This is a genomic window from Nocardia sp. NPDC051981 (assembly GCF_040680715.1).
In the GTDB taxonomy this organism is placed as follows: Bacteria; Actinomycetota; Actinomycetes; order Mycobacteriales; family Mycobacteriaceae; genus Nocardia.
This window is the reverse complement of sequence record NZ_JBFAXK010000023.1, coordinates 57534-113399: the sequence shown is the minus strand read 5'-3', so window position 1 is coordinate 113399 and position 55866 is coordinate 57534. Positions and strand designations below refer to the sequence as shown.

Below are 55866 nucleotides of genomic sequence, written 5' to 3'. Positions count from 1 at the left end.
CCATGATCCAAACTAGAACACGTTATTGTTCAGGACAACGGCGCGGGGTAGTTTCGTGCCGGAATCTTGGTTCGCCCATGTGGAAAGAAGGGTCGGCGATGACCGCAGCGACTGCTGAAACACCTAGCAACACCGAACCGCACGCTCTGGTCGAGAAGCGCGGCGCGACGCTGATCGTCACCATGAACCGCCCCAAATCCAAGAACGCCCTCACCGGCGAGATGCTGGCGATCATGACCGAGGCGTGGGACACCGTCGACAACGATCCGGAGATCCGCTCCTGCATCCTCACCGGTGCCGGCGGCGCGTTCTGTGCGGGCGCGGACCTGAAGGCCATGAACAAGCGCAGCCCGGACGACGGCATGAAGGAGGGCAGCGCGTTCGACCCGTCCCGCATGCCGGGTCTGCTCAAGGGCCGTCGCCTGACCAAGCCGCTGATCGCGGCGGTGGAGGGCGCGGCCATCGCGGGTGGCACCGAGATCCTGCAGGGCACCGATATCCGCATCGCCGGTGAGAGCGCCAAGTTCGGTGTCTCCGAGGCGAAGTGGAGCCTGTTCCCGATGGGCGGCTCGGCGGTGCGGCTGCCGCGTCAGATCCCCTACACCGTCGCCGCGGAACTGCTGCTGACCGGTCGCCACATCACCGCGGCCGAGGCGCTGAACTTCGGCCTCATCGGCCACGTGGTGCCGGACGGGACCGCGCTGGACAAGGCCCTCGAGATCGCCGAGCTGATCAACAACAACGGCCCGCTGGCCGTGCAGGCGATCCTGAAGGTCATCCGCGACACCGAGGGCATGCACGAGGAGGAGGCGTTCAAGATCGACGCCAAGGTCGGCCTGCCGGTCTTCCGCAGCAACGACGCGAAGGAGGGCCCGCGCGCCTTCGCCGAGAAGCGCAAGCCCAATTTCCAGGGCAACTAGGAATTCCGGGGACTGCCCCGGAGCTGAGGTGGCGACGGACCTCTCACATCGCCACCTCACCGTCAGCGCGCGGCCAGTTCCTCGCCGAGGAAACCGCCGGACTGGTGCCGCCACAGCTGCGCGTACGTACCCTCGCCGCGCAGCAGCTCCTCGTGGCTGCCCTGTTCGACGATCCGCCCGCGATCGAGCACGATCAGCCGGTCCATTCCGGCCACCGTGCTCAACCGGTGCGCGACCACCAGCGCCGTACGCCCTTCAATCAACTCCCAGAGCGCTTGCTGCACAAGGATTTCGCTCTCGGAGTCGAGGGCGCTGGTGGCCTCGTCCAGCAACAGGATCGGGGCGTCGCGCAGAATGGCCCGCGCGAGCGCGACCCGCTGGCGTTGCCCGCCGGACAGTTTCACGCCGCGCTCGCCGATGAGCGTCTCCATACCCTCGGGCAGCCCGTCCGCGAATTCGGTGACGTGCGCGGCCTTGGCGGCGCGCCGCACCTCCTCGTCGGTGGCCTCGGGCCGGGCGAAGCGAATGTTGTCGCTCAGCGACCGGTGGAACATAGCCGGGTCCTGCGGCACGTAGGACAGCAGGCTGCGCAGATCACGCTGCCGCAGGCGCGAAATATCCTGTCCGCCGATACGGATTACTCCGCCGTCGACGTCCATCATGCGCAGCAGCAGCTGGGTGAGCGTGCTCTTGCCGCCGCCCGACCGGCCGACCAGGCCGATGCGCGCGCCACTGGCCACATCCAGATCCAGCCCGCGGAACAACGGCGGCGCACCCGCGTGGGCGAAGTCCACCCGCTCGAACCGGATGCCGGAGCCCTTGGGGCACAGCGGTTCCGGCTCGCTCGGGTCGAGCACCGTCGGCGATTCCAGCAGCAGTTCGGTGAACTGCGCAGCCTCGGTGGTGGAGCTCTCCAGCCGCCGGTAGATCTGGTTGAACCGGAACATGATGCCGGTGGCGTTCCAGTAGTAGGTGAAGGCCACCATGATCACCTCGACCGAGGCGTGCCCGCCGCCGATCCCCAGGGCGATCAGCAATCCGGAGACGTTCACGATCACCATCAGCGGCGTGACCGCGGTGTCGATGTAGAGGTTGTTGTAGTCCCAGGACCGCAACGACTTTCGCCGCTGCACCGCCACCCGCCGCCGATGCTCGTCGATCTCCTGCGGTTCGGCCGCGAAGGCCCGCACCGCCTGCATGTTCGACAGGGTGTCGGAGACGTGGCCCGATACCCGCGCGATGGCGGCCTCGCGGTCGTCTACCAGGTGCTGGCGCCGCCGGATCAGCGGGGCGACCACGACGCCGCTCACCGCGATCAGGCCGAGCAGCACGACGACCAGCATCGGGTCGTAGCGCCACAGCACCACCGAGGCGAAGCTCAGCGGGACCAGGGCGGCGACGATCTCGAAGGCGAAGGTGTCGGCGAACTCCTCGAACCGGGTCGCGAAGCTCAGTGCGCGCTTGGTCAGCGAGCCCGCGAAGTTGTTGTGGAAGAACGCCGAATCCTTGGCCAGCAGTTCGTCCATGGCGGTGTTGTAGAGGCTCTCGATGCCGTAGGCGTCGACACGGTTGAGACAGTGGATCCCCAACCGCCAGAAGACTTCCGCGATGAACAGCAGGGCGCCGAACGCGATCACGTACGGCGCGAGTGTGCCGAACGAGGAGTCACCGGTGGCGGCCACCTTGCCCACGACCACCGCGACCAGTAGCGGCGCGATGTAGAGCTGGCAGATATTGCCGAGGGCGGGCCCCAGCATGGCCGGAATCGTGATTGCCTTGCGCCGGGCCATTTCCCGGCGGTAGTAGCGCAGAACCAGCCTGACAGCGGATGTGCGCGAACTCATCCATCCCCTCTCGAATAGGTGCTTCGAGCAGTGCAGACAGCCCAGAGTGCCTGGTGGGGAGAGGGTGCGCCACCGAATTATTGCTGCGCGATAACTGGTTTCCGGCGCCGGCCGACCGGTTTTCGGCGCTGGGCAGCCGCAGGGCCGGCTGCCCAGCGCCGGGAGCGGATGCCGATCGGAGCACGTGCCGGCATCCACGTTCTGGGGGGATTACTCGGTGGGGTGCACCGTGCGCCCGACGATGGCACGCGCCAGGCCGGGCAGCAGCCTCCGCATGAGATACGCCGGCCGCGCCTGTCCGGGGAAGACGAACAGCGGCGACTTCGGTTTGGCCAGCGCCTTTTCCAGCGCGTCGACGATGCTCTCGGGCGTGGCGCCGCCGGCGTTGCCGAGCACGCTGGCGTTCTCCTTGCGGACCGCGTCCAGGAACGGGGTCTCCACCATGGGCGGGCAGAGCACGAGCAGCCGCACGCCGGTGTCGTGCAGTTCGTAGGAGAGGCTGTCGGCGAAGCCGACCACCGCGTGCTTGGAGGCCGTGTACCCGGCCATGCCGGGTGAGGGCAGCCAGCCCGCGAGCGAGGCGAACAGCACCACGGTGCCCGCGCCGGCCTGCTTCATGGCGGGGATGACGGCCTGGCAGAGGTTGACGGTGCCGATGTAGTTGACGTCCATCATCTTCCGGATCTGGGCCACGTCGTGGTCCAGCACGGAGGCGTGCACGTGCGCCATGCCGGCCGCGTGCACCAGGCGGTCGATGGTGCCCAGTTCCGCGCGCACCTTGTCGACGACCGCGCGGACCTGCGCGGAATCCGACACGTCACATGCGTAGGTGTGGGTGTTGGGCGAGCGCGCGGCCATGGTGGCCAGGCCGTCGGCGTTCAGGTCGACCGCGGCCACCCGCCAGCCAGCGGCGGCGAGTCGCTGCGCGACGATGCGGCCCATGCCGCTGGCCGCTCCGGTGACGAGTGCCGTCCGGCTCATCGGACCTCCCGGGTCTGCAGTACCGTCGCGGCGTCCTCGAAGGTCATGCGGAGTGCGCCGATCCGGCTGGAGAACAGTGCGCGCGCGGGGAGTCCCAGCGCCCGCAATTGCTCGGAGACCGGATGGTCTCCGAGTTCGATCCGCGCACCGCCCGGCCGTCCCCGGACCTGGGCCGGATTCATGACCCACGGTGTGCGCCGCAGGATTCCATTGCGGGCGGTGTACGCGTCGATGGATGCCCCGCCCGCGCCGCCGGGCATGCGGAAGCCGTCGGCGACCCGCAGCGCGAGCACGAACTGCCCGTCGACGTGGACCTCGCAGCGGTGCCCGCGCCCGACCGGCGTGATGTCGATATCGGCCATGAGCTTCGGGAAGCCCCAGAGGGATTGTCCCGCTTCACAGGTGAAGCTCTGGTTGACCGGCAGCCAGTGGATGTACGCGCCGGTGCTGTTCTTGCGGCCCGGCTGTCTGGCCATGAGCGAGAAGGCGAATTCGTGGTACGGCCCGAGGTCTCCGTCGAGGTAGCGGACGAAGGCCAGGGAGAGCACGGCCTTTCCGGGCAGCGCCGTGATCGGCTCCAGCCCGGTGCCGGTGAGCAGGTCGCGGGCCGCGGCCGCGTCGACGAGGAACAGCGCCGAGCAGGCGTCCGCGTGCCGGATCTGCACCGGCATGCGGACCTGTTCGCCGAGTACGGTATGCGCCTCCATGCCAGAATTAGAACAGGTTTCAGTGACGGACGCCGCTCGTTTCGCCGAGTTTCTTCACCTCGCCTCATAGTCGGGTCCCCGCTCGGCCACATAACCCTTGGCCCAGCGGTAGTCGGGCTTGCCGCTCGGCGTGCGCGCGACGGTCTCGGCCACCCAGATCCGCCGCGGCAGTTTGTATCCCGCGAGACGCGCGCGCACGTGCTCCGCCAGCGCGGCGAAGTCGATCGCCCCCGCGGCCGGCGACACCACGGCCGCCACCAGCTGCCCCCAGCGCTCGTGCGGCACCCCGATGACGACCGCGTCGTAGACGGCGGGATGAGCCTTGACGGTGGCCTCGACCTCTTCCGGGAAGACCTTCTCCCCGCCGGTATTGATGACCATGTTGCCGCGGCCGATCAGGGTGACCGACCCGTCGGACTCCACACGCGCGCGATCGTCGGTGATGACCACCCGCACCCCGTCCACGGTGCGGAAGAGCTTGTCGGTCTTGACCGGATCCTTGTAGTAGCCGATCGGCACATTGCCGGTCTTGGCTACCCAGCCCGCGCCGCCCGGCGCGACGGGTCGCCCGGCGTCGTCCACCACCAGCGCCCCGCGCCCGGTGTGCACCCGCGGCGCGCGGGCCGGATCGTCGTCCTTCTGCGCGAATCCGATACCGCCGAAACCGGTTTCGGAGGAGCCGATGGATTCGGTGACCAGTGTGTTCGGGAACAGTTCCAGCAGTGCGTTCTTCACCGGCTGGGTGAGCTGGGCCGCACCGGAGCCGATGGAGATCAGCGAGGACGCGTCCACCGGCGCGGCCCGGTAGGAGTCCACCAGCGGCCGGGCGATGGCGTCGCCGGTGACCACCAGGACCTGGGGCCGCTCCCGCGCCACCACCTGCCACACCTCGTCGGCGTCGAAGCGCGGCTGGAACAGCACCGCGTTGCCGGACCACAGCGCGGTGAAGGTGGGCATCATGGCGGCGGCGTGAATGAGCGGCGGCAGCACGAACCAGGTCATGGGCGAGGGGTTCTCGGCCCCCGCACGGGATTGCTGGTACTCGTCGGCGACGGGTTCACCGGTGTAGAAGTCGATGCCGCCGCCCAGCACCCGCCACATGTCCTCCTGCCGCCAGATGACGCCCTTGGGCAGGCCGGTGGTGCCGCCCGTGTACATGATGAAGTGGTCGTCGGCGCTGCGCGGCGCGAAATCCCGGTCGGGCGAACCGGATTCGAGCGCCTGCTCGTACGGGACGGAGGCGGTCGGCAGCCCCGCGCCGCCCTGATCGTCCTCGACCACCAGGGTGTGCCGCAGCTTCGGCAATTGCGGCCGGATCTCCTCGATCAGCGGCGCGTAGCAGCGGTGGTGCACCGTCATCTCGAGGTCGGCGTTGTCGTAGACGTAGCGCAGTTCCTCCGCGCGGTACCGGTAGTTGATATTGATCGGTACCGCGCGAATCTTGTAGCAGCCCAGCAGTGTTTCGAGACTCTCGATGCTGTTGTGCATGTGGAAGCCGATGTGGGTCCCCGGTCCCGCGCCGGCGGCGGCGAGGTGGTGAGCCAGCCGGTTGGCGCGGGCGTCGAGTTCGGCGAAGGTGCGCCGGCGCGGGCCCTCGATGACGGCGGTACGGTCCGGCACGGCGTCGGCGGAGTGTTCGTAGAGGTCGGCGAAAGTGCACGCCATGGCCGTATCTCCTGGTGTGTTCCGGCTACAGGACGGTGAGCGGCAGCGGGGTGCCCCGGTCGGTGAAGGTGAAGGCGGCCCCGGAGCTGAACCGGGTGATGGCGACCTCGTCGGCCTCGCGGTACGGCAGGTCCGCGCAACCGATTTCGAGGGTGAGGCCGCACTCGTCGACGGAGCGGACGCGGGTGTGGAAACGCGGGTTGACCCCGCGCGCCAGTGCGTCGAGCGGGGCCAGGTGCTCGGGGTCGAGCAGGGCGGCCCACGCGCCGTCGTCGATCGCGCCGCAGCCGCGGCCGACGCGCAGTTCCACCAGTTGTTCTCCACCGGTGGTCTCGGTGGCGACCTCGATATCGACATAGGCGGCCGGATTGAAGGCCGGATGCAGCCGCAGCACCTTGGCCAGCGCCGCGGCGTCGTCGCCGAGCCCGAGCGCCGTGCGGATGCGCTCGGCGGTGAGGCCGGCGATTCCCGTCCACTGCTTGCGCAGGATATCCAGCGCCACTTCGGGTTTTGTCCGGGCCTCGACGGCGGTCTTGTAGCCGAGGGTGAGCAGATGGTGCTGCAGGCACACCTCGTCGGCGATCCGGATGAGCGCCGAGCGGGAGAAGTCCGCGAACCGCAGGTCGCTCAGCAGCGGACCCGAATAGTCGTGCTGCCCCGGATCTTCCGGGTCGATGGGCGCCAATACCGTGGCGGCGGCCTCGGATCCGGCCACCACCTGCGCGTCGTCGGGCGGGACCGGTGGCTCGTGCGCAGGGTCGATGGTGACCGTCCACGCGCACACCGGCTTCCGGTCGGTGGGCACGCGAGGTGGCCGGTGCACCGGGCGGACCTGCGCGTAGGGGTTGGTGGCCAGCGCGGTCGCGTCGAAGGTGGGGTCTTCGATGTCGTGGCACATGGCGACCACGAACTCGGTGCCCATCGGCTCCACGTCGGCGAGCGCGCCGCAGTGGTCGAGATGGAATTCGCCGTGGTCGTGGTCGATCACCCGGAAGCGGAAGTCCATGAATTGCGGTGGCGCGCCGATATCCAGCTGGAAGCCCTTGAAGATGGCGTCCACGCCGTCGCCGGTGATGTCGAGCGCCCGCCGCATGCGCCGGGTGTAGACCGGGCTGGCCAGCTGCCATTCCTCGATGGCCACCGCCGTCATGCCCTCCCGGCCGAGCGCGCCCAGCACGTGCGCCATGCCGGAGCGGTCGATGAGGTGGCCGCACAGCAGCAGCTCCGGAACCAGCAGGGCCAGTTCGGATCTGGTCAGGGCTTCGAATCTGCTGTTCACCACAGGGGCACCGGCCCCTTTCCGACGGGGTACCAGCCGGGCAGCGGCTCGCCCGTCATGGCCCGTTCCATGCGCTTGCGCATCCCGGACGATAGCGCGTCGTTCGAGATCATCTCGACGAAAAGCGCGGTCACATTGCCGAAGTCGAAAAAATCGCGCTGCCAGGACCACTGGAAGTCGCCCGCGTAGCGGAACCAGCTGCCGCCGATGCCCTCCGGACTGTAGGGCCGGCCATCCGCCCGCCAGCCCTCGTTGACCTGCTTCCAGAAGCCGATGACACTGCCGCTGCGCTCGTCGACCACGAATTCCTGATACGGATAGGTCCAGCCCTCCAGACCGAACATCTCCTGGCCGAGCGCGAGGTCACGGATCTCGTCGCGGCCGACGGCCATGAACTCCTGCTGCGGACCGTAGTTCCAGCCGTAGGTGGCGTCCTCGATGTAGAAGTGCTCGAGCGGCTTCCAATCGCCCTGGGCCTCACACTGTTTGTTCTCGTCCACCCAGCGGCGGATCATCTCGTCGAGTTCGTCGCGGGACCAGCTCACCGCGGCCTCCTTCTGTTCGGATTGCGCTATTCGGCGGCGCTGTCGTCGACCAGCGACAGCGCCTGGGTCGGGCAGTAGCGGACGGCGGCGCGGGCCGCCTCCAGGTCGGCGCCGGGATCGGGGCGCAGGATCCGGACCTGGCCCTGTTTGGGCACCTGGAAGAGTTCGGGGGCCTCGTCCTGGCAAACGGCGTGGCCCTGGCAGAGATCGAGATCGACGATCAGTCGCATCAGGAGGCGTCCTTCCTGTCCTGGATCGGCGCTTCCGGCTGCACCTCCACCAGCACCAGGTGCGCGCCGCGCGGGGTGGAGACGACCGCGGTCACGGCCGCCGCGAGATCGGCGGGCCGCAGGAACTGCGGGTGCCGGGCGAAGCCCCATTTCACCCAGTTCTCCAGCAGCGGGCCGACGACTTCCGGGGTGGCCTGCATGCCCATGCCGGTGAGCGTCTGCCCCGGGCGGACGATGGACGAGCGCACCCCGGTGCCCTCCAGCTCCATGCGCAGCTGGGTGGCGAAGGCCTCCACCCCGGTCTTGGCCGCGTTGTACGCGCCCGCGCCGGGGCGCACCCGGACCGCGCAGTCGGAGCCGATGACGACGAAGTCGCCGCGCTGCCGTTCGATCATGCCGGGCAGCACCCGGTGCGCGAGGCGCTGCGCGCCGACCAGGTGCACGCGGACCTGGGATTCGAAGACGTCTGGATCCATTTCCCAGGCCTGCCCGAATTCGAGGTCGCCCGCACCGGAGACCAGGATCTCGGTGGGGCCCAGCGCTGCCTCAGCGGCGGTCACGAATTCGTGCACCGAATCGGTGTCGGAGACGTCCAGCCGTCCGGCGAACGCCTCACCGCCGGCCGCGCGGATCTTCTCGGCGAGGGTCTCGCAGATCTCCACCCGGCGTGCGCCGAGCGCGACCGGATGCCCCAGGGCGGCAAGGGCTTCCGCCGTGGCGGCGCCGATGCCGGAGGACGCGCCCGCGACAATGGCGGGACGGCGGCCGGGATGTGCGGGGAATCGGGTCATCGGCGGACCTCCACGGAGACGGGCAGGTGGGCGAAACCGCGCACATTCACCGAATGCACGCGCCGGCAACCGGATTCACCGATGCCGAAGGCGGGCACGCGAGCCGCGAACTCCCCCAGCACGATCGAGGCCTCCAGCCGGGCCAGGTGCGCACCCAGGCAGAAGTGCACGCCGCGGCCGAAGCTGATCAGCCCGCCCTTGTCGGCGCGTTCGATGTCGTAGCGGTCCGGGTCGTGGAAGACGGCGGCGTCGCGATTGGCGGAACCGACGAGCAGCAGCACCTTCGAGCCCCGCGGAATCGTCTGCCCGTAGTACTCCAGGTCCTCGGCGGCGGTGCGGGCCAGAATCTGACTCGACGCGTCGTAGCGCAGCGTCTCGTCCACCCAGTCCGCCACGAGTTCCGGATGGGCGGCGACCTTCGCGTACTCGCCGGGATTGCGGCCCGCCCAATACAGCGCATTGCCCAGCAGTTTCGTGGTGGTCTCGTTCCCGGCGACCACCATGAGGAACATGAATCCGAGGATCTCCTCGTCGGTGAGCCGGTCCCCGTCGGCTTCGGCGTCGAGCAGGGCCGAGGTCAGATCGTCGGTGCGCTGCCGCTTCCGGGCCACCAGCATCTCGTTGTAGTAGCCCGCCAGCTGCAGGGCGGCCTCCATGGCCGCGACCGGCACATCCAGCACGCCCTCCTCGCGATGCACCAGCAGGTCCGCGAGCCTGCGCAGTTCGGTGCGATCGGATTCGGGGACGCCCAGCAGTTCGGAGATGACGTCCATCGGGACCTGTCCCGCCACCGCGTCGATCCAGTCGAAATCGCCTCCGGCCAGCGCGGGTTCGAGACAGTGCCGGGTGATGTCGCGGATGCGATCGCTCATCTCGCTGACCCGGCGCGGCGTGAAGCCCTGGAAGACCAGCTTGCGCAGGCGCAGGTGCCGCGGATCGTCCATGGCCAGGAAGGACATGGTCCGCCAGGCGTGCGGACCCCAGGCGGCGGGGTCCAGGGAGACGCCGTTGGCGCTGGAGAGCCGGATGTTGTCGCGGAAGCCGGCGGTCACGTCGGCGTGCCGCGACAGTGCCCAGAAGTCCAGGTCGGGGTGGTGGTACACCGGCGCCTCGGTGCGCAACCGCTGGTACACGGGGTATGGGTCCTCGTGGATGCGGTAGTCGTAGGGGTCGAACAGCAGCGGCTCTAGGGAGGCTGCGGTCATGGTGTCTGCACCTCGTCTTCGATAACGCGTTCATCGGAGCCGATGAACGTTTTCCAGCAACGGAGACACGTAGCTGGACATGTGTCTGTACGGTACTAGCGACGGGATCGCCTGACAACGGAATCCCGTGAACCAAATCGGCAAGGTCCGCGCAAACTGAAACAGGTTCTTGCGCGTATCCGAGCCACGAACCTATAGTCCGTACACGTGTCCGGACAGCATGGGAGCTACCTATGAGCCCGAGCGATCTCGTCCCCGACGGCGGTTCGCACCTGCTGATCGGCGGCAAGCTGACGCCCGGCGGCGGCGGTGTGTTCACCACCGCCAACCCCGCCACCGGGGAAACCCTCGGCTACGCCGCCAATGCCGACGCCGCCGATATGGACGCGGCCATCGCCGCCGCCCGTACCGCCTTCGACACCACCGACTGGTCGCGCGATCCGGGATTTCGCGCGACCTGCCTGCGGCAGCTGCGGGACGCGCTGCGCGGGCACCTCGAGGAACTACGCGAGATCACCATCGCCGAGGCCGGCGCACCCCGCATGCTGACCAGCGGGCCGCAGCTGGAGGGCCCGGTCGGGGATCTCGGATATTTCGCCGACCTCGCCGAGAACTACGCGTGGGAAACCGATCTCGGCATCGCCTCACCCATGGGGATCAAGAGTGCGCGGCGGGTGCGCCGCGAACCCATCGGCGTGGTCGGGGCGATCACGCCCTGGAATTTCCCGCACCAGATCAACTTCGCCAAGCTGGGCCCGGCGCTCGCGGCGGGAACCACGGTGGTGCTCAAGCCCGCGCCCGATACACCGTGGTGCGCGGCCGCCGTGGGCCGGATCATCGCCGAGGAGACCGATATTCCGGCCGGGGTGGTCAATATCGTCACCTCCGACGACCACGGGCTGGGCGCCCAGCTGGTCACCGATCCGCGGGTGGACATGATCTCGTTCACCGGGTCGACGCAGACCGGCCGGGCCGTCATGGCCGCTGCGGCAACGTCTTTGAAGAAGGTGTTCCTGGAGCTGGGCGGGAAATCGGCGTTCATCGTGCTGGACGACGCGGACATCGCGGCGGCGGCCGCCTACGCGGCGTTCGGGGTGTGCGTGCACGCCGGGCAGGGCTGTGCGATCAGCACCCGCCTGCTGGTGCCGCGCGAACTGCACGATCAGGCGGTCGAAGCGGCCGCGCGCACCCTGGCCGGGATCAAGCCCGGAGATCCGTCGAAACCCGGAACCGTCTGCGGCCCCGTCATTTCCGAGCGGCAGCTGGCGCGCGTCGAACGCTATCTCGAGATCGCGCGCGCCGAGGGCGGCACCATCGTCACCGGCGGCGGACGCCCCGAGCGCGCCGGCGGCTGGTACATCGAGCCGACCCTGATCACGGGGCTGCCCAACAGCTCCACCGTGGCCCAGGAGGAGATCTTCGGGCCCGTCCTCACCGTCATCCCGCACGACGGTGACGCGGATGCCGTCCGCATCGCCAACGACTCCCCCTACGGCCTGTCCGGCTCGGTCTGGGGACGCGATCCCGAGCGGCTGCGCGCGGTCGCGGAGGGCGTGCGCACCGGGACGCTCAGCGTCAACGGCGGCATCTGGTATTCGGCCGACGCGCCCTTCGGCGGCTACAAGCAGTCCGGCATCGGCCGGGAAATGGGCGTCCTCGGCTTCGAGGAATACACCGAAACCAAACTCATCGCGACCGGTGTCCGAGGAGAACTGACATGAACCGATTCACCGACAGGTCGATCATCGTCACCGGCGCCGCGCGCGGCATCGGCGCCGCCTACGCACGGGCGCTGGCCGCCGAGGGCGCGAAAGTGGTTGTCGCCGACCTCAACAGCGAACTGGGCGAGACCGTCGCCAAGGAGATCACCGCCGCCGGCGGCGTCGCGGTCTTCGCGCAGGTCGACGTGGCCGACCCGGCCTCCGCGAAGGCGGTCGCCGACTTCACCGTCGCCGAGTTCGGCGGCATCGATCACCTGGTCAACAATGCCGCCATCTACGGCGACATGAAGCTCGACATCCTGCTGACCGTGCCGTGGGACTACTACAAGAAGTTCATGGCCGTGAATCTCGATGGGGCACTGAACATGACGCGCGCGGTGTACCAGCACATCGCGGCCAAGGGCGGCGGGTCGATCGTCAATCAGTCGTCCACCGCGGCCTGGACCTACTCCGGGTTCTACGGGCTGGCCAAAGCGGGCATCAACAGCCTGACCCAGCAGCTGGCACACGAGCTGGGGCACTCCAAGATTCGGGTCAACGCCATCGCGCCCGGCCCCACCGACACCGAGGCCACCCGCAGCATCGTGCCGGACCAGTTCGTGGATCAGCTGGTGAAGCAGATGGCGCTCAAGCGGCTCGGCACCACCGAGGACATGGTCGGGGCGTGCCTGTACCTGCTGTCCGACGACGCCGCCTGGGTGACCGGCCAGGTGCTCAATGTCGATGGGGGGCAGGTCTTCCGGCCATGAGCGAGAACCAGGAAATCTCGGTCGGGTTCATCGGACTCGGCAATATGGGCGCGCCGATGGCGCAGCGCCTGGTCGACTGGCCGGGCGGGCTGGTGGTGTGCGACATGCGGCCGGACGCGGTGCGGCCGTTCACCGACGCGGGCGCGACGGCCGCCGCCACCGCCGCCGAGGTGGCACAGCGCTGCGGCGTCGTCTCGGTCGTGGTCCTCGACGACGACCAGGTGCGCTCGGTCGTGACCGGCCCCGACGGGCTGTTGCAGACCGCGAAACCGGGCACGGTCATCGCCGTGCACTCCACCATCTCCGATCGCACCGCCGTCGAGCTCGACGCCGAATGTGCCTCGCACGGCGTGGAATTCGTGGACGCGCCGATCAGCGGCGGGGCGCCGGCCGCGCAGCGCGGGGAGCTCGCGGTCATGGTGGGCGGCAGCGCCGCCGCCTTCGAGACGGTGCGGGAACCGTTCGGGCGCTTCGGATCCCTGGTCATCCACGCCGGCGAGGTCGGTGCGGGCACGCGGATGAAGCTGGCACGCAACCTGCTGCACTTCGTCGCCTTCACCGCCGCGTCGGAGGCACAGCGACTGGCCGAGGCGGGCGGGCTGGACATCGCCGCGCTCGGCAAGGTGGTCCGGCATTCCGACTCGCACACCGGCGGGCCCGGCGCGATCATGCTGCGCAAGACCACCGCGCCGGTCGCCGCGGACGACTTCTGGTTCCCGATCCTCGGTCACGTCCGCGACCTCGGCGAGAAGGATCTGGCGCTGGCGCTGGACCTGGCCGGGCGGCTGGATGTCGACCTGCCGCTGGCGCGGCGCGCATTGCACGACCTGGGTGACGGGCTCGGCGTGGGGCCCGGAACGATCGCGAAGGAGCAGTCATGACAGCGGATCAGAGTCCCTCCGAACAGCGGCAGCAGGGCCTGAAGAAGATGTCGGAGGTGTACGGCTTCGAGCTGCCGAACCTGGCCGGTGATCCGTTCTTCGAGGTCACCGTCGATCACCTGTTCGCCGACATCTGGAATCGGCCCGGCCTGTCGCTGCGCGACCGGCGGCTGCTGCTGCTCGGCGCCATTACGGCGCAGGGACATTCGGAGATCGCCGAGATCCAGGTCGGCGCGGCCCTGCGCAATGGCGAGCTCGACGCCGATCAACTGCGTGAGATCGCGGTGTTCCTGGCCCACTACGTGGGCTGGCCCGCGGCCACCAAACTGGACGGCGTCATTCGCAAGACGCTCGCCAAGGACAAGAAGAAGTAATCCCAACCCGCAGTGAGGAATACAGAGACAATGGCGGAAACCGCAAGCGTCCGACCGCTTCTGGCCAGCGAGGTCGAGACCTGGGATGACCAGACCGACGTCGTGGTCGTCGGTTTCGGCATCGCCGGGGTGTGCGCGGCCATCGAGGCCGCACGCTCGGGGGCCGACGTCCTGGTGCTGGAACGTACCGGCGGCTGGGGCGGTGCGGCCGCCATGTCCGGCGGCTTCATCTATCTCGGCGGCGGTACCGCGCTGCAGCGGAAACTGGGCTTCGAGGATACCGCCGAGAACATGGAGGCATTCCTCACTGCGGCCCTGGGCCCGGGCGTCGACAAGGCCAAGATCCACGACTACTGCCAGGGCAGTATCGAGCACTTCGATTGGCTGGTCGCCCAGGGCGTTCCGTTCAAGGAGGAATTCTGGGGCGAGCCCGGCTACGAGCCGCCCGGCGACCAGGGCCTGATGTACTCCGGCGGCGAAAACGCCGCGCCGTTCAAGGACTCGATCCCGCCCGCGCCGCGCGGTCACCTGGCCTGGACCAAGGACAAGAAACTGGGCGAGAAGGGCGGCGGCTACATGCTGATGGAGCCCCTCGCCCACAAGGCCGACGAACTCGGCGTGCGACACGAATACGACGTGCGCCTACGCCGGCTCATCGTCGACGAGACCGGTCGCGTGGTGGGCGTGGCCGCCACCCGCTACGGCAAGCCGGTACACGTGCGCGCCGAACGCGGCGTGGTGCTGGCCACCGGCAGCTTCGCTTACAACCATGAAATGGTGCAGCGCTACGCACCCAAGATTTCCGGCCGGCCCACCGCCACCGTCGAGGAGCACGACGGCATCGGCATCCGGGTCGCCCAGTCGCTGGGCGCGGATCTCGCGCACATGGACGCCACCGAGGTCGCGCTGGTGGTGGACCCGCAGGTGGTGGCGCGCGGCATCCTGGTGAACGGGCGCGGGCAGCGCTTCATCACCGAGGACACCTACGCCGGGCGCATGGGTCAGGCCGTGCTGCAAGAACAGGGCAATCAGGCGTACCTGGTGATCGACGAACTCGCGCTGGAGGAGGCGATGGAGAGCAAGTCCTCGCTGTCGTTCCTGCGCACCGCGCCGACCTGGGTGGCCGAGACGGTCGCCGAACTGGAGAGCGAGATGGGCCTGCCGGAGCACACCCTGCAGGCCACCGTCGACCTCTACAACCACCACGCGGAGCAGGGCGAGGATCCGCTGCTGCACAAGAAGACCGAGTGGGTCAAACCCATCCGCACCCCGCTCGGCGCCTACGACCTGCGCGGCTACACCGGCGGCTTCACCCTGGGCGGCCTGCGCACCGACCTGGACTCCCGAGTCCTCCACGTCTCCGGCGAGCCCATCCCCGGCCTGTACGCCGCGGGCCGCGTCACCTCCGGCATCTGCGCCGGCGGCTACGCCTCCGGTTGCTCCCTCGGCGACGGCAGCTTCTACGGCCGCCGAGCCGGCGTCTCCGCCGCCAAGCAGCTCTGAAAGGAGCCGTCCCCCATGCGATTCGGCATCGTCCTGTTCACCAGCGACCGCGGCATCACGCCCGCGGCCGCCGCCAAGGCCGCCGAAGATCGAGGCTTCGACTCCTTCTTCGTCCCCGAGCACACCCACATCCCCGTCAAACGCGACGCGGCCCACCCCCAGACGGGCACCGCCGAACTCCCCGACGACCGCTACATGCGCACCCTCGACCCGTGGGTGGCCCTCGGTACGGCCGCCGCAGTCACCTCCCGCATCGAATTGTCCACCGCGGTAGCGCTGCCCACCGAGAGCGACCCCATCACCCTCGCCAAGACCATCGCCACCCTGGACCACCTCTCCGGCGGCCGCGTCACCCTCGGCGCCGGATTCGGCTGGAACACCGACGAACTCACCGACCACGGCGTACCCGGCAACAAGCGCCGCACCGTCCTGCGCGAATACATCGAAGCCATGCGCGCCCTCTGGACCGAGGAAGAAGCCTCCTACACCGGCGATTTCGTCTCCTTCGGCCCCAGCTGGGCCTGGCCCAAGCCGATCCAATCCCAGATCCCCGTCCTCATCGGCGCCGGCGGCACCGAGAAGACCTTCAAATGGATCGCCCGCTCCGGCGACGGCTGGATCACCACCCCCTACGAATCCGACGTCTCCGCCTCCACCACCTTGCTGATGAAGCACTGGCAGGAAGCAGGCCGCGAAGGCACCCCCCGCGTGGTCGCCCTCGCCCACAAACCCGACCTCGAAACACTCTCGGCCTGGGCCGAAGCCGGCGTCACCGACGTCCTCTACGGCCTCCCCGACAAACCCGAACCCGACGTCCTCGCCTACCTCGACCGCCTGGCAGGCAAACTCACCCCACTGGGCCTGGCCACCCCCACCGCCTGACCCGTCCCGGAGCAACACCGGCCTCCCCGCCCGCAACAAATCGCAGGCGTGGAGGCCGGTCTGCGCAGAGGAGTGACGCGACAGTTGCCGAAAACCGCGCCTCCGTCGAACATCCGAGCTTTCGCTTCTTGCGGCACCCAAGCCGCGTCAGCGAAGGTCCGGTAGGGCAGGCGAAGCAACCACACTTCCAGGTGCATCACCGCGCGAGGAATCCAGTTGCCAGTCATCCACCCTGGTTGTCTTCCCCCGAGTTACCTGGCCTCATGCATCTGAATCACATAGTGACGCGGGAGGCCCCAGCATGTGAACGTACCGCCCGCCGCTGGCCCGGCGTGCAATAGACATGGACGATCTCGGCCATAGCGTTGACCACCGGGCCGGGATCGATCAGCGGCCGAATCGGTTCGGCATCCGGAACTCCGGGAGCGGTGACCGGCGGCACCGCCAGCGCCGGAAACAGGAACTTCGCCCCCTCCGGGGAAGTGATCACCGAACCACCTGAGGGCGTGCGCCATTCGACCTTCCGGTCCGGATGGTGAACGACCTGCCAGCCATTGGCTCCATTGTCGGCGAGTGTCTTCAATCGATGGTGGCGACGACACCGGCATCCGAGATTGGACTCGACTGTGCGGCCGCCATTCTCGGGGTCCGCGTGATCGAATCGATCCTGATGGTCGAGATCGGTTCCGGCAGGGGGAACTCCGCAGCCCGGTGCGCGGCAACCACCGTCGAGAGCGCGAACTCGTCTGGCGGCCCGGGCCGCAGGGCGGTATCGCAACTCGGAATCAGTGGCCCGCGCCGCGGGTACGGGTGCCGGAGCGGCCGGGTCGGTGATGATGTCGAAGCGGGCATGCCGTGCGATCTGGCGGGCCAGGTCGGCATCGATCGCACCGAGACCCGCGAGCAGTGCCGGGTTGTCCTGCAGGCCGGCCAGCGTCTCCGCCGAAACCCAGACCTGCACAAGGGCTTTGCGCGCCGCAGGGGTTGGCTCGCCCGCATCGGCGCGGGGGCAGTCGGCGCGCCCACATTCGCAGGTGAGGCGACCGCGGCCGTCAGCCAGCGCGACCAAGGCGTCAGCCCGGCGCTGATTGGTGGTGCGCGGATCGTTCCCGCAGCACTGCGTGGTCGCCATTTCCCGCAACCGCTCATAGAGCGCCTGCCCACCGGCGGCGGGCAGCACCCCATCGAGCAGCGCGGTGCCGTCATCGGCCGCGGTGACTTTCACGTACCGGTCCGCCTCGGCGGACTTGCGCCGCGTGGCCTGACCGGCCGGATCCGCCTCCAGCAGCCACCGCCGCAGGGTCCGCCGAACCCGCTGCGGCTCAGCCTTTTCCGCATACGCAACGATCCGCGGCTCCAGCTCCGCGACCAGATCCTCGGAAGCATTGGCCAGCGTTTCACTGATCGCCCGCACCCGTGGCAGGTCGATCCGCCCATCGGCGAAAGCCTCGCGAGTACCGCCGTATCGGTTGTCCAAGCCCAGACCGAGCGCGATCAGCCCGTCCGCCGACCGCTGCGACGCCTTCAGCGCGATCCCGATCTCGGTGGCGGCATCCTCCCCCGCTACAACGCACCGACCCCCAGCTCCAACTGCTGCTCACGCCGCAGCCGATACAGCTGCGTCATCAGCTCGACCTCTTCGGCCTGAGCCGCAGCAATCATCGAGTGCACCACACGGAGTCGCTCCACCACCTGCACGGCGGCGAAGCCATAACCAGTTGATTCACCCATAGATTCGATCATAATTTCGAATCTGAAGACACGGAAGCAAGATAGCCGAGACACGCCTTGAAAAGGTCTGGCAAACAATAGGATTCGCGCAGCGCGGTCTAATTACAGGCGGCGATCCGTTGCAGGATTCGCAGCGCTCCGACCGCGGCGAGCTCGCGGAACTTCCCTCCGGCCGCGACTCGGCGATGGAGGGCATCGGCCTCGCGGAGCACGAGCAGCCCGCCACCGGCGATCCAATGAGCCCAGTCGTCGTAGGCGAGCTCGGCGGCGGCATCGGAGCCCGGCTCGGCGATCAGGAGCAGACGCAGCGGCGTACGCCACCCACGAACCTCGCTGTCGTAATCACCCGGCGCGGTCTCGTCGGCTCGAGCGGCGACTTCCAGAATGACACCCTTGCCCACATAGGCGTGCGCGGCTTCGGACAATGCGCGAGCCTCGTCGACCGGCCACGTTCTGTCGATCCGCTCGATCAGTGCCGGCATCTCGCGCGCGGAAACCTGGAGCGCGATGCGGTTCATTCGAAAGCCTTTCCGATGCGCCCTCATTCATACGGTTCGCGCATACCGCGAGTTGCTCGGCGGGCTCGGCCATAGTAGCATCCGGACACGTGTCTGATCCCCTTTCCGCCCGCCCTGCGGTGAGCATGGAGGCCACTCGCCGGCGGCTCACCGAGAAGCAGGCCGATACCGTGGACCGCCTGACCCGGGCGGCCATGGATGTGCTGTCACGGGAGGGGTTCGCCGGGCTCACCGTGCGCATGGTGGCGGCGCAGGCCGGAGTGGGCACGGCCACCGCGTACACGTATTTCTCGTCGAAGGAACACCTGGTCGCGGAGATGTTCTGGCGCCGATTGGCCGCCACCGAGCCGCCCGCCGCGGAGGGCGCCGATTCGACCGCGCGGGTGCTGGCGGTACTGCGGCAGATCGCGCTGCTACTGGCCGACGAGCCGACCCTCGCGGGCGCGGTGACGGCCGCGCTGCTGGGGACCGATCCGGATGTGGCACACCTGCGGCTGCGGATCGGCGGCGAGATCCGACGGCGATTGATCGACGCGCTGGGCGCGGACGCCGATCCCGAACTCGTGGAAACACTCGAAATGATCTACGCGGGCGCACTGGTGCGCGCGGGCATGGGCTATGTGTCCTATGCCGAGATCGCCGATCGCATGGAGAAATTCGCGCTGCGGGTGCTGCGGAGCTGAAACCGCTTGCCGGGCACCAACTCCCGCCGTACCGTCCGGACAGGTGTCTATCCAGGAGGTCGCAGATGGCCCTGGTCAAACCCGCGCGCGGTATCCGGCGGGGAGCCCGAGCACGGCCACCTCGAGGAGTTCCGCACCGATCCCATCGCCCTGATGACCCGGGTCCCGCTGTCTCCAACCGGATTCCGGAGGACTTCCCGAATCCCGAGCGCTTCGACCCGGGCCGCTACCTCGACCCGAACCAGGCGGATCTGGCCAACCGCTGGACCTGGATCCCCTTCGGCGCGGGCCGTTACCGCTGCGTCGGCGCGGCCTTCGCGCTCATGCGGCTCGAGGCCATCTTCTCGATCCTGCTGCGGGACTGGGAATTCGAGCTCGCGCAGCCATCGGACAGCTACCGCAACGACCATTCCAAGATGGTGGTGCAGCTGCAACAGCCGTGCGCGGTGCGATATCGCCGCCGGACACGGCCGTCGTAGAGCTGAGCTACAGGGAGCCCTCCGAGTTACAGCGCGCCCTCGAGGGCGGAGACCACGGCCGGATCCTTCGGCTCGGTGCGCGGACGGAACCGCCCCAGCACCGCGCCGTCGCGCCCGATCAGGAACTTCTCGAAGTTCCACTGGATGTCCCCGGCCTCACCGGCGGCGTCCGCGACCTGGGTCAGCTCCTGATACAGCGGAATCCGGCCCTCGCCGTTGACCTCGCTCTTCTCCAGCAGCGGGAAGTCCACCCCGTAAGTGGCGGAACAGAATTCCGCGATCTCCTCGGCGGTACCGGGCTCCTGGCCCATGAACTGGTTGCACGGCACACCGACCACGGTGAAGCCCTGCGGCCCGTAGGTCTGCTGCAGTTCGACCAGGCCCGTGTACTGCGGGGTGAGCCCGCACTTGGAGGCGACATTGACCAGCAGCACGACCTGGTCGCCGGCCAGTTCGGCCAGCGTGGTGGGCTTGTCGGTCAGCGTGCGCAGCGGAATTTCGCGAAGATTGGTCACAAACACGAATGGTAGAACGAGTTCGATGAGGTCACCGGTTCAGGAGTAGCTCACCTGCCAGTGTTTGATGCCATTGATCCAGCCCGACCGCAGCCGCTGCGGCGGTGCGACCTCGGTGATTTCCGGCATGGCGTCGGCAATGGCATTGAACATCAGGTCGATCTCCAGCCGCGCCAGATTCGCGCCAACGCAGAAGTGGTTTCCGGTCCCGCCGAATCCGACGTGCGGATTGGGATCGCGCTCCACATCGAATTCGAAGGGGTGGTCGAAGACCTCCTCGTCGAAGTTGGCGGAGCTGTAGAACAGCCCCACCCGCTGCCCCTCCAGAACTTTCTGCCCGCCGATTTCGGTGTCGCGCACGGCGGTCCGCTGGAAGGCCGAGACCGGCGTCGCCCAGCGCACGATTTCATCGGGCGCGGTGCGCGGCCGGCGCTCCTTGTACAGCGCCCACTGATCGGGGTGATCCACAAAGGCTTTCATGCCATGTGCGATGGCATTGCGGGTGGTTTCGTTGCCCGCCACCGACAGCAGGATGACGAAGAATCCGAACTCGTCCGAGCCCAGGGCCTCACCATCCACATCGGCGGTCACCAGCTGGGAGACGATATCGCCGACCGGGCGGGCCCGGCGCTGTTCGGCCATGTTGTAGGCGTAGCCGAGCAGTTCGGCATTGGCGGTCATATTGTTGCCCGCGAATTCCGGATCGTCGTAGTTGAGCAGCTGATTGGACCAGGTGAACAGCTTGTGGCGGTCGTCCTGCGGCACGCCGAGCAGTTCCGCGATGGCCTGCAGCGGCAGCTCGCATGCCACCTGCTGGATGAAATCGCCGCCGCCACTCGCCTTCGCCGCCCGCACGATCTTTGCCGCGCGTTCGGTGAGCGCGGCCCGCAATCCCTCGATGGCGCGCGGGGTGAATCCCTTGGAGACGATGCGCCGGATCTTGGTGTGCTTGGGCGGATCCATATTCACCAGCAGCGCCTCGCGCCCGAGTTCGAGCTGTTCGGGTTCGGAGTCGGCGGGCATTTTGATGATGGAGCCCTTGCGATTCGAGGACCAGAGTTCCGGTCTGCGGGAGATCTCCTTGACATCCTCGTGGCGGGTGATCACCCAGTAACCGTCGTCGTCCATGGGTGCGGCCTGCTCGGGAGTCTGGGCATTCCACCAGACCGGCGCGGTGCGGCGCAGCAGTGCGAACTCCTCGGCGGGGCTGTGGTCGGCCCAGAGCGCGGGATCGGTGAAATCGAAGCCGGCCGGTAATGACGGAACAGACACTGTTCCTCCTCGGGCAAGGTGCCGCTATGATCACGAAATTGGAACGTGTTTCACAGAAATTGAACCATGCCGACCTGCGGCTGGGCAGCGTTTCCAGCCTTCGATCCCCCGGTTCCCGCACGCCCTGCGGGGCAGCTACCCCGCAGCAGTGGATCTGCAACATGTTCAACGAGGACCCGCCGCGCCCGCAAGATCACTCAACCCGTCCTGAAGTCGATCTTGTGACTGGACATCATGTCCAGTGTGTCGGCAGACTAGAACTTGTTCTACAGTGATGCCAGGCACACTCGAAGATGAGGTAACTGATATGACCGCTTCCCCGGGCTCCACGTCCGAAGCCGATTACGTCGTCGTTGGCGCGGGCAGCGCCGGTGCAGTATTGGCCGGACGGCTCGCTCAGCGTGGCGCGAGCGTGATCCTGTTGGAGGCCGGGCGCAAGGACAACACCCAGCTGGTCACCCGCCCCGGCATGATCTCGATGGTCCACACGGTTCCGCAGCTGAAGAAGCTGGTGGCGTGGAAGCAGTACTCGGTCCCGCAGAAGCACGCCAACGACCGGCTGATCCCGATGACCCGCGGCAAGGTGCTGGGCGGCTCCAGCTCCATCAACGGCATGCTCTACGTGCGCGGCAACCGCGCCAACTTCGACTCCTGGGCCGCCGAGGGCAACACCGGCTGGAGCTACGACGAGGTCCTGCCCGCCTACAAGCGCCTCGAGAACTGGGTCGACGGCGCGGATGACTACCGCGCCACCGGCGGCCCGATCGAGGTCACCCGCCCCCGCGAGCTCACCCCGATCTCCGAGGAGTTCATGACCGCCGCGTCCGAGACCCTCGGCGCGCCGATTATCAAGGACTACAACGGGGCGTCGCAGGAAGGCATCTCGATCTTCCAGCAGAGCGTGAAAGACGGTGTGCGCTACAGCTCTTCGCGCGGCTTCATCACCAACATGCCGAACTCGAACCTGACCGTGCTCACCCACGTGCAGGCCACCCGCGTGGTGATCGAGAACGGCCGCGCCACCGGCGTCGAGATCGCCGAGAAGAACGGCTCGCGCCGCATCGTGCGCGCCGCCAAGGAGGTCATCGTCTCCGGCGGTGTCGTCGGATCGCCGCAGCTGCTCATGCTCTCGGGCATCGGCCCCGCCGGGCACCTGCGCGACCTCGGCATCGAGGTGGTCGCCGACCTGCCCGTCGGCCAGAACCTGCACGACCACCTGTTCGTGCCGATGACCTTCGTGTCCAAGAAGGCCATCCACCGCGGCATCCCCACCTACTTCGCGCGCGGCATCCTCAAGGAGATGCGCAACCCGGGCAGCTCCTTCATGGGCCGCACGGTCTTCGAGGCCGCCGGCTTCGTCAAGACCAAGTTCGCCGAGGGCGACCACCCGGACATGCAGATCCACACCCTGCCGTGGAGCTACCCGACGCCCAACCAGGACGCCGACAAGCTGCACCTGGTGGACCGCCGCCCGGCGCTCACCGTCATGCCCAGCCTCATCTACCCCAAGAGCCGCGGCGAACTGAAGCTGGCCTCCGCCGACCCGTTCGCCTCGCCGCTCATCGACCCGGGCTACCTGACCGACCCGTGGGACACCGAGTTCCTGATCGAGGGCATCAAGATGATCCGCGAGGTCATGTCGCACAAGAGCATCGCGGGCGACATCACCGAGAACTTCTTCCCGGGCCAGGAGTGGGCGGACGAGACCGCGCTGCGCCGCGAGCTGCCCAACCGCGTGCACTCCATCTACCACCCGGTCGGCACCTGCCGCATGGGTGTGGACGAGCGCGCGGTCGTCGACCCGACGCTGAAGGTGCACGGCATCGAGGGCCTGCGCGTGGCCGACGCCTCGATCATGCCGAGCATCACCGGCGGCAACACCAATGCGCCGAGCTACATGATCGGCGAGAAGGCGGCCGAATTCATCGGCTGACCACAAGCCCGCGGAGGAGTGCTGCTACTTCCCTGGTAGCTCCCCCGCGCGGGTCAGCGGATCACGACCACCGCTGACCCGGAACAGCCCCGGGCCTACTACCTCTCGGCCCGGGGCTGTTGTTTTCTCGTCTCAGGAGGAGTCACGGTGTCCCTGCCCGTCGATATCTGGCTGAACGCGCCGCTCGCCGAATCGGCTTCCCGCGCAGCGCGATTGCGCGAGCTCGGAGTGGACGGGGTGTTCACCTTCGAGGGCGCGCACGACGTGTTCCTGCCCTTGACACTGGCCGCCACGTCCGGGGTCGACATCATGACCAATGTGGCCATGGCGTTCCCGCGCAGCCCGATGCATCTGGCGCACACCGCGTGGGATCTGCAGTCATTGTCGGGCGGGCGATTCCGGCTCGGGCTCGGCAGTCAGATCCGGACCCATATCGAGCGGCGCTACGGCAGCACCTGGTCGGAGCCGGTGGAGCGAATGCGCGACACCGTGCTGGCGGTGCAGGCGATCCTGCGGGCCTGGCAGGACGGCGAGCGGCTGGACTACCGCGGCCGGTTCTGGCAGCACACGCTCATGACCCCGCAGTTCGATCCGGGACCGAATCCCCATGGGGCGCCGCCGGTTCTGGTCGGCGCACTGGGCCCGCGCATGACCACCATGGCGGCGGAGGTGGCCGACGGACTGCTGGTGATGCCGTTCAATACCGAGCGGCACTTCCGCGAGCGGACACTGGCGGCCGTCGCGACAGGGCTCGGAGGCTCACCGCGGCCCTTCGAGATCATCGTGGAAGCCATTGTGGCCATGGGTGATTCGGAACAAGAACTGCGCGAGGCGCGCCGGGCGGTGCGAAACCTGCTGGCGTTCTATGGTTCCACGCCCGCCTATCGTCCGGTCCTGGAGGTAGAGGGCTGGGCGGAGCTGCAACCCGAGCTGAACCTGCTCTCGAAGCAGGGGCGGTGGCGGGAGATGGCCGCGCTCATCGAGGACCCGATGGTGGACGCGCTCACCGTCAGCGGCACACCGGTCGAATGCGCGGAGCTGATCCGTACCCGGTTCGGCGACAGCGCCGCTCGCGTCTGCTGCTATTTCCCGGGTTACCAGGTCACCGATGCCGCCGTTGCCGACCTGGTGACCGCGCTGGACTCCTGAGCTTCCACATTCCACGAAAACAGCCCATCAGCAGGCATTTTCGCAATTACAAGATCTTGTTAAGGCCGTGCCAAGCGCGGCTCGGCATCGTTTGTGTCAACGCCGGAACGCACCGGCGGACCCAACGAGCCACCATCCGGGGGCGGGAACGCTGGGGCCGACCCGTCTACGAGGGGTGGCGGGTCGGCCACAGCAAACCAACCAACCGGTACTCAATTGGGGACATGGCCTACCACGAAGGGGGTGGTAGGCCAGCGCAGAACCCGCCGAGTCCGACCACGAGGGGTGTCGGACTGGGCGGGTTCTTTGTGTGGCAGGCTAACGGTTAGCGATCTTGTTCGTCCGATTTGTGGCCTTGTCCGCCCGGCACACGGCATCATGTAGGTAAGTGCGCCAAGAAGATTGGGATTGCCGATGGAAACCGTGGTCGTCTTCGTACTGGCCTGCCTGATTTACTGGTGGGGCCTACTCTGACGTGGGAGTTTGCGCGACCGCGTGCAGCGCGTCCGCGATGCGGCGGCTGAAGTGGTCGGCATCCTCGGTGCCGTGCGTGAGCGCGCGCATCAGGGTCGCACCCCGCAGGAATTCGAAGATCGCCTCGACATCGCAGGCGTCGGCCGCCTGACCCGATTCGACAGCGGCCATGAGCAGCTCGCGCAGTGCCTGAATCGTCGGCCGCTCACCGCCGTCGAGCAGGCGGCGGTAGCTCTCCCGATCGTCGTGATACTCCGAGAGCAGGCCGGGGATGGCCGAGCGCGCCGCCGGGTGCGCGGCGGCATTGAGGAACAGGCGCGTCCAGGCCAGTAGGTCGGCGCGCAGGTCGCCGCTGGGAACCGGGTGATTCTCGGTGTCCAGGGCGAAGATCGCATCCTCCACCAGGGCACGCTTGCCGGGCCAGCGGCGGTAGATCGAGGTCGTGACGACTCCGGCACGCCGGGCCACGGCCGCGATGGTGGTGGCCTGGTAGCCGTCGCGGACCAGGAGTTCCTGGGTCGCGGTGAGCACCAGGGCGTCCAGTTGCGGGTCACGGGGTCGGCCGGGGCCGGGACGGGCGGTCCCGGTGGCTGCGGTCACGGGGCTCCCCTCTCGCTCGGGTCGGTGGCAAATTCTGAAACAGGTTACATCGTCGTCCGATTTTAAATACGGTATGGCCCGTATTCTAATTCAGGAGGCACCCATGCTGACGCCCCAGGACGAACTGCTCGCCCACCAGCTCCCCACCACCTTCGACCACGTCCAGCAGAGCGATCTGCGCTGGACCGAACGCGTCGTCCTGTACGGCTTCGACACCACCGGCGAGATCAGCGTGATGACCGGCATGGCGCGCTACCCCAACCGCAATGTGCTCGACGCCTACGCCATGATCACGATCGGCGACAAGACCGCCCACGTGGTCCGGCTCTCGCGCGAGATCGGCGACCGCTACGACGGCCTCGCCGACTGGCGGGTCGGCCCGTACCGGTACGAGATCGTCGAACCGCTGCGCAAGGTGCGCGCCACCCTCGGCGACAACGAGCACGGGGTGCGGCTGCAACTCGACTTCGAGGGGCAGTTCCCGGCCTACGAACAGGAACCCGCCTTCTTCCGCAGCCGCGGCCGGGTGCGCGAGGACGCACGGCGCTACTACCAGAACGGGCGCATCTCCGGGTGGATCGAGGTGGCCGGCACCCGCTTCGAGATCGATCCGGAGACCTGGTGGTTCGGGCGCGACCACTCCTGGGGCACCCGCCACGGCGGGGGCGGCGGCAGCCTCGGCGAGGGCGAGGGCCTGCAGCCTGGCGACATCCCCGACGGCGTCCTCTACTACATGGGCATCTTCCAATTCGAGGACGAGCTGGTGCACTTCGCGCAGCGCGAGACCGCCGACGGGCAGCGCTGGCACTTCGAGGGCACCGTGCTGGCCCCGATCGGCTCCGCCGCGCAGCCGGTCCCGATCGTCACCACCGACCACGCGCTGACCTTCCGCGACGACTTCCGCATCGTCAGCGGCGGCAGCTTCACCGCGCGCGGCGCCGACGGCCGCGACCGTGAATTCACCATCACGCCGGTCTCCGGCTTCTGGCCCGGCCTCGCGGGATACGACCACTACCGTGGCTACGCCTCCGGGCTGTGGAAGGGCGCGGACTGGAGCGACGGCTTCACCGCCGACCTCACCGACACCGCGGATCTGCGGCAGGTCAGCATGCTCAGCGAGACCTTCTGCCGCATCGAGACCGCCGGCAAGGTCGGATACGGGCTGGTCGAAATGGTGTTCATGGGCCGCAATGCGCGGTACGGGTACGAGGGGTACTGACGTGAGCACCACCCGAATTCCGGCCGAGCAGCTGGCGACAGCCCTGGAACCCGCCGTACGCGAGCATCTTTCGCCCGCGGGGAACGCGCGCGTGCTCGAGCTCGTGCGCACCGAACGCGGATTCGCCACCGAGACCTATCTTTTCGAGGTCGAGGACGATTCCGGCCGCACTCCCCTGGTCCTGCGACGGCCACCGGACCTGTCGCTGTTCCCGGACTACGACCTGCTGCGGCAGGTGCTGGTGATGCGCCGGCTGGCGGACACCGGGCTGCCGGTGCCGGCCGTGGCCTGGCTGGAGCGGGGCGACAATCCGCTCGGCAGCCCGTATTTCGTGATGAACCGGCTGGAAGGCCGGGCGCCGAGCGACTATCCGTCGTATCACGCCGCCGGGAACTACTTCGAGGCCACACCCGAGCAGCGGGCTGGCATGTGGTGGGGATGCGTGGACACCATCGCCGAGGTCAACCAGTTGGATTGGCGGGCACTGCGATTGGACTTCCTCACGTTTCCCGAGCATGGCGCCGGGGTCATCGAGCAGGGGGTGAACTATCTGGACGCCGCGCTGAAGTGGGCCTGCGGGGGAACGCCGCCGGAGACCTACCGGCGGGCGGTGGCGTATCTGCGCGACAACCTCTGCGAACCCGAGCAGCCGTGCCTCTGCTGGGGTGATGCCAGGATGTCGAACATCCTGTACGACAACGACTTCCGGGTCCGCGGCGTGCTCGACTGGGAGATCGCCCACCTCGGTGCGCCGGAGTCGGATCTGGCCTGGCTGCTGTTCCTGGACTGGGCGTGCAGCGAGTACGAGGGCCATCCCCCGCTGCCGGGCACACCGACCCGCGCCGAGACCATCGCCTACTACGAGAAGCGGACCGGTCACGAGGTCCGCAACCTCGGTTACCACGAGGTCTTCTCGGCCGCCCTGTTGTCGATTCCCCTGCTGCGCATGACCCACCGCGTACAGCTCCCGCCGGAGATGAACATCACCGGCTTCTGCACCGCCCGCATCGAGCAATTACTCGACTGACATCCGCCGGCGCCGCGCTGCCGCGGCAACGACTCCGCCCCCGGCGTGCTGCCGGGGGCGGGGTCGTTCGCGGGTGTCGGGACTAGCGGGCTTCGACCAGGTCGGCCTCGGCCGGAACCCCCTCCGGCGCAGCCGGCTTCGCGCCCTTCATCAGGAAGAATGCGATCACGGTGGCGGCCAGCACCGCCGCGCCGCCGGCCAGGAAGGTGTTCGACATGGCGTCGGTGAAGGCATCGCGGGCCACCGACACCAGGCTGCCGTCACCGGTGGCGAAGGCTCCGGCGATGCCCTCCCGGGCCGCCGCCGGAGCGTCGGCGGGCATGGCGTCGGTGTAGGTACCGGCCAGCACCGCGCCGAGCACCGCGACCCCGAGCGCACCACCGGTCTGCTGAATGGTGTCGTTCAGCGCCGAACCCACACCCGCCTGCTCCGGCGGAATCGCACCCATCAGCGCACCGACGGCGGCCGGCATGGCCAGGCCCGCACCGGCGCCGACCAGCGACATCGCCAGGGCCGGCAGCCAGAAGCCGGAGTCGGAGGTCAGCGCGGCCAGGGCGCCGAAGCCGCCCGCCAGCACCAGCATGCCGACCAGGGCGACGGGACGCACGCCCAGCTTCTGCACCAGCGCGGCGCCCAGGCCGTTGAACACCAGCGCGGTCAGCGCGAACGGCGTGAAGGCGAGGGCCGTCTTGATGGGCGAGTAGCCGAGCACGAACTGCAGGTACTGGGTCAGCACCAGGGTCAGGCCGGCATTGGCGAAGGTGGCCAGCACCAGCGAGAAGCTGGATCCGGTGAAGACCCGGTTGCGGAACAGCTGCAGCGGAACCATCGGGTGCTCGGCCTTCAGTTCACGAATCACGAAGGCCACCAGCACGACAACCGCCAGCACCAGCGTCACCCAGGTGCCGTGCAGGCCCTTGGCCGGGAACTCGATGATGGACCACACCAGCGACACCGTGCCGACGATCGACAGCACCATGCCCGGCAGATCGATCGGACGGGCGGGGCCCTTGGATTCCGGCATCAGCGCGAAGGCGGCCGCGATGGCCAGTGCCGCGATCGGCACGTTCAACAGGAAGACCGAACCCCACCAGAAGTGGTTCAGCAGCACGCCGCCCAGCACCGGGCCGCCGACCATGCCGAGCACGGACACACCGGTCCAGGCGGCGATCGCCCTGGGCCGCTCGTCCTCGTCGAACACGGTGATCAGGATGGACAGCGTGCTCGGCATGATGAGCGCGCCGCCGACCGCCATGATCACGCGGCCGGAGATGAGCATCCCCGCGCTGGTCGCGTAGGCCGCGATGAGGGAGGCCGCGCCGAAGAGCGCCAGCCCGAGCACCATCACCAGCCTGCGGCCGAAGCGATCCGACAGGCTGCCGGTGGTGAGCAGCAGGCCCGCGAAGACCAGGATGTAGGCGTCGATCACCCACTGCAGGGCCTGGGACCCGGCGTGCAGGTCGATCGCGATCTCCGGCAGCGCCACGGTGAGGACCATATTGTCGATCACCAGCACCAGCGTGGCCAGGCAGAGCACGACCAGGATCAGCCAGCGCTTCGGATTGCGCTGGGCCGCAGGCGATGTCAGCGCCTCGGTCAGTTCGTTCGCAGTCATTTCGGTTCCCCTTCGAGAAACTCGTCCGCACACTGTGCGGTGTCGTCGAACACTGTACGGTCTCCGTACACTGTGCGCAAGACAGAACGGTGTACGGTCGAACGAACGGCGTTCTAGCTGGAGTTATGCTGTTCCACGGATGAAGGAGGAAGCGCCATGACGGCCAAGGCACAGGAGTTCTCGTCGGTGTGGACCCGCCCGCAACGACAGCGGCGAGATCAGCCCGCACTGAGCCGGGAACAGATCGTGTCCGAAGCTCTCGCGCTGCTCGATTCCGAGGGCTACGACGCGCTCAGCATGCGCAAGCTCGGTTCCCGCCTCAATGCCGGAGCCACCTCGCTCTACACGCATGTCACGAACAAGGACGAGATCCTGGAACTGGTGATCGACGAGGCGTTCAGCGAGGTCCACGAGCCCGCCACCATCGCACCGGAGAACTGGCGCGCCGATCTACTCGCCCTGGGTCGCGATGTGCGCGACACCGTCCTGCGCCACCCCTGGATGAGCACCGCCATCACCGGAGCCGGACTCGCCTACCTCGGCCCCAACCTCATGCGGCTGTCGAACGCCATGCTCGCGACCCTCGAAGCGGCGGGCTTCGACGACGGCGAGGCGGACCGGGCCTCAAATGCCTTCTGGGCCTTCGTCCTCGGCTCCGCCGGCACCGAAACCGCCATGCTCACCAGCGTCTCCCGCAGCGGGCTCAGTGAACAGGAATGGTTCGCCAAGATGATGGCCGTGTCCGAACAGGCGGTACGCGGTTACCCCCACGTCGCCAAACGGTACGGCGTCTACCGGGAACTCGACCCCACGCAGGCCAGGAACGACTTCTTCGACTCCGAGCTCGGACTCATCCTGGACGGATTGGAGTTTCGGCGCGACCGCGCCAAATGAGCTGCGGCGTACCGTGATTCAGCCCAACGTCGCCAGCCGACGGCGCTGGGCCGGAGTCTCCACCACCACCGAGCCGATCACCGATCCGGCCAGCAGGCGATGGGCCGCGGTACCCCGATCGGCCCGATTGGCGTGCACCGCGTACAGGACCCGGGCCCACCACAGCGGCACGAACAGTCCAGCCGCCGCGGCCACCGATCCGGCATCGGGGTGCGCGCCCACCCGATGCGTGATCTGGCCGACCGCCGCGGCGAACACCAGATCCCCGAAGCATTCGAACCAGGTGGCCCGGCGCGGTGTGGTGGTTTCCGGTGCGGCGGCGGGGCTTTCGAGCATGCCGACCAAACTACTGGCCGGTCAGCGACCCGTCGCCAGACTGGTGCCGCCATTGGCGTCGAGCACGACGCCGGTGATGAATCCGTTGGTGGCCAGCATGTGGATGGCGCGGGCGATGTCCTCGGGGCGGCCGACGCGGCCGACCGGGGTGGTCGCCACCAGGCCGTCGAACAGAGCAGTGCGCTGCGCCTCCGGAACCCGGTCCCACCACGGGGTGTCGATGACGCCCGGGGAGACGGCATTGATGCGCAGCGGGGCGAGTTCGACGGCGAGCGGCGGCACCATGGCGTCGAGTGCGCCGTTGATGGCGGCCAGGCCCGCGGTGCCGGGGAAGGCCGAGCGGGACGAGCCCGCGGTCACCAGGGTGACCGAGCCCTGCGAATCCAGGTGCGGGAGCGCGGCTTTCAGGATGCGCACCTGTGGCCAGAACTTGCCGTCGAAGCCGGCGGCCAGCTGGTCCAGATCGAGGTCGGCGAAGAGACCGCTGCCGGCCGAGCCGCTCACCGAGATGACCAGGTGGTCGATGGTCCCGGCCCGGGCGAAGAAGGCGTCGATATCGGCCTGGCTGGTGGCGTCGAGGGCGTAGCCGGTGGTCTTGCCGCCGACACGCGCGACGGCCGCGTCGAGCTTGTCCCGGCCGCGGCCGGTGATGACGACCTCGGCGCCGTCGGCCGCGAAGGCGGTGGCGGTGGCCTCGCCGATACCGGAGCTGCCACCCATGACGACGACGCGCGGTGTTGTGGTCATTGTCGGAAACCCTCTCTGTCGCTGTCCGCTTATTCTTACGGAACTGACAGTCTCGACAACACTGTTGGCGAGACTTTTAGTCTCGACAAATCGGTGAGGTGCGTCACAGGAGGGCGATCATGGAAAGCACGGCGGCACAGCCCAATCCGGCGCGACCGCACACCGGGCGTCGCCGCAACGAGGCCACCCGGCAGGCCATTCTCGATGCCTCGCTGCGGCTGCTCGGCGAATCCGACGGCGCCCCGGTCACCATCGACGCCATCGCGCGGGCGGCCGGCGTCGGAAAGCAGACCGTGTACCGGTGGTGGCCGTCCAAGGGCGCGGTCCTGCTGGACGCGCTCACCGAACGGTCGGCGCTCGAGGTGCCGCCGCCGGACAGCGGCTCGCTGCGTACCGACCTGCGCACCCTCATGGAAGCGACTTTCCGTGGCGCACAGCGCAGTTCGACCGCACCCGCGCTGCGCACGCTGGTGCGCGAGGCGGCACACGACCCGCATCTCGCGGAACTGTTGCGGACCTTCACCGCGCAGCGCCGGGCAGCGGTGCGGGCCGTGCTCGAGCGCGGGCGGCTACGCGGCGAACTGCCCGCCGACGCCGATCTCGATCTGCTGGTCGACCAGTTCTACGGGGTGTTCTGGTACCGCTTCATCCTCGGCCACGCGCCCCTGGACGACACGCTCGCCGAACGGCTCACCGACTCGATGCTGGCCGGCCGCTGAAGAATTCGGCCGAGCGATCGGTCTGCGCCAGATGCCGCAGCGCGGCGATGAGCTCGTCACCGAGCACGTTTCCGACCACGACCGTCTCGGCCATGCTGTCGATATCGCCGCGCGAGGTCAGCACGGCCATATCCAGTTCGGCGATCGGCCCCAGGGCGTGGGCGTAGTCGTCGAGGCGGTCCGCGATATCGCCGTGGCCGAGCTGGCGCAGCGCGCCGACCACCTCGACGGCGGCCGACACCGCCGGATTGTCGCGGCCGACGCGCCAGCCCAGGCGATCGAGCATGGCCGCCACCTCCGCGCGGGCGGCGGTCCGAGATTCCTCGTCGCAGAAGGCGATGCTGCGGGCAGCGGTGTGCTGGGCGGCACCGAGGATCTTGTGGGTGCCGAGATCCGGATCGTCCAGGGCCGCGATCACCTCGCGCGCCGAGGCGATGGAGAGCCCGCCGACCTCGATGAGTGCCCGGATCAGCCGCAGGCGGCGCAGATGCGCGTCGTCGTACCGCGCCTGATTGTGGCCGGTCGCCTCGCCCTTGGGCAGCAGGCCTTCCCGCAGGTAGTACTTGATCGTCGGGGTGGACACGCCACTGGCCTTGCTCAGCTCCCCGATTCGCATCGGACCTCCTCGTCGCCGCGCGGGGCTTGCCCACCGAGCCACCATCATAGATAGCCGCGTTATGGACAACGCGGCTATCCGCTACGCCGGGAGTCGGTCAGAGCTGCTCGCGGACGCCGATCTCGATGCGCTTGCCGAGCTCGGCGTCGACACTCTTCCAATAGTCGAAGACCCGGCTCAGGATCGGCTCGCGCACGCCGCCCAGGACGTGGCCGACGACATTGCCCACCAGGCGATCCCGCTCGGCGTCATTCATGACCTCGCGAACCAGGGTGCCGGCCTGCACGAAGTCGTTGTCCTCGCGGTGCTGGAGGTAGCCGGCCCGGACCATGTTCGGGTCGAACGCCCAGGCGCCGTCGTCGATGGCGCGCGCCGGATCGGCGTGCGGGCCGCCGAAGGAGTTGGGCGCGTACACCGGAACGCTCGCGGCATTGTGCGCGAAGCGCATGGCGCCGTCCTGCGAGTAAGAGTTCACCGGAGCGGCCTTGGCCCGGTTCGGCGGCAGCTGCTCGTGGTTCGCGCCGATGCGATAGCGGTGCGCGTCGGCGTAGGCGAAGACGCGGCCCAGCAGCATCTTGTCGGGCGAGAAGGCAATGCCGGGAACCACATTCGAGGGCGCGAAGGCGGCCTGCTCGATGTCCACGAAGAAGTTCGCGGGGTTGCGGTTCAGGGTCCAGCGGCCGACCTCGATGAGCGGGTAGTCCTGCTGCGACCAGACCTTGGTCAGGTCGAACGGGTTGAAGCGGTAGTTGTCCGCCTCGGCGACCGGCATGATCTGGACCTTCAGGGTCCAGCTCGGGAAGTCGCCGCGCTCGATGGCCTGGTACAGGTCGCGACGGTGGAAGTCGGCGTCCTTACCGGCGAGCTCGTCGGCCTCGGCCTGGGTCAGGTTCTTGATGCCCTGGTCGGTCTTGAAGTGGTACTTCACCCAGAAGCGCTCGCCGGCCTCGTTGATCCACTGGTAGGTGTGCGAGCCGAAGCCGTCCATGTGGCGCAGGGTGGCCGGGATGCCGCGGTCGCCCATGAGCCAGGTGACCTGGTGGGCGGTCTCCGGGCGCAAGGTCCAGAAGTCCCACTGCATGTTCGCGTCGCGCAGGCCGGAGCCGGGCAGGCGCTTCTGCGAGTGGATGAAGTCGGGGAACTTGATCGGGTCCTTGATGAAGAACACCGGGGTGTTGTTGCCGACGATGTCGTAGTTGCCCTCGGTGGTGTAGAACTTCACCGCGAAACCGCGCGGGTCGCGCCAGGTGTCGGGGCTGCCCTGCTCACCGGCGACTGTGGAGAAACGCACCAGCGACTCGGTGCGGGTGCCCGGCTGGAACAGCGCGGCCTTGGTGTAGCGGCTGACATCACCGGTAACCACCAGTTCGCCGAACGCGCCCGAACCCTTGGCGTGCACCACGCGCTCGGGCACCCGTTCCCGGTTGAAGTGGGCGAGTTTCTCGATCAGGTAGTGATCGTGCAGCACGATCGGGCCCTGTGTGCCCGCGGTGAGCGATTCGTTGTCGCTGGGCACCGGGGCGCCGGTATTGGTGGTGGTCGCCTTGGTCATGTTTTCGAGCGTGCCGAGTTTTCTGGAACTAGTCAAGAAAAGTCCGCAGGGCAGTGAGTAAACAAAGGTATATACAGTCCGGTCGCGCGAGATCGGCAAATATCGAGCGAAGGATTATCGCGGCCGGACACCATCGCGGGACCGTTGCCCGGATCACACTCCCTGCCCTGGAATAGATCCGGCGGACCCCGGGTTGATCCCCCTTGCCGGCGTCGGAACAGCCCCGGGCCGCACCCTTCGTCGCTACGAGCGACCACTCGCCGAGAGGCGCTTGTTGGGCGTCGGCTTCAACTTTCCGGGTTCAGCCCGAGCGGCATGCGTCGGACCCGGCTCGCGCACACCGGGATTCGCCGACCGGCCGCCACCCCTGGTTCGATCAGGGGGTGACCGCGGCGCGACCCGCCAGCTCCCGTAGCTCGTCGGCCGGTCGGCGACCGGCGAACTGCAGCAGATCGCGCACCACTTCGCGGGCGCGATGATCGGTGTGCACCAGTTCGGGGGTTAGTCGCTCGGCATTGAGCAACGCTTCCAATGCCTCGCTCGCCTGCCGCCGCTGCGCGTGCGCGCGGGCCACATCGACCAGGAAGCGCGCCTGCCGCTCCGGAGACAGGATCGAGGCGTCGACGGTGCGCGCGGTATCGAGCGCCTCGCCGGCGTCGCCCAGTTCGACCGCCACGGCCACCGCGTGCACGGCGACCCCGGTCGGACCGAACTCGGTGTCGAAATCGTTGCGGCCCTCGCCCAGCCGGTCGGCGGCGGCGCGCGCCGCCGCCAGCCCGGTGCGGGCGGCCGTGCGATTCCCGTCCGTCGCCGCGATCACCGCCAGCATGAGCTGCAGAGATCCGTAGAGCGACAGCACTTCCGGCCGCGGCCGCTCAGCCGCCACCTGCGCGGCCAGCGCGGCCACCGACACGCGCGCCGCCTGCTCGGCCTGTTCCAGGCGTTGCAGACGCAGGAAAGCCTGTGCCATGCGGTAGGTTCCGGCCACCACGCTCAGCGCGTCACCAGATTCCTCGGCCGCGGACAGTGCGCGATCGGCGGCGACCCACGCCGCGTCGACCTCTTCCTGGCGGGTGAACGCGGTCGCGGCCACCTGATAGGCGCGCGAGAGCAGGGTCAGCACCTCCGGCCGCCGCGTGGCATCCGCCCGCGCGGCGTGCTCGAGATCCGGAATCAGTTCCAGCAGACTGCTGCCCACCTCGACCAGCCGGGATTCGTGCGCCAGCTGCCAGGCCAGGTCCACTCGCTGTTGCAGCTCCGGCAGTTTCGCGGCCGCAGTGCTCGGCTCGAGACTGCGATCGGCCTCGTCTCCGAAGAGCTGTTCCAGGGCGGGATGCCCGGTGAGCAGCAGCCGCAGCTGCTCGAACACCGCCGAGCCGGGCCGATGCCCGTCACCACGGTCGGCGGCAATCGGTTCGGCCGCTTCGGGACGCAGATCGCGTACCGCCACTCCGAGCACGTCCGCCAGTCTTTGCAGAACGGACAGTCGCTCAACAGGCAGCACGTCTCGCTCGACCTGCGACACCCAGCTTTCCGAGCGCCGAATCGCCGCTCCCAACTCTTTCTGCGATAGTCCCCGCCGCCGGCGCAACTCCGCTACCCGTGCCCCAAGGGTACTTTCGGCCACCGGGTCAAACTCCTTCTGCCTGATCGGCTTTCCCGGCCGTCACCGCCCGCTTGTTTCGCCGATGTCTACCATGCCCTTCTCCTTCCGCCCTTTCCATCCAGAGGGGGGATCTGCCGACAAGGATTCCAGACCGACCGAGCTTACGGCGCACAGTATGGAACATGGATTTTTCTTATTGCATCGCAATTTTTCTGTGTTTAACGTTTGAAGAGGACCCGTCGAACCAAACGGACGACAAGAGGTGATCATGCCCGGCGAACTTCTCTTCTTCCTACTCGGAGCCGGAATCGGCGGCGCGGCAATGTGGTTCGCGGCGTGCGCCCTTGCGGCCACCAAGTATTCCTCCACTGCCGACGGGGCGACGGTGCAAAGCATCACCGCGCGCCTCGAACGCGAGGGTATCCGGAACTCGCGCTCGATGAAAGGTCATCCAGCCTCGCATCGGGCACCATCGAGATGACCGCCGCGCCGAAAACCGGCGAAGTCCATGTGCGCCTGCGGTTTCCCGGAGGAATGATCTTGGATTACCGCGCGGAACGCGCAATTGCCGAACGCCTCGCTGCGCATTTGCGCCCGCATCGCATAGAAGTCACGATCGCCGGGCTCCGGACCGATCGACTACCGCCGCTCCCCTGTGCCGAACTTTGGGCGGATTGACCGACTCCAGAGAGCGTATCGCATTGACGCCTGGACAATATCCGAAAACGGACCGTGCACTTTCTTGTGCACGGTCCGTTACGGATACATCTGATCAGTTGTTCAAAAGAACTTCCGCGATCTGAATCGTGTTGAGCGCGGCGCCCTTACGCAGGTTGTCGCCGGAGATGAACAGCGCCAGACCGCGACCGTCCGGCACACCCGGATCCTGGCGGATGCGGCCCACCAGCGACTCGTCGATACCGGCGGCGGCCAGCGGGGTGGGGACGTCGGTGAGCTTCACACCCGGCGCCTTCGCCAGCAGCTCCTCGGCGCGCTCCACCGAAAGCGGCTGCGCGAATTCGGCATTGATCGACAGCGAGTGGCCGGTGAAGACCGGGACGCGCACACAGGTACCGCTCACCAGCAGATCCGGCAGACCCAGGATCTTGCGGGACTCGTTGCGCAGCTTCTGATCCTCGTCGGTCTCGCCGCTGCCGTCGTCCACCAGCGAACCCGCCAGCGGGATCACGTCGAAGGCGATCGGGGCCACGTACTTGTTCGGCGCCGGGAACGCCACGGCCGAACCGTCGTGCACCAGCTTCTCGGCATCGCCGATGACGGCGCGCACCTGCGAGGCCAGTTCCTCGACACCGGCCAGACCGGAGCCCGACACCGCCTGGTAGCTGGACACGATCAGCCGCTGCAGCCCGGCCTCGTCGTGCAGCACCTTGAGCACCGGCATGGCGGCCATGGTGGTGCAGTTCGGGTTGGCGATGATGCCCTTGACCAGGTTGCGGGTGGCCTCCGGGTTCACCTCGGAGACGACCAGCGGCACCTCGGGGTCCTTGCGCCAGGCCGAGGAGTTGTCGATGACGGTGACACCGGCGGCCGCGAAGCGCGGGGCCTGCACCCGGGACATGGTGGCGCCGGCCGAGAACAGCGCGATGTCCAGTCCGCTCGGGTCGGCGGTCTCGGTGTCCTCGACCACGATGTCGCGGCCGCGGAACGGCAACGTCTTGCCCGCCGAGCGCGCGGACGCGAAGAACCGCACCTCGTCGGCCGGGAAGTTGCGCTCCTCCAGCAGCTTTCGCATGACCGCGCCGACCTGACCGGTCGCGCCGACGACGCCTACACGCACACCCATACCGCTACCGTCCCGTTCCGCCGTGCACGACCGCGACCTCGTCGCCGCCCAGATCGAACGCCGAGTGCAGCACCTTCACGGCCTCGTCCAGGTCGTTGTCCTTGACCAGCACCGAGATCCGGATCTCCGAGGTGGAGATCAGGTCGATGTTGATGCCCGCGTCAGCCAGCGACTCGCAGAAGGTGGCGGTCACGCCCGGGTGCGATTTCATACCCGCGCCGACCAGCGACACCTTGCCGATGTGGTCGTCGTACACGACCTGGGAGAAGCCGATCTCGCCCTGCTGCCTGGTGAGCAGCTCGACGGCCCGCGGGCCCTCCAGTTTGGGCAGGGTGAAGGTGATGTCGGTCTTACCGGTGTCGACCTTCGAGATGTTCTGCAACACCATGTCGATATTGATCTCGGCATCGGCGACCGCGCGGAACACCTTGGCGGCGTAGCCCGGCTTGTCCGGAATGCCGACCACGGTCACCTTGGCCTCGCTGCGGTCGTGCGCGACGCCCGTGAGGATTGCTTGCTCCAAGGGGATGTCCTCCATCGATCCGGTAATCATGGTGCCCGTCTTGTCGGTGTACGAGGACCGCACGTGAACGGGCACGTTGTAGCGGCGCGCGTACTCGACGCAACGCAGCATGAGAACTTTCGAGCCGCAGGCGGCCATCTCCAGCATTTCCTCATAGGAGACGGTGTCCAGCTTCTGGGCGTCGGAGACGATGCGCGGGTCGGCGCTGAACACGCCGTCCACATCGGTGTAGATCTCGCACACGTCGGCATTGAGCGCGGCGGCCAGCGCGACGGCGGTGGTATCGGAACCACCGCGACCCAGCGTGGTCACGTCCTTGCTGTCCTGGCTCACGCCCTGGAAGCCCGCGACCAGCACGATGGTGCCCTCACCGAGCGCCTGCTGCACCCGGCCCGGGGCCACGTCGATGATCTTGGCATTGCCGTGCGTGCCGGTCGTGATGACACCGGCCTGCGAGCCGGTGAACGAACGGGCCTCGGCGCCCAGCGAGTGAATGGCCATGGCGACCAACGCATTGGAGATGCGCTCACCGGAGGTGAGGAGCATGTCCATCTCGCGGGCCGGGGCGGCGGGCGCGACCTGCTGGGCCAGATCGAGGAGTTCGTCGGTGGTGTCGCCCATGGCGGAACACACGACGACCACATCGTGGCCCTGCTTCTTGGTCTCGACGATCCGCTCAGCGACCCGACGGATGCGCTCGGCGGTGGCGACCGAGGATCCTCCGTACTTCTGGACGACTAGAGCCACGGCGGAAATCCTCCAAGATCGACAAACTGCTGCTACCGACGCTCAAGACTACCGGCCCAGGTCCACGACTTTTCGTCCCACCTCCCGTCCGCGGATTCCAGTCACCCGGCAGCTATTCCGGCGCCGACATCCGCACGCCCGGATCATGCTTGGCGACAAGGGTGTTGAACAGCCAGCTGCACTTGGTGTTGTGGAAGGCGACGAAGCCCCACTCGCCCTCCCGCCGCACCGCGACGTACACGTTCACCTTGGTGTTGAAGCGATTCCGGCGGCGCTTGCCCTTCACCACGGCGCCACGGCCGTGCACGACCGCGACATCAGGGGTGACGAACCGCAGACCGGTGATCTCACCGTCGAGGCGGGTGCCCTTCATGTACTTCGCGAACAGCGGTTCGTGCGAGGCCCGGATCGCCTCGCGCCCCCGCAGCCGGGCGCCGAACCAGGTGACGTAGTCGGCGTCCGGCGTGAAGACCGCGGCGTAGGCGGCGGCATCCCCGTCCGCCCATGCCTGATTCGAGCGCTCGAACAGCGCGCGAACCGCGGTTTCGTCGGTGATCTGCTGAACAGTCATGACATCCCTCCCGAAGATACCTGAACGAGTCATCAACTGATTTGAGAAGTAGTTGACTCATTCAGATATTGTCCGAGTGAGACTAAGCTGTCAAGGGATGAGCGAGAAACACGACGAACTGGGCGCCGCCCTCACCTTCGCCGCCCAGCGCAGCGCCACCGACGCCGTGATGCTGCACGGGGCCATGGCCGACAAGCTCGGCCTGCACGTCACCGACCTGCGCTGTCTCAATATGCTGCGCATCGGCGGCCCGGCCACCGCGGGCGAACTGGCCCAGCGCACCGGCCTCACCACCGGGGCCATCACCCGGATGATCGACCGGCTGCTGAAGGGCGGATTCGTACGGCGCGAACACGATTCGAAGGATCGGCGCCGGGTGATCATCACCGCCCTGGACGACCGCATCGACGAGATCGCACCGCACTACGAGTTCCTGGCAACGGAATTCGCCAAGATCGCCCGCGATTATTCGGACGAGCAGTTGGAGCTACTGCTCGAGATCTTCAACCGGCTGCACGAGACCTCGATGGACGTCACCGCCCGGATCCGCGAAAGCGATTGACCACGAACGGGACTCAGGCCCGATCGAGCCAGGTGACCAGCGTGCCGTTGCCGAATTCCCGGCGCTGGGTGACCTCGAACCGGGACGGGCTGAAGTTGCCGACGATCATGGGCAGGCCCGCACCCGCGATGATGGGGTAGCTCTTGAGGATCAACCGGTCGATCTCGCCGATCAGCTGTCCCGACAGGTTCGCGCCGCCACAGAGCCAGATGTCCAGGCCCTCTTCCTTCTTCAGGCGCCGGACCAGTTCGGCCGGATCGCCCGAAACGATCTCCACCTGCGGATTGTCCACCGGCGCAAGGGTGGTCGAGAAGACGTACTGCTTCAGGTGGTTGTACGGACTGTCGGTTCCGGCGGCCAGGCCGGGTTCGTAACTGCCGCGACCCATGAGGACCGTGTCGATCTCCCGGTTCGGCGTATCGACCGGCAGGCCGACCAGTTCACGAAGGTGGGTCGGGACGGTCTCCGGCATGGCCTCTTTGAACCAGGCCATCATGTCGTCGCCGATCGGATAGAAGTCGTATTCCCCCTGCGGACCGGCGATGTAGCCGTCGAGGGTGACCGCCACGTAGTAGACGAGCTTTCGCATGTTTACCGCCTTGTTCGTAGTACTATGTCCGTAGTGATTACGAACGTAGTACTACACATGGAGTGGTGTCAATGGTTCGGACGAATCCGGAACGACGCAATGCCCTGATCGACGCGGCCATCGAGGTCCTGGCCCGCGACGGCGCGCGCGGACTCACCTTCCGCGCGGTCGACAAGGAGGCCGGGGTGCCCGCGGGCACCGCCTCGAACTACTTCGCCAATCGCGACGAACTTCTCATCCAGGCGGGGCATCGTTTCTACGAGCGGCTACAACCCAGCAAGGAGACGATGGACCATCTCTTCACCGGCCCGCGCACCCGCGAGACCATCGCGGAGCTGATGGCGGAGACCATCACCCGCATCACCGGGTTCCGCACCGGCTACCTCGCCCTGCTGGAACTCCGACTCGAGGCCACCCGTCGCCCGGAGCTGCAGGCGATCCTCGCCGAGCGGGTGCGCGCGGACCTCGATTTCAATGTCCGCAACCATCTGGACTCCGGCCTGCCCGGCGACGCCGATTCGGTGACGCTGCTCTACCTGGCCCTGAACTGGCTGATCGTCGAAAGACTCACGCTGCCGGACATCTTCACCGACGAGGAGGCGGCCCGGCTGGTGCGCATGGCGGTGGAACGTGCCATTCCGACCTTGTGACGGGCATCACCAGGGGCGAATAATCCCAAGTATGCATGCAAGTGTCGGTGATCATCTGGTCATCCATGGGCGCAATGTCGGACTCCCCGACCACACCGCGGAAATCGTCGAAGTGCGCGGCGCGGAAGGTGAGCCGCCCTACGTGGTGCGGTTTGCCGACGGCCGTACGAGCCTGGTGTTCCCGGGCCCGGACTCGGTGGTGGAGCCGGGCTGACGAGACCCGGTCACAACCCGTTTCGGCCGTGTTAGCCCAAGATTTTCCGATCACGCCCCGGCGTGACCGGATAGCCCTGCCGAGCAGGGAAATCGGGGCTTACCAGACCGACCAGTCGGTCAGAAGCGAGGGGTAGCACAGTTGACTCTCCGAGCGACCCTGGTCACAATCGGTGCCCGAATGGAAGGGTAGATATGAGAACGAAGACTGATCACCGGTTCGTCATCGACATCGATCCCGGCCAGGTGATGGATGCGTTGCTCATGGTCGAGCAAATGCCCGACTGGTCCCCCTCCCATCAGGACGTCCGGGTCGCCACCCGCGACAAGCGCGGCCGCCCCAAGCGCGTCTACGTGTCGGCCAATCTCATGGGCCGCCCCGACCGGCAGGTCGTCGAATACACCTGCACCGAGAACCGCGTCGAATGGCGGGTTTCCGAATCCAGCGCCGGCGCCGGCGGCAAGGGCTGGTTCGACCTCGGCGAAACCGAGGACGGCGCCACCGAGGTCTGGTACCACTCCGAGGTCTACCTGCCGATTCCCGCGCCCGGCATGCTGCTCAAGCGCAGCGCCCGTCGCGAGGGCGACGCGATGATCAGCAACTTCATCGCATTCGTCGAATCCGTCACCGGCGTCCAAGGACTCGGTGAGGTGGAGGAGGCGCCCTACGCCGAATCGGCCGCCTTCGAGCAGCCCGGTCAGGTCCAGCCCGGGTACGCCCAGCCGGGCTACGCGCAGCGCCTGGACTACGGCCGCAATTTCGAGCCCGGCTTCGGCACCGCGTAGGCCGGCCGCGAACGCTCGCGGCTGATCGCGAACAGCGAACAGTCGTGATCGGCACTGCCTTTCGAGCCGCGCATTGGGCAGGATGTCCCTCATGCCCGGTCCCGTACGCACCCGCATGACGCCCGTCGCCGAGGACGCCTCGGTGACGCAGCTGGAACTGTTCTTCGACCTGGTGATCGTCTTCGCCTTCACCATGGTCACCGACTTCGCCGCGCACGAGACCACCGCGGTCAATCTGCTGCGCGCACTGCTCATTCTGGCCATGCTGTGGTGGAGCTGGATCGGCTACTCCTGGCTCGGCAATGTGGTCAAGGCCGATGAGGGCATCGCCCGGGTGGCCATGTTCGTGGCCATGGGCGCGGCGTTCATCATCGCGCTCACCATTCCCGAGTCCTTCCACGATCTGCCGGGCGGCTGGTACGGGCCACTGGTTTTCGTCATCGCGTACCTGGCCGTGCGGCTGGTCCACCTGACCGTGTTCTGGATGGCCAGCAGCCACGACGCCCAGCTACGCCGGCAGGTGATCCGCTGGGCCGCAGGCTCACTCAGCGTGGCCAGCGTGCTGCTGGTGGCCGGCGCGCTCACCACCGGGACCGCGCAGCTGGGGCTGTGGCTGGCGGCGCTGGTCTGGGACATGGGCTGGACGTTCTTCGCGGGCAACGAGTGGCGGCTCTACTCGCCCTCGCACTTCGCCGAACGGTACGGGCTGATCGTCATCATCGCGCTGGGCGAATCCATCGTGTCCATCGGCGTCGGCGTGGCCGGGCTGCCGATCTCGTGGTCCATCACCATGGGTTCGATGCTGGGCCTGGGCGTGGCGGGCCTGCTGTGGTGGGCGTACTTCGATGTGGCCGCGCTGGTCGTGGAGCACGCGATGCATCGCGCCGGCGGCGAGCGCCGCATCCAGATCGCGCGCAACTGCTACACCTTCTGGCACTTCCCGATGATCGCCGGAATCGTGGCCATGGCACTGGGTTTGAAGAAGGTGCTCAACTACGTGGGTGGGGCGCAAGGACATTCACTCAGCGACGAGCTGCACGGGATTCCGCTGTTCGCGCTGTACGGCGGTGTGATCGCGTACCTGGTCGCCCTGGTCGGGTTCCGGCACTACGCGACCGGCAAGGTGCTGGTGCCGCGACTGGTGGCGGCGGTGGTGCTGCTGGCCCTGATCCCGCTGGCGTCGGCGGTGCCCGCACTGGCCGCGCTCGGCATGCTCTGCGCGGTCCTGCTGGCGCTCATCGTGTTCGAGGTGGTGCGCTATGCCCAACCGCGCGATCTGATCCGGCACGGGCTCGACTGAGGCCCTCGAACACGCGGCCGGCGACGGCTCAGGGCCGCGGGGTGGGCCGGTTGTCGATGGCCTCAGGCACCCGATCCCCCGAGTTCACGGCCTCGCGGATCTGATTGATGTTCTCGCGCAGGGCATCCGCCACCAGCTCGTCGGTGCGCGGATCGGCGAGCACCTGCAGCACGACGCGGAAACTGGCGTCGGCGATGCCGCGAATCATCTCCTCGTGGAACGGGACATAGCGCACCTTCCCCAGCTGGGGATCACTGCGGATCACCTCGAGGATCATCTGGTCGATCTCGGAACGGTTCTCCTCCAGCGCATTCGCGATATTGCGGGTGTATCGGCCACACCGCAAAACCTCGGCGACCTCGTCCAGCACGGCCACCGTGATCGGGCGCTCGATGGCCTCGACGATGGCGCCGATCGACCGGTTCACCACGGCCGCGGTGATCCGGTCGCCGAACGCGCGGTCGGCCACCCGGCCCACCCGCACCGCGATCACCACGATGCGCAGCAACCGGAAACCGCGGAAGAACGGACTGGTCACCGGGATCATGCCGAGGACCTCGTACCAGTAGATGAAGGGGAAGGTCCAGCTCCAGCCCTCACGCCGCCAGCGCCACAGGAATTCGGCGAGGAACACCGCGCAGATGCTGTAGTCCGTGATGCGGATCGTCCGGTAGGTGTGATCGGAGACCGGGAAGAACGTCACCCAGGTGACGAGCGCGACCGAGACCACCGCGAGCCCGAGCATGGCGAAATCGGTCCACAGGGTGGGAGGCTTGTGGGGGATTTCATCCTCATCCGCTGCGCCGAGCTCGATCACGACGTCCCCTTCCTCATCGAATGGTCCCGCCAGCGTAGTCGGCGCAAACGACCGCGCGGCGGGCATCGAGGGGCTGGGCTCTCGGGCCGGCTACTTCCCCGCCCGGATGATCGCCTCGATATTGCGTTCCGCCACAGCGGTGATGGTGAGCGACGGGTTCACCGTCGCGGTGCTGCCCGGGATGCCCGCGCCGTCCATGACGTACAGGCCCGGATGCCCGATGACCCGGCCGTAGCCGTCGGTGGCCCGCCCCAGCACCGCCCCGCCCAGCGGGTGCGCGGTGAAGAAGCCTTGCGCGTCAAAGCCGATCGGCGTGTAGTTCACCAGCGAGCGGTCGGCCTGCGCCACCCGTTGATCGACCGCGCGGCAGGCGGCGACCACCTGATCCTGGGCCGCTCTGGGCCAGCTCAGTCCCACCGCGTTGCGGCCGGCGTCGTAGCCGAAGCGGGCCCGGGTCGGATCCAGCGTGATGCCGAGCGAGCCGATGGCGCCGGTGTCCACCGGAATGCCCGGCACATACCAGCTTTCGAGGTGCAGCGGCATACCCGAGTCGTCGAAGATGCGGCTGGCACTGGGCACGCCACCGCCGGTCATGGACAGCGAGCTGACGCTGCGCGCCAGCACCACATCGCCATTGGTGCCCCAGCCGTCGCCCACGTGCTCGTTGAGGTTGGGCAGGGCGCCGGTGGCCTGGGCGCGCACCAGCAGTTCGGAGGTGCCCACCGAGCCCGCGCCGAGGAACAGGCGGTCGCAGGTGAGGGTACGGCGGCCGAGCACCTGACCGGTCGGGGCCAGCTTGGTCACCGCGACCACGTATCTGCCGCTGCCGTCCTGGCCGATGGTGTCCACCCGGTGGCCCGGGTAGATGGCCGAGCGGCCGGTGCCCTCGGCGTAGCGCAGGTAGTTCTGGTTCAGATCGAACTTGGCGCCATTGGAATTGCCGAGATTGCTGCGCGACGCGGTGGCCGAGGCGCGGCTGGCGCCCGCCAGCTCGGCGCGGATCATATCCCAGTTGAAGATCGAATCATTGGCCTGCGGTTCGTAACCCGCGGCCCGCACCTGCTGATCCCATACCCGCGAATGGGTGAAGGGCATGGAGTCGTACACATCCGGCGGCATGGCGGAGAGTCGCAGCATCTGGCGGACCCGCGGGTAGTAGACCGAATCGAGTTCGTCGTAGTTCACCACGCCCCCGAAGACCTGGTCGAACAGGTGCCGCGGTGGCGCGACCATGGCGCCGCTGAACACGATGGACCCGCCGCCCACCGCCGCCGCGCGCCACACGTCGATGCCCGGATACTCCGTGACGTCCAGCACGCCACCGAAATCCGAGCACGGCATGGGCACCTTGGTGATGCCGGTGAAGCTGGTGCGATGCCAGAAGCCGCGCCCGTCGGGCAGGTCGTCGCCGGTGAAAATCTCCCGCCACGGGTCGTTGGGCCAGCGCGAGCCGCGCTCGAGCACGGTGTTCTGCACGCCCGCCTCGGCCAGCCGCAGCGCGGTCACCGCGGCCCCGAAGCCGGAGCCGATGACGATGGCCTCGCTGTGTTCCGGCGGATCCGGCAGCGGCGCAAAGATTTCCGGTACCCACGCCTGGTACAGCGCGTTCCACAACGGATTGGCCGACGCCGGTCCGGCGCCGCGACCGGCGGTACCCATCCCGACACCTGCCAGCAGAGCCGCCGAAACGGCAGCCTTCAACACGGCGCGCCTACGCAAGCGGCCACCTCCCTCATCACGCATGGCCGCGCGCGAGATTACCGCCCGGTCGGCAACGCCTCAACAGGTTGGTGGGAGATCACCACCGAGATATGCGGGCCGGCTATGTGTTTCCACACTTCACCGGCATCGCGGGACCGGGCGGAGGCGGCCGCTGTCAGGCCCGGAGGCGCTCGCGGCGGAGCTGGTCGACCTCCGGGAGATCCAGGGCCGGAAGCGAATCCACGCCCAGGGCCCGGGTCAGCAGATAGTCGGCGAGCTCGGGGTTACGGGCCAGGGCCGGGCCGTGCATGTAGGTGCCGAGCACCGAACCCTGGATGACGCCCTCGAAGCCGTCGCCCACCCCGTTGCCGACGCCCTTGGTGACGCGCCCCAGCGGTTTGGCGTCGCCGCCGAGTTTGGTTCCGCCACGGTGGTTCTCGAAGCCCGTGAGGGGCTGTGAGAGGCCCGGAACGAGGGGCTGGGTCGCCACCTCGCCGATGGCGCGCTTCTCCTGCGGGGAGGTGGTGACATCGAACAGGCCGACGCCGTCCACACGTTCCCCGCCGGAGGTCTCGTACCAGTGGCCGAGCACCTGGATGGCGGCGCAGATGGCCAGCACCGGAGCGCCGCGTCCGGCGGCCTCCTGCAGGCCCGGGTGACGCTGCAGGTGGCGGGTGGCCAGGCGCTGGGCCGAGTCCTCCGCGCCACCCAGGGTGTAGACGTCCAGCGAGTTGGGAACCGGCTCGGTGAGCGGGATTTCGATGATCTCGGCGTCGTAGCCGCGCATGCGCAGGCGCTGGCGCAGCACCACGGCATTGCCGCCGTCGCCGTAGGTGCCCATGACGTCGGGCAGGACCAGGCCGATGCGGACGGTCGATTCACTCATGCTGTTTCCTTTCGCGCGTGAGTGGGGCCCTGCGTGGTTACGCTGCGCAAGCGCTGGGAGGTGGAGCGACGCCTCCGGGCCTGACCACTCACGCGCCGGCCCCCGTCTCCAGGTCGCGGTTCAGGTCGCGGAACGCGGTGTAGTTGGCCAGCACCTCGACCCGTCCCGGCGGGCAGGAGGCGATGGCGTCGAGCGGATCAGCGACGGTGATGTGCTCGACCCCCGCGTAGGTGAGCCGGACCGCGAGATCGGTGGCGCGCTCGCCGGCGGCCACCACCTGGGTGCCCTCGAAGTGCTCGAAGCGGACGTCCCACAGCCAGGACAGGTCCTCGCCGTCGGGCACCTGGCCGTTGACCGCGATCACCAGACCCGTTGCGGCCGGATCGATCATGGACAGCGCCTCCTGCCAGCCGGCCGGATTCTTGGCCAGCAGCATGCGGGTGCGGCGGCCGTCGACCTCGACCGTCCGATAGCGGCCCGCGATCTCGCGCACGGTGCCCGCGGCGGCCGCGGCCGCGGCCGGATCCGCGCCCAGCGCCACCGCGGCGGCCACCGCCTGCGCGGCGTTGCCGCGATTGGCGCGCCCCGGAAGGGCAAGGGCGAGTGGGATTTCCAGGCCGTCCGGCCCGGACAGCGTGTGCTCGCCGACCCGCCACTGCGGCACGGGCCGCTGGAAGTCCGCGCCCGTGCTGTACCAGTGCTCGCCCTCCCACACGATGGGCTCGCCGCTGCGCGGGCAGCTGGTGGCGTCCACCGACCAGCCGCTGCCGGCCGACACCCACACCACGTTCGGGTGGTCGTAGGCGATGGAGGTGACCAGCACGTCGTCGCAGTTGGCGATGAGCACGGCCGCGGGATGCCGCGCCATGCCCTCGCGCAGGCGGCGCTCGATCATATTGATCTCGCCGACCCGGTCCAGCTGGTCCCGGGAGAGGTTCAGCAGCACCACCACCGACGGGTTCAGCGCGTCGGCGACATGCGGCAGATGCAGTTCGTCCACCTCGATGGCGGCCAGCGGCGCGCTGCGGTGCGCGGTGAGCGCGGCCACGATCCCGGCGTCCATGTTCGCGCCGTCGGCCTGGGTGGCGACACTGCTGAGTCCGCGGCGATCCGCGCCGCCGAGGGTCTGCAGCGCCGCGGCGGTCATGCGGGTGGTGGTGGACTTGCCATTGGTACCGGTCACCAGCACGGTGCGCTTGCCGCGACCCAGCTGGGTCATGAGGGAGGGATCGATCTTCAGCGCGATCAGCCCGCCGATCATCGAGCCGTTGCCGCGCCCGGCCCGCCGCGAGGCCCACGACGCCACCGTCGCCGCCCGCAGCGCCAGCTGTCCGCGCATCGAGATGTCTGCCACGACGCGAGTTTATGGGGATGGCGGGCGGAACGTGCAGGCGGCATCGGGGCCCACGGCGTGATACGCGCCGCACTCAGCCGTTGTAGAGCATCTTTCGATAGCCCTCGCCCGTGTAGTACGCCTCGAGCTGCTCGACGGTCTCGGGGGTGGCCGGCTGCACATCCTTCACCAGGCGCGCGACGCTGGGTATCGTGTCCTCGGGCCACTGTTCCGGCTGCCACAGCGCGCTGCGCATGAACGCCTTGGAGCAGTGGAAGAAGATCTGCTCGATGGCGACCTCGATGGCCAGGATCGGGCGATGACCCTTGACCACCATGTCGTCGAAATAGGGTGCGTCACGGACCAGCCGGGCGCGGCCGTTGATCCGCAGGGTGTCGCCGCGGCCCGGAATCAGGAACAGCACGCCGACATGCGGATTGCTCAGGATATTGAGGTAGCCGTCCGCACGGCGATTGCCGGGCCGCTCGGGAATGGCGATCGTCTTGTCGTCGAGCACCCGCACGAATCCCGCCGGATCGCCCTTCGGCGAGGCGTCGCAGTTGCCGTCGGCATCGCTGGTGGCCAGCACTACGAACGGTGAGCGGGCGATCCATTCCCGATCCCAGTGATGCAGGGAGTACCGGTCCTTGTTCCGCGGCCGCGGCGCGACCTCCCCCAGCAGTTCACGCAGTTCGACCGGGTCCGTGATCTCGCTCATGCCCCCGATTCAACGCGCGGTACGGGCCTCACACCAGCCTTTTTCGCCGGTGTGAGGAAGCGCCCTAGGCGTCGAACATGTTCGGCTGTCCCGCCGCGTACCGCTGAATGTCCAGCTGCCGGAACGGCTCCAGCACCTCCGTGCGGTAGAGCGTGAACAGCTTGCAGCGCGGGGCATCCGAACCCGCCACCTCCAGCAGCTTGTTCACCGCGCCGCGGGCCGCCTCGCACGCGCCCTCCATGGTGGCCAGGTCCACATTGGTGCGCACGTAATCGCCTGCCAGATACAGGTTCTGGAGCGAGTCGGAATGCGATTCCGGGCGCAGCGCCCAGGAGCCCGCCGTATTGATCAAGAGCGGATCGGCATTGGTGTTGCGCTGCTGCGCGGCGTCCCACGCGATGCCGGTGTCGAGGAACCAGGAGTGCAGATCCTCGTCGCGCAGCAGGTCGCCGCGATCGTTGAGGTGTGCCTTCAGCTGCGCCCACACCTCACGCGCGATCTCGTCATGGGTGCACTCCTTGGCCGTCTTGCCGTAGAGCATGCCGGGGGTGTTCCAGTCGGAGATGTCGACCGACAGGCAGTCCCGCACGGTGCCGTCGCCCATGCCGGTGACCGGGGTGCGGTTCCAGAACTGGCCCTGCGCAATGGAGGTCAGCGACCACGGGGAGTCGACGTAGGCGGTGTGCCCGCGCGCGATATCGGTGGGGCGGCGGAGGAAGAACTGGATGCCGGTCATCCAGTCCACCGTCAGCTGGCTCATGCCCGCCAATTCCGGTCGCAGCGACAGGATTTCGGGCGTCCACAGGGTGCGGGCCACCTCCACGGGCAGTGCGCTCACGAAATGGTCGGCGGTGACCGTCTGGGCCGCGCCCGACGAATCCACCACGCGCGCACCGGAAATGCGCGCACCCTCCAGATCCAGACCCCGGACCTCGGCGTTGACGAAGGTGACGCCGAGATCCCGGAGGCGGTTCGCCCAGGGATCGATCCATGCCTCGTTGGTGGCCCCGTTCAACAGCCGGTCCAGCGCGCCGTCATTGCCGACCTCGAGCGGATTGCCCAGGAACTGCTCGCCCATGGTGCCGATGGTGAGGGTGCTGGCCTTGTCCTCCCGCGCGGCCACCAGCAGCGTGGTGAGCGTGCGCGAGAGCAGCATGCGGAATTCGTTGGAGCGCCTGCCCGCGCCCACGAAATCCCGCCAGGCCATGTTGTCCCACTGCCCGTAGCGGCGGGCATCGCAGCTGGTGCTGAAGACCAGCAGGCGGCTCGCGAAATAGAGGGCATCGCTGGTGCCCATGTTCGTGGAGGTCGTAATGGCCGACCCGACGGTCTCGCGGAAGTCGTCCGGACTCGACCAGGGCTTGCCGAACTTGCCCATCGGAATGATGGTGTCGTCCGCGTCCTTGCGCGAGAAACGCGCCTCCGGGGCGGCGATCAGGTTGTCCCACACACCATTGGCGTTACCCGCGAACGGAATTCGCCGCATGGTGTCGGGCAGGTGGCGGTAGAAGCCGGGGAAGAACCGGAATCCGTGCTCACCCCACAGCTCCGGCCGCCCGTCCTTGCCACTGCCCGGGACCGCGATGCTGCGCGCCTTGCCGCCCAGGGCCCGCCGCTCGTAGACGGTCACCTCGAAGCCGCGTTCGGCCAGTTCGTGTGCCGCGGTCAGACCCGCGACCCCACCGCCCAGCACCGCGACCCGCCGTCCGGTCTCGGCCCGGGCGGCGGTCGGGCGGGCGGCCCCCGCCGCCACCGCTCCCGCCATTGCCCCGGCTGCGACCGCTCCACGCAGCACTGATCGCCGCGTGACGGACAAACGTTGTCCTGCCATACCCGTTACCTCCCACGCCTGGTCCGCATCCTATGGAGCTGTCGCAGACAGATGGTCGGTTGGGGTGGAAAATTTCATCCCGAAAACCCGGAAGATGGGCGAACTACAGCAAATCGGACTGCTCAGCTAGGCCTGGACGAGATTCTGGTCCAGTTCTGACCGGCGTGTCGGCTCGGCGGGTCGGATGGGTCCGGGCGTGTCGAGCGCGGCCTCCGGCACCTGGACGCGGCGGCCCGCCGAAGTGGCCGTGAAGGCGCCGGCGATCACGATGACGGCCCCGATCAGGGACAATGCGGACGGAGCCTCGTGCAGGAACGCCCAGGAGGCGGCGATTCCCACCACCGGCACGGCCAGCGACAGCGGCGCCACCGTGCCCGCCGGATAACGGCTCATCAGATAGGTCCACAGCCCCGATCCGGCGATCGTCCCCAGCGCGACGATGTAGGCCAGGGCCGCGAAGGCGGGCCAACCGGTCGCCGAGAAAGAGCCGATCAGGTCGTTCCAGCCGGTGGCCGGGCCCTCGGTGAGCGCGGACAGCACGAACATGGGGATCGGCGGCACCACGGCCATCCACAGCGTCAGGTGCAGCGGGTTCACCCGCTCGGACGAGGCCGCGGCCAGCCGGGATCCGATATTGCCGAAGGCCCAGCCCAATCCGCCCAGCAGGGTCAGCACCAGCGGCAGCAGCGCCGCGTGGTGCGAACGGTCCCACCCGATCACCGCCATACCCGCCATGGCCACCGCGATCCCCGCCAGCTGAATGCCGCGCAGCCGTTCCCGCAGGAACACCGCGCCCAGCAGCACCGTGAACGGCGCGGACGACTGCAGCACCAGCGAGGACAGGCCCGTCGGCATCCCCGCCCGCATGGCGGTGAACAGAAACGCGAATTGCAGAATCCCGAACCCGATCCCGTACAGCAGCAACCACTTCCACGGCACCCTGGGCCGCGGCACGAACAGCAGCACCGGAATCGCGATCACGGCGAACCGCAGCCCCGCGAAGAAGAACGGCGGGAAATGCTCCAGCCCCACGTGAATGGCCAGGAAGTTCAACCCCCACAGCACCACGACGGTGAGCCCGAGCAGTCGATCGCGATTGGTCATGCCGAAAATCTTGCTGACGCTAATAAATAAGAACAATCGAATAATTCTGCATCAATAATGTAGTACTACTTAACCATGCCCCAGCCCGACCCACCCCGCTCCGTCCCACCCCCACGCCGCATCCTCCGCGACACCCGCGCCGACGCCGCCCAGGAAGCCCCACCTGCCGCACGCTCCGACGGGCCGCTCATGTCACTCGAAAGACTGCGGGTGCTACGAGAATTGGCCGATCGCGGGACGGTTGCCGCGGTGGCGGAGGCGTTGTCGATGACGCCGTCGGCGGTGTCGCAGCAGTTGAAGGTGCTGGCGCGGGAGGCGGGGGTGGCGCTGCTGGAGCCGGATGGGCGGCGGGTGCGGCTGACCGATGCGGGGCGGGCGCTGGTGGTGCGGGCCGATGAGGTGCTCGAGGCCATGGAACGAGCGGTCAGCGAGATGGCGGAGTATCGGGGGTCGCCGCGCGGGCGGGTGCGGGTGGCCTTGTTCCCGTCGGGGGCGGCGCTGCTGCTGCCGCATGTGCTGGCCGAGCTGGCGGACAGCGGGGTGGAGATGGTGGCGCGCGACGAGGACGTGCCGCCCAGTGAGGTGCCGCGTTTGCTGGCCGATTACGACGTGGTGCTGACCCACCGCGACGAGCGGGCGCCCTCGCTCGGCGGGCCGCGGGTGTCCTCGCGGGTGCTCATGCGCGAGCCGATCGACGTGGTGGTCGCGCCCGATCACCGGCTGGCCCGGCAGGGCGCGGTGGTTCCGGCGGAGCTGTCCGACGAGACCTGGATCAGCGTCCGCACCGGCTTCCCGGTCGACGACGTGCTCCGCTCGATCGCGACCGTCACCGGCGTGCAGCCGCGAATCGCGCAGCGACTCAACGAGTTCAGCGTCATCGAGGCGCTGGTGGCCACCGGCTACGGCGTCGCCCTCATGCCCCGCCACGCGGTCCGTCACCCCGACCTGGTCATGCTCCGCCTGGCCGGCGTCCGCGCCGCCCGCGTCTACGATCTGGCCACCCGCCCGCATGCCGACAAGCGCCCGGCCGTCGCCATGGTCATCGCCGCGTTCCAGACCGCGGCCCGCCGCGCCACCGGGACCGAATAGCCCGGCCACACCGCGCGACCGGGAATCGGAAATCAGCGGTTGACTTGGAGCGCACTCCAGGTCCTACGTTTGCGGCATGAGCATTCGACTCGGGTATCAGATGCCGAACTTCAGCTACGGGGTCGCGCCGCGGGACCTGTTCCCAGCCGTGGTGGCGCAGGCACGGGAGGCCGAGGCGGCCGGCTTCGACGCGGCCTTCGTCATGGACCACTTCTACCAGTTGCCGCTGCTCGGCGCGCCCGAGGAGCCCATGCTGGAGGCGTACAGCGCGCTGTCGGGCCTGGCCGCCTCGACCGAGCGAATCCAGTTGTCCGCCTTGGTGACCGGCAACACCTACCGTAATCCGGCGCTCACCGCCAAGACCGTCACCACCCTGGACGTGGTGAGCCGCGGCCGGGCCGTGCTGGGCATCGGCGCGGGCTGGTTCGAGCTCGAGCACCAGGCCTACGGCTTCGACTTCGGCACCTTCACCGAGCGGTTCGAGAAGCTCGAGGAGGCCCTCGAGATCATCACCCCGATGCTGCGCGGGCAGCACTCCACCTTCGACGGCAAGTGGTACCGCACGAACAACGCCATGAACGAGCCGCGCGTGCGCGACGACCTGCCGATCCTGCTCGGCGGCGGCGGCGAGAAGAAGACCTTCGGCCTGGCCGCCCGCTTCGCCGACCACCTCAACATCATCTGCAATGCCTCGGAGATCCCGCGCAAGCTCGAGGCCCTGCACGCGCGCCTGGACGAGGCGGGCCGCGACCCGAAGACCCTCGAGACCAGCTTCCTGGCGTTCGTCATCGTGGACGAGGACGGCGACCGCGCCCGCAAGACCCAGGCCGAGATGCTGGCCCGCATCGGCATCACCGATCTGGGCGCGCTGCCGAACGAAGCCCTGCGCAACACCCCGGCGGACCGCCAGTTCGTCGGCACCCCGGATCAGGTCGCCGAGCAGATCCAGTCCCGGGTGCTCGACCAGGGCATCGACGGCATCATCGTGAACATGGTCACCAACGGTCACGAGGCCGGCGCGGTCGAACTCGCCGGTCGCGCCCTGGCTCCGCTGGTCCGGGGCTGACCCGCTCCCCTTTCGGAGGCCGACTCATAGGAAATGCCCGCGGTTCCGTTGAACCGCGGGCATTTCGTCGTTCGATACCGGATCAGCCCTGCGGCCGGAAACCGTCGCCGGGCGGCGGATAGCCGCCGTCACCCTGCGGCGGGTAACCGCCGCTCTGCTGCGGCGCGAATCCACCCTGCGGGGGCTGCTGCTGGAAGCCGCCCTGCGGCGGGAAGCCTTGCTGCGCAGCCTGATAGCCGAAATCGTCGGCCACCATGGCGGCCAGTTCCAGCAGGGCCCGCCGTGTCGGCTTGCCGACCAGTTCCAGGTCGATCTCCGCGCCCTCGGCCAGGTGGTCGTCGAACGGGACGACCTGCACCGCGCGGGTGCGGTCCAGGAAGAGCTTGCGCAGCTGGTCCAGGTCCACCGTGGAGGAACCCTTCCGAGAGGCGTTGACCACCACCACGGTTCGCTCCACCAGCTTGTGGTAGCCGTGGTGGTCGAGCCAGTCCAGGGTGGCCGAGGCACTGCGCGCGCCGTCGATGGCCGGGGAGGTCACCAGCACCAGCGAGCTGGCCATATCCAGCACGCCGGACATGGCCGAATGCATCAGACCGGTGCCACAGTCGGTGAGGATGATGTTGTAGAACTGCTGCAGGATGCCGATGGCCTTGCGGTAGTCCGCCTCGGAGAACGCCTCCGACACCGCCGGATCCTGTTCACTGGCAAGCACTTCCAGTCGGCTCGGCGCCTGCGAGGTGTGGGCGCGCACATCCGAATACCGCGAGATGTGCCCGTCCTCCAACAGGTTTCGCACCGTGGAGCGGGTCTGCCGGGGCACGCGGTGCGCCAGCGTTCCGAGGTCCGGGTTGGCGTCGATGGCGATCACCCGGTCACCGCGCAGCGAGGCGAAGGTGGAGCCCAGACCGACCGTGGTGGTGGTCTTTCCGACGCCGCCCTTGAGCGACAGGATCGCGATCCGGTAGTCCCCGCGGACCGGCTGGTTCACCCGGTCCACCAGCTGCCGGTACACCACGTCCGCGGCCGACTCGCCCGGGTTGATGGCACCGCCGGACGCCTTGTGCACGGCCCGCCGCCACCCGCTGCGCGGCGCCCGCTTGGCCCGCTTCAACAGGTTCAGATCATTGACCGAATGCCCCGGAGGCATCGGCTGCTGCCCGAACTGCTGCCCGAAACCACCCTGCGGCTGCGGAAAACCCTGCTGCGGCTGCGGATTCCAGCCGGGCTGGAAACCCACCTGGGGCTGCGGCTGGGATAGCTGGGTCTGCGGCGGCGCGGCCGGGGGCGGCGACCAGCTGTAGATCGGCCCGCCCGGTTGATCATTGGACGGCGCGAACTGCCCCGGCTGGCCCGGACCACCGAAATGTCCCGGCTCCCCGGGCTTCTCACCGCCACCCGGCACGCCCGGCGGCTCGGGGAACACCCGGCGCACCATGCCGTCGCTGCCGATCTCCTGCCGGATCTCGCCGTAGGGCGTCTGATCGCGCACCTCGCCCAGCGGTGCGCCCGGCGGCGGAAACCCGCCCGGCACACTGGGATTCGGCGGCGGCGCGAACTGCCCGGCATCCGGCGGCGGGAACGCGCCGGCGGGCGGGAAGCCCGGCTGGCCGTACG

Annotated in this window: 53 protein-coding genes and 2 pseudogenes (1 of these 55 cut by a window edge); 22 read left to right on the top strand and 33 right to left on the bottom strand. The window is 68.2% G+C overall.

The annotated features are described in order from the left end of the window. Window positions 1-98: 98 nt before the first annotated feature. Complete coding sequence (locus tag AB0L60_RS31780; RefSeq protein WP_354839022.1) at window positions 99-920, top strand: crotonase/enoyl-CoA hydratase family protein; 822 nt, start codon at window positions 99-101, stop codon at window positions 918-920. 62 nt (window positions 921-982) lie between these two features. Here AB0L60_RS31780 and AB0L60_RS31775 read toward each other — a convergent pair whose 3' ends face one another. From AB0L60_RS31775 to AB0L60_RS31735, 9 genes are all read right to left on the bottom strand, one after another. Next, the gene (locus tag AB0L60_RS31775) at window positions 983-2764 is read right to left on the bottom strand and encodes an ABC transporter ATP-binding protein (RefSeq protein ID WP_364621483.1); all 1782 of its coding nucleotides are present in this window, start codon (window positions 2762-2764) and stop codon (window positions 983-985) included. Between the two features lie 210 nt (window positions 2765-2974). Further along, window positions 2975-3745 carry an SDR family oxidoreductase gene (locus AB0L60_RS31770; protein ID WP_364621480.1) on the bottom strand — a complete coding sequence of 257 codons (771 nt, stop codon included), beginning with the start codon at window positions 3743-3745 and terminating at the stop codon, window positions 2975-2977. Then, the gene (locus tag AB0L60_RS31765; RefSeq protein WP_364621477.1) at window positions 3742-4452 is read right to left on the bottom strand and encodes an acetoacetate decarboxylase family protein; all 711 of its coding nucleotides are present in this window, start codon (window positions 4450-4452) and stop codon (window positions 3742-3744) included. The genes AB0L60_RS31770 and AB0L60_RS31765 overlap by 4 nt, the downstream gene beginning before the upstream one ends. A gap of 54 nt (window positions 4453-4506) precedes the next feature. Beyond that, complete coding sequence (locus tag AB0L60_RS31760; RefSeq protein ID WP_364621473.1) at window positions 4507-6117, bottom strand: acyl-CoA synthetase; 1611 nt, start codon at window positions 6115-6117, stop codon at window positions 4507-4509. Window positions 6118-6142: 25 nt separating this feature from the next. Continuing rightward, window positions 6143-7396 carry a hypothetical protein gene (locus tag AB0L60_RS31755; RefSeq protein WP_364621471.1) on the bottom strand — a complete coding sequence of 418 codons (1254 nt, stop codon included), beginning with the start codon at window positions 7394-7396 and terminating at the stop codon, window positions 6143-6145. Then, a complete protein-coding gene (locus tag AB0L60_RS31750; RefSeq protein ID WP_364621592.1) occupies window positions 7393-7911 on the bottom strand; it encodes a nuclear transport factor 2 family protein in 519 nt (172 codons plus the stop codon). The genes AB0L60_RS31755 and AB0L60_RS31750 overlap by 4 nt, the downstream gene beginning before the upstream one ends. Before the next feature lie 56 nt (window positions 7912-7967). Beyond that, a complete protein-coding gene (locus AB0L60_RS31745; RefSeq protein ID WP_354839004.1) occupies window positions 7968-8171 on the bottom strand; it encodes a ferredoxin in 204 nt (67 codons plus the stop codon). Next, window positions 8171-8962 (bottom strand): SDR family oxidoreductase, encoded by a 792-nt coding sequence (locus AB0L60_RS31740; protein WP_364621467.1) that lies wholly within the window; start codon window positions 8960-8962, stop codon window positions 8171-8173. The genes AB0L60_RS31745 and AB0L60_RS31740 overlap by 1 nt, the downstream gene beginning before the upstream one ends. Next, on the bottom strand, window positions 8959-10167 hold the full coding sequence (locus tag AB0L60_RS31735) for a cytochrome P450 (protein ID WP_364621463.1): 1209 nt from the start codon (window positions 10165-10167) through the stop codon (window positions 8959-8961). Before AB0L60_RS31735 ends, AB0L60_RS31740 begins: the two co-directional genes overlap by 4 nt. 233 nt (window positions 10168-10400) lie before the next feature. Between AB0L60_RS31735 and AB0L60_RS31730 the strand changes: the two genes are divergently transcribed. The 6 genes from AB0L60_RS31730 to AB0L60_RS31705 are packed head-to-tail and all read left to right on the top strand — an operon-like array spanning window position 10401 to window position 16277. Next, window positions 10401-11888 carry an aldehyde dehydrogenase gene (locus AB0L60_RS31730; RefSeq protein WP_364621460.1) on the top strand — a complete coding sequence of 496 codons (1488 nt, stop codon included), beginning with the start codon at window positions 10401-10403 and terminating at the stop codon, window positions 11886-11888. Further along, on the top strand, window positions 11885-12637 hold the full coding sequence (locus AB0L60_RS31725) for an SDR family oxidoreductase (protein WP_364621457.1): 753 nt from the start codon (window positions 11885-11887) through the stop codon (window positions 12635-12637). Before AB0L60_RS31730 ends, AB0L60_RS31725 begins: the two co-directional genes overlap by 4 nt. Then, complete coding sequence (locus AB0L60_RS31720) at window positions 12634-13518, top strand: NAD(P)-dependent oxidoreductase (protein ID WP_364621454.1); 885 nt, start codon at window positions 12634-12636, stop codon at window positions 13516-13518. Before AB0L60_RS31725 ends, AB0L60_RS31720 begins: the two co-directional genes overlap by 4 nt. Further along, window positions 13515-13892 carry a carboxymuconolactone decarboxylase family protein gene (locus AB0L60_RS31715; protein ID WP_364621452.1) on the top strand — a complete coding sequence of 126 codons (378 nt, stop codon included), beginning with the start codon at window positions 13515-13517 and terminating at the stop codon, window positions 13890-13892. The genes AB0L60_RS31720 and AB0L60_RS31715 overlap by 4 nt, the downstream gene beginning before the upstream one ends. Window positions 13893-13922: 30 nt before the next feature. Further along, window positions 13923-15395, top strand: a complete 1473-nt coding sequence (locus AB0L60_RS31710) for an FAD-dependent oxidoreductase (RefSeq protein ID WP_364621449.1) — start codon at window positions 13923-13925, stop codon at window positions 15393-15395. A 15-nt stretch (window positions 15396-15410) separates the two neighbouring features. Beyond that, entirely contained in the window at window positions 15411-16277 is an 867-nt protein-coding gene (locus tag AB0L60_RS31705) for an LLM class F420-dependent oxidoreductase (protein ID WP_364621446.1), read from the top strand. A 274-nt stretch (window positions 16278-16551) separates the two neighbouring features. Here the strand turns inward: AB0L60_RS31705 and AB0L60_RS31700 are convergent. From AB0L60_RS31700 to AB0L60_RS31690, 3 genes and pseudogenes are all read right to left on the bottom strand, one after another. Then, window positions 16552-17829: pseudogene (locus AB0L60_RS31700) on the bottom strand (DUF222 domain-containing protein); the annotation flags it as partial. A gap of 11 nt (window positions 17830-17840) precedes the next feature. Beyond that, the gene (locus AB0L60_RS31695; RefSeq protein ID WP_364621443.1) at window positions 17841-18008 is read right to left on the bottom strand and encodes a hypothetical protein; all 168 of its coding nucleotides are present in this window, start codon (window positions 18006-18008) and stop codon (window positions 17841-17843) included. A gap of 98 nt (window positions 18009-18106) precedes the next feature. Continuing rightward, the gene (locus tag AB0L60_RS31690) at window positions 18107-18526 is read right to left on the bottom strand and encodes a hypothetical protein (protein ID WP_364621440.1); all 420 of its coding nucleotides are present in this window, start codon (window positions 18524-18526) and stop codon (window positions 18107-18109) included. A gap of 119 nt (window positions 18527-18645) precedes the next feature. Between AB0L60_RS31690 and AB0L60_RS31685 the strand changes: the two genes are divergently transcribed. Both AB0L60_RS31685 and AB0L60_RS31680 read left to right on the top strand, forming a co-directional pair. Continuing rightward, entirely contained in the window at window positions 18646-19209 is a 564-nt protein-coding gene (locus AB0L60_RS31685) for a helix-turn-helix domain-containing protein (protein WP_364621588.1), read from the top strand. A 164-nt stretch (window positions 19210-19373) separates the two neighbouring features. Beyond that, window positions 19374-19688, top strand: a pseudogene (locus AB0L60_RS31680) (cytochrome P450); the annotation flags it as partial. Between the two features lie 26 nt (window positions 19689-19714). Here AB0L60_RS31680 and AB0L60_RS31675 read toward each other — a convergent pair. Further along, entirely contained in the window at window positions 19715-20203 is a 489-nt protein-coding gene (locus AB0L60_RS31675; protein WP_364621437.1) for a glutathione peroxidase, read from the bottom strand. A gap of 39 nt (window positions 20204-20242) precedes the next feature. Continuing rightward, complete coding sequence (locus AB0L60_RS31670; RefSeq protein ID WP_364621435.1) at window positions 20243-21475, bottom strand: cytochrome P450; 1233 nt, start codon at window positions 21473-21475, stop codon at window positions 20243-20245. 307 nt (window positions 21476-21782) lie between these two features. Here AB0L60_RS31670 and AB0L60_RS31665 point away from each other — a divergent pair, with 307 nt between their 5' ends. Both AB0L60_RS31665 and AB0L60_RS31660 read left to right on the top strand, forming a co-directional pair. Continuing rightward, window positions 21783-23408, top strand: a complete 1626-nt coding sequence (locus tag AB0L60_RS31665) for a GMC family oxidoreductase N-terminal domain-containing protein (protein WP_364621432.1) — start codon at window positions 21783-21785, stop codon at window positions 23406-23408. A gap of 153 nt (window positions 23409-23561) precedes the next feature. Next, window positions 23562-24557, top strand: coding sequence for a TIGR03617 family F420-dependent LLM class oxidoreductase (locus AB0L60_RS31660; protein WP_364621585.1), 996 nt, complete (start codon window positions 23562-23564; stop codon window positions 24555-24557). Between the two features lie 465 nt (window positions 24558-25022). Here the strand turns inward: AB0L60_RS31660 and AB0L60_RS31655 are convergent, their stop codons facing one another. Beyond that, window positions 25023-25631 carry a TetR/AcrR family transcriptional regulator gene (locus tag AB0L60_RS31655; protein ID WP_364621430.1) on the bottom strand — a complete coding sequence of 203 codons (609 nt, stop codon included), beginning with the start codon at window positions 25629-25631 and terminating at the stop codon, window positions 25023-25025. A gap of 103 nt (window positions 25632-25734) precedes the next feature. On the opposite strand from AB0L60_RS31655, the gene AB0L60_RS31650 reads away from it, so the two are divergent. Beyond that, window positions 25735-26850 carry a hypothetical protein gene (locus tag AB0L60_RS31650; protein ID WP_364621427.1) on the top strand — a complete coding sequence of 372 codons (1116 nt, stop codon included), beginning with the start codon at window positions 25735-25737 and terminating at the stop codon, window positions 26848-26850. 1 nt (window position 26851) lies between these two features. Further along, window positions 26852-27877: a phosphotransferase family protein gene (locus AB0L60_RS31645; RefSeq protein ID WP_364621424.1), complete on the top strand. Its 1026-nt coding sequence runs from the start codon at window positions 26852-26854 to the stop codon at window positions 27875-27877. Between the two features lie 82 nt (window positions 27878-27959). Here AB0L60_RS31645 and AB0L60_RS31640 read toward each other — a convergent pair whose 3' ends face one another. Next, window positions 27960-29492: an MFS transporter gene (locus tag AB0L60_RS31640; RefSeq protein ID WP_364621421.1), complete on the bottom strand. Its 1533-nt coding sequence runs from the start codon at window positions 29490-29492 to the stop codon at window positions 27960-27962. A gap of 156 nt (window positions 29493-29648) precedes the next feature. Here AB0L60_RS31640 and AB0L60_RS31635 point away from each other — a divergent pair, with 156 nt between their 5' ends. Next, window positions 29649-30386, top strand: a complete 738-nt coding sequence (locus tag AB0L60_RS31635; protein WP_364621418.1) for a TetR/AcrR family transcriptional regulator — start codon at window positions 29649-29651, stop codon at window positions 30384-30386. 18 nt (window positions 30387-30404) lie between these two features. Here the strand turns inward: AB0L60_RS31635 and AB0L60_RS31630 are convergent, their stop codons facing one another. Together AB0L60_RS31630 and AB0L60_RS31625 are read right to left on the bottom strand one after the other, a co-directional pair. Further along, the gene (locus AB0L60_RS31630; RefSeq protein WP_364621414.1) at window positions 30405-30722 is read right to left on the bottom strand and encodes a low temperature requirement protein A; all 318 of its coding nucleotides are present in this window, start codon (window positions 30720-30722) and stop codon (window positions 30405-30407) included. Between the two features lie 21 nt (window positions 30723-30743). Next, window positions 30744-31469 (bottom strand): SDR family oxidoreductase, encoded by a 726-nt coding sequence (locus AB0L60_RS31625; RefSeq protein WP_364621412.1) that lies wholly within the window; start codon window positions 31467-31469, stop codon window positions 30744-30746. Window positions 31470-31588: 119 nt separating this feature from the next. Here AB0L60_RS31625 and AB0L60_RS31620 point away from each other — a divergent pair, with 119 nt between their 5' ends. Next, window positions 31589-32188 carry a TetR/AcrR family transcriptional regulator gene (locus tag AB0L60_RS31620; protein ID WP_364621409.1) on the top strand — a complete coding sequence of 200 codons (600 nt, stop codon included), beginning with the start codon at window positions 31589-31591 and terminating at the stop codon, window positions 32186-32188. On the opposite strand, the gene AB0L60_RS31615 is transcribed toward AB0L60_RS31620, so the two are convergent. From AB0L60_RS31615 to AB0L60_RS31590, 6 genes are all read right to left on the bottom strand, one after another. Then, window positions 32160-32804, bottom strand: coding sequence for a MerR family transcriptional regulator (locus AB0L60_RS31615; RefSeq protein WP_364621405.1), 645 nt, complete (start codon window positions 32802-32804; stop codon window positions 32160-32162). The two genes, AB0L60_RS31620 and AB0L60_RS31615, sit on opposite strands and share 29 nt — an antisense overlap. 97 nt (window positions 32805-32901) lie before the next feature. Continuing rightward, window positions 32902-34356: a catalase gene (locus tag AB0L60_RS31610; RefSeq protein WP_364621402.1), complete on the bottom strand. Its 1455-nt coding sequence runs from the start codon at window positions 34354-34356 to the stop codon at window positions 32902-32904. A gap of 376 nt (window positions 34357-34732) precedes the next feature. After that, on the bottom strand, window positions 34733-35983 hold the full coding sequence (locus AB0L60_RS31605; RefSeq protein WP_364621399.1) for a helix-turn-helix transcriptional regulator: 1251 nt from the start codon (window positions 35981-35983) through the stop codon (window positions 34733-34735). Between the two features lie 751 nt (window positions 35984-36734). Continuing rightward, window positions 36735-37766 (bottom strand): aspartate-semialdehyde dehydrogenase, encoded by a 1032-nt coding sequence (locus tag AB0L60_RS31600; RefSeq protein ID WP_364621396.1) that lies wholly within the window; start codon window positions 37764-37766, stop codon window positions 36735-36737. 4 nt (window positions 37767-37770) lie between these two features. After that, window positions 37771-39036: an aspartate kinase gene (locus tag AB0L60_RS31595; protein ID WP_364621390.1), complete on the bottom strand. Its 1266-nt coding sequence runs from the start codon at window positions 39034-39036 to the stop codon at window positions 37771-37773. A 112-nt stretch (window positions 39037-39148) separates the two neighbouring features. After that, entirely contained in the window at window positions 39149-39607 is a 459-nt protein-coding gene (locus tag AB0L60_RS31590; protein ID WP_364621388.1) for an SgcJ/EcaC family oxidoreductase, read from the bottom strand. A 97-nt stretch (window positions 39608-39704) separates the two neighbouring features. Here AB0L60_RS31590 and AB0L60_RS31585 point away from each other — a divergent pair, with 97 nt between their 5' ends. Then, window positions 39705-40169 (top strand): MarR family transcriptional regulator, encoded by a 465-nt coding sequence (locus tag AB0L60_RS31585; protein ID WP_354838919.1) that lies wholly within the window; start codon window positions 39705-39707, stop codon window positions 40167-40169. Between the two features lie 13 nt (window positions 40170-40182). On the opposite strand, the gene AB0L60_RS31580 is transcribed toward AB0L60_RS31585, so the two are convergent. Beyond that, window positions 40183-40758 (bottom strand): dihydrofolate reductase family protein, encoded by a 576-nt coding sequence (locus AB0L60_RS31580; RefSeq protein ID WP_364621385.1) that lies wholly within the window; start codon window positions 40756-40758, stop codon window positions 40183-40185. A 71-nt stretch (window positions 40759-40829) separates the two neighbouring features. Here AB0L60_RS31580 and AB0L60_RS31575 point away from each other — a divergent pair, with 71 nt between their 5' ends. From AB0L60_RS31575 to AB0L60_RS31560, 4 genes are all read left to right on the top strand, one after another. Then, window positions 40830-41408 (top strand): TetR family transcriptional regulator, encoded by a 579-nt coding sequence (locus tag AB0L60_RS31575; protein ID WP_364621382.1) that lies wholly within the window; start codon window positions 40830-40832, stop codon window positions 41406-41408. A 31-nt stretch (window positions 41409-41439) separates the two neighbouring features. Next, window positions 41440-41622, top strand: coding sequence for a DUF1918 domain-containing protein (locus tag AB0L60_RS31570; RefSeq protein WP_354838910.1), 183 nt, complete (start codon window positions 41440-41442; stop codon window positions 41620-41622). Window positions 41623-41816: 194 nt separating this feature from the next. Beyond that, window positions 41817-42407: an SRPBCC family protein gene (locus AB0L60_RS31565; protein WP_354838907.1), complete on the top strand. Its 591-nt coding sequence runs from the start codon at window positions 41817-41819 to the stop codon at window positions 42405-42407. A 91-nt stretch (window positions 42408-42498) separates the two neighbouring features. Beyond that, the gene (locus tag AB0L60_RS31560) at window positions 42499-43707 is read left to right on the top strand and encodes a low temperature requirement protein A (protein WP_364621376.1); all 1209 of its coding nucleotides are present in this window, start codon (window positions 42499-42501) and stop codon (window positions 43705-43707) included. A gap of 28 nt (window positions 43708-43735) precedes the next feature. Here the strand turns inward: AB0L60_RS31560 and AB0L60_RS31555 are convergent, their stop codons facing one another. The 7 genes from AB0L60_RS31555 to AB0L60_RS31525 all read right to left on the bottom strand — a co-directional run bounded on the left by AB0L60_RS31555 (window position 43736) and on the right by AB0L60_RS31525 (window position 52097). Then, window positions 43736-44524 carry an ion transporter gene (locus AB0L60_RS31555; protein WP_364621374.1) on the bottom strand — a complete coding sequence of 263 codons (789 nt, stop codon included), beginning with the start codon at window positions 44522-44524 and terminating at the stop codon, window positions 43736-43738. Between the two features lie 90 nt (window positions 44525-44614). Beyond that, window positions 44615-46183: a GMC oxidoreductase gene (locus tag AB0L60_RS31550; protein WP_364621371.1), complete on the bottom strand. Its 1569-nt coding sequence runs from the start codon at window positions 46181-46183 to the stop codon at window positions 44615-44617. A 217-nt stretch (window positions 46184-46400) separates the two neighbouring features. Further along, window positions 46401-47111, bottom strand: a complete 711-nt coding sequence (locus AB0L60_RS31545) for a glutamine amidotransferase (RefSeq protein WP_364621369.1) — start codon at window positions 47109-47111, stop codon at window positions 46401-46403. An 88-nt stretch (window positions 47112-47199) separates the two neighbouring features. Beyond that, complete coding sequence (locus tag AB0L60_RS31540) at window positions 47200-48450, bottom strand: MurT ligase domain-containing protein (protein ID WP_364621582.1); 1251 nt, start codon at window positions 48448-48450, stop codon at window positions 47200-47202. 88 nt (window positions 48451-48538) lie between these two features. Next, on the bottom strand, window positions 48539-49162 hold the full coding sequence (locus AB0L60_RS31535) for a pyridoxamine 5'-phosphate oxidase family protein (protein ID WP_364621366.1): 624 nt from the start codon (window positions 49160-49162) through the stop codon (window positions 48539-48541). 64 nt (window positions 49163-49226) lie between these two features. Then, entirely contained in the window at window positions 49227-50993 is a 1767-nt protein-coding gene (locus AB0L60_RS31530) for an FAD-dependent oxidoreductase (RefSeq protein WP_364621364.1), read from the bottom strand. A gap of 126 nt (window positions 50994-51119) precedes the next feature. Continuing rightward, window positions 51120-52097 (bottom strand): EamA family transporter, encoded by a 978-nt coding sequence (locus AB0L60_RS31525; protein ID WP_364621362.1) that lies wholly within the window; start codon window positions 52095-52097, stop codon window positions 51120-51122. A gap of 189 nt (window positions 52098-52286) precedes the next feature. On the opposite strand from AB0L60_RS31525, the gene AB0L60_RS31520 reads away from it, so the two are divergent. Continuing rightward, complete coding sequence (locus AB0L60_RS31520) at window positions 52287-53186, top strand: LysR family transcriptional regulator (RefSeq protein WP_364621580.1); 900 nt, start codon at window positions 52287-52289, stop codon at window positions 53184-53186. Window positions 53187-53262: 76 nt separating this feature from the next. Continuing rightward, window positions 53263-54252 carry an LLM class F420-dependent oxidoreductase gene (locus tag AB0L60_RS31515; protein ID WP_364621359.1) on the top strand — a complete coding sequence of 330 codons (990 nt, stop codon included), beginning with the start codon at window positions 53263-53265 and terminating at the stop codon, window positions 54250-54252. An 82-nt stretch (window positions 54253-54334) separates the two neighbouring features. Here AB0L60_RS31515 and AB0L60_RS31510 read toward each other — a convergent pair whose 3' ends face one another. Continuing rightward, window positions 54335-55866 carry the 3' portion of a MinD/ParA family protein gene (locus AB0L60_RS31510; protein WP_364621356.1) on the bottom strand. 340 nt of this gene lie beyond the right edge of the window, so only the last 1532 of its 1872 coding nucleotides appear in the window; its start codon lies off the right edge, out of view; its stop codon occupies window positions 54335-54337.

Excerpts from the sequence above, each read along its gene's own strand:
- AB0L60_RS31775 (WP_364621483.1), bottom strand. The coding sequence starts at position 2,764 with ATGAGTTCGCGCACATCCGCTGTCAGGCTGGTTCTGCGCTACTACCGC.
- AB0L60_RS31635 (WP_364621418.1), top strand. The coding sequence starts at position 29,649 with ATGACGGCCAAGGCACAGGAGTTCTCGTCGGTGTGGACCCGCCCGCAA.
- AB0L60_RS31535 (WP_364621366.1), bottom strand. The coding sequence starts at position 49,162 with ATGAGCGAGATCACGGACCCGGTCGAACTGCGTGAACTGCTGGGGGAG.
- AB0L60_RS31610 (WP_364621402.1), bottom strand. The coding sequence starts at position 34,356 with ATGACCAAGGCGACCACCACCAATACCGGCGCCCCGGTGCCCAGCGAC.
- AB0L60_RS31750 (WP_364621592.1), bottom strand. The coding sequence starts at position 7,911 with ATGATCCGCCGCTGGGTGGACGAGAACAAACAGTGTGAGGCCCAGGGC.
- AB0L60_RS31665 (WP_364621432.1), top strand. The coding sequence starts at position 21,783 with ATGACCGCTTCCCCGGGCTCCACGTCCGAAGCCGATTACGTCGTCGTT.
- AB0L60_RS31640 (WP_364621421.1), bottom strand. The coding sequence starts at position 29,492 with ATGACTGCGAACGAACTGACCGAGGCGCTGACATCGCCTGCGGCCCAG.
- AB0L60_RS31515 (WP_364621359.1), top strand. The coding sequence starts at position 53,263 with ATGAGCATTCGACTCGGGTATCAGATGCCGAACTTCAGCTACGGGGTC.
- AB0L60_RS31650 (WP_364621427.1), top strand. The coding sequence starts at position 25,735 with ATGCTGACGCCCCAGGACGAACTGCTCGCCCACCAGCTCCCCACCACC.
- AB0L60_RS31545 (WP_364621369.1), bottom strand. The coding sequence starts at position 47,111 with ATGAGTGAATCGACCGTCCGCATCGGCCTGGTCCTGCCCGACGTCATG.
- AB0L60_RS31540 (WP_364621582.1), bottom strand. The coding sequence starts at position 48,450 with ATGCGCGGACAGCTGGCGCTGCGGGCGGCGACGGTGGCGTCGTGGGCC.
- AB0L60_RS31720 (WP_364621454.1), top strand. The coding sequence starts at position 12,634 with ATGAGCGAGAACCAGGAAATCTCGGTCGGGTTCATCGGACTCGGCAAT.
- AB0L60_RS31620 (WP_364621409.1), top strand. The coding sequence starts at position 31,589 with ATGGAAAGCACGGCGGCACAGCCCAATCCGGCGCGACCGCACACCGGG.
- AB0L60_RS31575 (WP_364621382.1), top strand. The coding sequence starts at position 40,830 with ATGGTTCGGACGAATCCGGAACGACGCAATGCCCTGATCGACGCGGCC.
- AB0L60_RS31625 (WP_364621412.1), bottom strand. The coding sequence starts at position 31,469 with ATGACCACAACACCGCGCGTCGTCGTCATGGGTGGCAGCTCCGGTATC.
- AB0L60_RS31585 (WP_354838919.1), top strand. The coding sequence starts at position 39,705 with ATGAGCGAGAAACACGACGAACTGGGCGCCGCCCTCACCTTCGCCGCC.
- AB0L60_RS31770 (WP_364621480.1), bottom strand. The coding sequence starts at position 3,745 with ATGAGCCGGACGGCACTCGTCACCGGAGCGGCCAGCGGCATGGGCCGC.
- AB0L60_RS31765 (WP_364621477.1), bottom strand. The coding sequence starts at position 4,452 with ATGGAGGCGCATACCGTACTCGGCGAACAGGTCCGCATGCCGGTGCAG.
- AB0L60_RS31630 (WP_364621414.1), bottom strand. The coding sequence starts at position 30,722 with ATGCTCGAAAGCCCCGCCGCCGCACCGGAAACCACCACACCGCGCCGG.
- AB0L60_RS31530 (WP_364621364.1), bottom strand. The coding sequence starts at position 50,993 with ATGGCAGGACAACGTTTGTCCGTCACGCGGCGATCAGTGCTGCGTGGA.
- AB0L60_RS31715 (WP_364621452.1), top strand. The coding sequence starts at position 13,515 with ATGACAGCGGATCAGAGTCCCTCCGAACAGCGGCAGCAGGGCCTGAAG.
- AB0L60_RS31760 (WP_364621473.1), bottom strand. The coding sequence starts at position 6,117 with ATGGCGTGCACTTTCGCCGACCTCTACGAACACTCCGCCGACGCCGTG.
- AB0L60_RS31690 (WP_364621440.1), bottom strand. The coding sequence starts at position 18,526 with ATGAACCGCATCGCGCTCCAGGTTTCCGCGCGCGAGATGCCGGCACTG.
- AB0L60_RS31560 (WP_364621376.1), top strand. The coding sequence starts at position 42,499 with ATGCCCGGTCCCGTACGCACCCGCATGACGCCCGTCGCCGAGGACGCC.
- AB0L60_RS31570 (WP_354838910.1), top strand. The coding sequence starts at position 41,440 with ATGCATGCAAGTGTCGGTGATCATCTGGTCATCCATGGGCGCAATGTC.
- AB0L60_RS31550 (WP_364621371.1), bottom strand. The coding sequence starts at position 46,183 with ATGGGTACCGCCGGTCGCGGCGCCGGACCGGCGTCGGCCAATCCGTTG.
- AB0L60_RS31705 (WP_364621446.1), top strand. The coding sequence starts at position 15,411 with ATGCGATTCGGCATCGTCCTGTTCACCAGCGACCGCGGCATCACGCCC.
- AB0L60_RS31520 (WP_364621580.1), top strand. The coding sequence starts at position 52,287 with ATGTCACTCGAAAGACTGCGGGTGCTACGAGAATTGGCCGATCGCGGG.
- AB0L60_RS31615 (WP_364621405.1), bottom strand. The coding sequence starts at position 32,804 with ATGCGAATCGGGGAGCTGAGCAAGGCCAGTGGCGTGTCCACCCCGACG.
- AB0L60_RS31525 (WP_364621362.1), bottom strand. The coding sequence starts at position 52,097 with ATGACCAATCGCGATCGACTGCTCGGGCTCACCGTCGTGGTGCTGTGG.
- AB0L60_RS31730 (WP_364621460.1), top strand. The coding sequence starts at position 10,401 with ATGAGCCCGAGCGATCTCGTCCCCGACGGCGGTTCGCACCTGCTGATC.
- AB0L60_RS31740 (WP_364621467.1), bottom strand. The coding sequence starts at position 8,962 with ATGACCCGATTCCCCGCACATCCCGGCCGCCGTCCCGCCATTGTCGCG.
- AB0L60_RS31695 (WP_364621443.1), bottom strand. The coding sequence starts at position 18,008 with ATGGGTGAATCAACTGGTTATGGCTTCGCCGCCGTGCAGGTGGTGGAG.
- AB0L60_RS31735 (WP_364621463.1), bottom strand. The coding sequence starts at position 10,167 with ATGACCGCAGCCTCCCTAGAGCCGCTGCTGTTCGACCCCTACGACTAC.
- AB0L60_RS31745 (WP_354839004.1), bottom strand. The coding sequence starts at position 8,171 with ATGCGACTGATCGTCGATCTCGATCTCTGCCAGGGCCACGCCGTTTGC.
- AB0L60_RS31580 (WP_364621385.1), bottom strand. The coding sequence starts at position 40,758 with ATGCGAAAGCTCGTCTACTACGTGGCGGTCACCCTCGACGGCTACATC.
- AB0L60_RS31780 (WP_354839022.1), top strand. The coding sequence starts at position 99 with ATGACCGCAGCGACTGCTGAAACACCTAGCAACACCGAACCGCACGCT.
- AB0L60_RS31725 (WP_364621457.1), top strand. The coding sequence starts at position 11,885 with ATGAACCGATTCACCGACAGGTCGATCATCGTCACCGGCGCCGCGCGC.
- AB0L60_RS31565 (WP_354838907.1), top strand. The coding sequence starts at position 41,817 with ATGAGAACGAAGACTGATCACCGGTTCGTCATCGACATCGATCCCGGC.
- AB0L60_RS31590 (WP_364621388.1), bottom strand. The coding sequence starts at position 39,607 with ATGACTGTTCAGCAGATCACCGACGAAACCGCGGTTCGCGCGCTGTTC.
- AB0L60_RS31710 (WP_364621449.1), top strand. The coding sequence starts at position 13,923 with ATGGCGGAAACCGCAAGCGTCCGACCGCTTCTGGCCAGCGAGGTCGAG.
- AB0L60_RS31600 (WP_364621396.1), bottom strand. The coding sequence starts at position 37,766 with ATGGGTGTGCGTGTAGGCGTCGTCGGCGCGACCGGTCAGGTCGGCGCG.